Here is a 56,937-nt window from a genome sequence, read left to right as displayed (position 1 = left end):
GACGGAGTCAGCTACCTGGAGACGGTGGACGCCGTCATCGAGGCCACCAAGGCCGGCGGTGAGCTCGGGCTGGTTAAGGTGAGCAACCTGCCTGAGTTGGCGGGCATCAACGAAGCCGCCCGTCAGTTGAACGCGAACTCCATCGTCGCGGTTGAGAAGGTGCTGGCCGCTATCGAGAAAGCAGAAGGCGAGGCTCGGTTGGCTCTGGTCGGCAGCGATGTGGGCGCGGATCTCGACCGCATCGTCGCTTTCCTCGAATCGTCGGCCGCGTGGGTGGCCGCAGGTCTCGCCCAAGCGGAGGCTGAGGGTGACGTCACCACTGATCTGGACGCCAGTCTGGGCGCGGCTGTGGACACGTGGTTCGAGATCCTGGACGACTTCGTCCCGGATGGCTCGCCGGCGCCGACACCCGTGGGTTCGTATCAGGACGAGGAGGTGAAGTGATCATGGCTCAAGAGAAGGGCCTGCGCCACGACGCGAAGCGACTGACTACGAAGGCGCGTGTCAAGCGGGACAACGCCGCCGGCATCCAAGCAGACGCCCAGTTCTCAACCGCCTTGAACAGGCTCACTACCCAGTTCTTGGATCTCCGGTCACAGTTGGCGAACCGCAAGGCCCTGACGACAGTAGGGATTCCGATCGGGCCGGCGCCAGACCTGACCAAGTCGGCCGAGCGACTTCGCGATCAAGTTGCTGAGTACGGGCGCCCGACCCCGCAATTCATGAACAGTCGGTCCGCCGACCTCGCGGGGCTCGTCAAGGCGCTGCAAGTCCTCACCGACGAAGCTTGGAAGGCATGGGCGAGCGCTCAAGTCGGTGCTTTGACTGCGGACCCGGAGCTTGTCAAGGGTCCGCGTGGTCAAGTGGTGAAAGAGAAGATCGCCGGCCTCTCACAGGTAGCAGGTAGGCCGTTCAATGCCACCGACTTCACTTTGTTCAAACTTGGTGTAGCCCAGGCTCACGACCTGATCCGTGAACTCAGTGACCCGACCCGTCCAGAAGAAGTCCTCGCCCGAATCAACGAGGGGCGCGGCAGCCTCACCTTCGCCGACCTCACTGATGAGGAGATCGATGCCTTGCGCAACTCGACGGAGCACGGACGAAGGGTGAGGCTGAGTGCCCGGTGAGTGACGACCGTTGGGCCGGGCTTCCGGAACTGCTCTCCCGCCTCGAAGACCTCGAACTGCACCTGCTCTCTTGGGGGGTCGTTGACGGCCACCTCAGCCGTGACGAGGTAGATCGTGCGATCGACGAGCAACTGAACGACGACGCCAGTCGTGAGCCGGACCTCGTCGTGCCGACGGTGGATGAGTACCGGGAACATCTGGTCGAGAGGGGCCTGCTGCACGAGATCCCAGGGACGGACCACTACCGGACCAGGCTTGCGGAGACGCTGCGACTGCTGCGCACGCTGCGGCAGTTGTGGCCTCCTGCGGACGAGTCGCGACCGGGGTGGTGGCGGTCCTACAACACGCTCGTCTCCGACTACCGGCTGCGCGTGTCCCCCCGGCGGTACCCAAGGCGCTCCATTCCCGTCGCGACGGTCATCCAGGAACTTAGTACGCTCGGCGCCTGGTCAGAGGCCAAGGCCAGCGTGGTGCGCCGGATGATCGGTGAAGACCAGTTGGCCCGCTTTCAGGTCGATGCCACTCGGAGCATCCTCAGTTCGTTGGCCGACCCGCAACCGTCCGCGACGATCGTGACCGCCGGGACCGGTTCCGGCAAAACCCGAGCGTTCTACCTGCCAGCACTCATCGACATCGCCGCCCGGGTGGATGAGAAGCGGGTGGGGCCGCACACGCTGGCGCTCTACCCGCGGAACGAACTCCTCCGCGACCAGGCGCGTGAGGCGGTAAGGGTCATCGAATCGATCGGCCCACTGGCCGGAGGGGCGTCACGGCCTGGGCGGGTCGCGATGCTGTATGGCAACACGCCGACCGAAAAGGAACTCGAGGGCAGGAAGGACACCAAGCGATGGCGACGGACGAGTTCGGGTTGGGAAACGCCATACTTCCCCTGCCTTGACGACCAGTGCATGGCCGCACTCGTCTGGACCGATGACGACCGTGCGCAGAGGATCGAGCGGTTGACCTGTCCGAAGTGCGGCGCCGTGACCCAGGCGGCCGTGCTTGCGTTGACACGCGAATCCATCAAGGACGATCCGCCGGACATCTTGTTCAGTTCGACCGAGATGCTCAGCAAGCACTCCACAAACGCCACCTTGGGTCCGGTGCTCGGTTGGAAGGGCGCGAACGGCATCCGACTTGTGCTGCTCGACGAGGTGCACACATACACAGGGGTCGCAGGGGCCCAGGTCGCGCTGATGCTGCGACGCTGGCGGCACGCCAATCGACGGACGGGCACGCCCAGTCCGGTCTTCGTCGGTCTATCCGCCACCCTGCGCGACGCCGGTGATTTCATGTCCACGCTCACCGGTGTGGACCGCGCACAGGTGGAGGCGGTTGCGCCAGCCAGCACGGACATGGTCCCGACAAGTCGTGAGTATGGACTAGTGCTTCGCGGCGACCCCGTGTCGGGAGCCTCACTCCTATCAACCACCATCCAAACGGCGATGCTGGTCTCCCGGATCTTGGACAACCGGGCCGGGATCTTCGGGTCGGTCACCTTCGCGTTCACCGACGACCTCGACGTGATCAATCGCCTGCACGACAGCCTCCACGACGCAGAAGGACACGATCCCTACGGGATGGCCCGCGGCCGTGTCCTCGCAGATTTGCGTTCGCCGGCCAATGAGCAAGCCGGCGCGCGCTATCCGGAAGGACAGTCCTGGGACCTCCCGCGGAAAATCGACCGGATGGACAGGCAGATGCGGGTCGCCCGGACCAGTTCTCAGGACGCCGGCGTGGATGCGACTGCGGACATTATTGTCGCCACGTCATCGCTCGAGGTGGGGTTCAATTACCCCCGGGTCGGGGCCGTGATCCAGCACAAGGCACCCCGTGACATGGCTTCGTTCCTGCAGCGTCGCGGTCGTGCTGGCCGGAAACTGGCGATGCGTCCGATTACCGCGGTCGTGTTGTCTGACTACGGCCGGGACCGAATCACTTATCAGTCCTATGAAAGGCTGCTCGATCCAGAGATCACCGTGCGCTCGCTCCCCATTGGCAACCGGTTCGTCCTCAAGATTCAGGCGACCCATGCCCTGCTCGATTGGATCTCTCGGCGTACGGGCATAAACGCGCGCTGGGTGCTCAGTTCGCCCGGAGATCCGTGGCAGCCGCGGCCGCGAACGGAAGAGGTCGCCACCTTGCTCGCTCAACTGCTCCGCGACGCCAACCTGCAACGTGAGTTGAGTATCCACCTGCGCTGGGCACTGCAGGTAACTGAGGATGAGGCTACCGCCGCCCTCTGGGATGAACCACGCTCGATCATGTTGTCGGTCGTGCCGACGGCCCTACGACGACTCGAGTCTCAGTGGAAGCCGATGGCAGATTCCGACCCGGGGGCTGAAAGTAGCGACCCGTTGCCGGAGTTCATGACGGGAGCGCTGTTTGGCGCACTGAACACCCCGGATGTGACTTTCTTCCTGCCATTCAAGGACAGCGACCTTCAAACAATGCCGATTTTTCAGGCGCTGAGGGAGGCGGTTCCCGGGCGGGTGAGTCGCCGTTATGGGCACGCCCGGGCGGATCACGCCACTTGGCTTCCAGTGCCGGAGAATGGCGACAACCTGGCATTGACCGACATCGTCGCTAGGGGACATAACCTCGGTACCTGGAGAGTCAAGGACGAGCAGTACACGGTGGTCCGGCCCTTCGCGCTGAAGTTGAGCAAACCACCAAGGGCTGTGGCTACGTCCTCACAGTCGTATCCAGTCTGGCGCTCCGCGTTCGAATACCAGTCGGCAGACCTGCTGGAAGGCGACGTCCCACATCCGTCCGTGTGGTCTAAGTTCATCGATCGCATCGGTTTCACCCTGCACGTCTCCGGCGCAGCCATGCGCGTGCGCCGACTCGCGATCGGTGCCGACGGGGAATTGCTGATCAACGAGGACAAGCGGTTCCAGCGTCGTCCCGTTTCGGTGAGGTATGCCCACGCCGGCGAGCCTGCAGCGCTCGGATATGAACTCGATGTGGATGGCCTCGTCGTCAGTGGCAACCTCGACCAGGTTGGGGCTGATCTCGGGGCGTTCGCCTCAAGTCCGGCTTGGCGCACAGCCGCGTTCCGTCAGGCAGTGCTGGAGGACGCAAGGCTGAATGGAGTTGCCAACTCTTTCCAGCGCTCCTGGCTGGTGGAGGTGTATAGGCACGCACACGTGAACTTGGGCCTGGGCGACGGTGATGTAAGAGACATTCCTCTGGCGCTGGCCGGTGGTCGTTGGGCCGATGACATGACCGCATTCCTGGCTGCTTCCTACAGAGATGACGAGGGTGATATTGAGGGCGGGCGACTGTTGCAGACGTTGCGTGACCTCGCCGGCGACGCGACAATTCGCGCAGTCATCGAAGAACATGGCCGGCTCTTGGTGCACCCTGATCCTGCCGCCCTTACGGCGGATCTCCTCGACCGGGTGTTCGTAGACACGCTTGGCTGCGCGTTGCTCACAGCCGTTCAAGAGTGCGTGCCTGACGCGCAGGAGAACGACCTCGTGGTGGATGCTGAACTTGACGGCGCAACCCGCCGCTTCCAGATCTTCATCACTGAGACGTCGATCGGTGGCCTTGGCCTTGTCGAGGCTCTGCATCGCGACTATGCGCAGGACCCGCGGGTCTTCTGGGAGGCAGTCGGCCGGGCCTGCTCTCCCACCGAGTCCGAAGAGGTAGACCTCGCGCTGCAAGCACTCCTGGCGGACTTAGTGAGCCCAAAGTCTGTATTTGGGCCGGCGGTTCACGCCTTTCGCAATGCCACGGATGTGGGAGGTATGGACGCCGCCCTGGACTCCTTGGTCGACCAATGGACAGAAGTGGATGGTCCGCCGTCACACCTGCTCGTTTCCAACTTCGCCGCTCGCATGCTTCGTCCCGGATCGAGTCTCGTCATCGATCAGGTGGTGGCGAAGTTGGCGGCCGGTTGGGTAGAGACCGAATCTCGTCTTGGCGTGGAGATCGATGCCCGTACACTCGTACATCATGCTGCGGCCGGCCGACTGGGCTTCAGCCTCGGGCCTCTGACGCCTGACATGGCATTCTCAATGCTCTGGTTGCGAGGCGCCCCTGCGCGGGCTCAGCGATTAGAGCACTGGCATGCCTTCCGCAGCAACGTCCTGGTGGACCGCCTCATCATGTCAGCCGCGTTGGACGAGAGCCTTTCGGTCGTCAACGTGACCAAGCCTCAATGGCTAAACGACTACATTGCCGGGGTTGAGCGAGACGGTCGTGCGGTGCTTGAGGCTCCGTACCGTGATCGACAGGCCCTCGCGCAGGCGCTTCGCGACGTTGCGGTCACCGCAATTGACCGCAACGCTCTCCGGGTATACGGCAGGGTCACGGCGTTGAACCAGAGTCGAGGCCACCTGACGGCAACGATCTCGTTGGCCGAGGAGTTGCAATGAGCGGATCGCGCAAAGTGCGCACACGTCCGCGCAATGGACTCGCGATCGGTGATCTGCTGACCTCCGCGCTCCTGTCTGAACTTTGCCACCCGAGCGACGAGTTATGGATCGTCAGCGGTTGGATTACGGACATCCCAGTTCTAAGCAACAAACACGGTCAGTATGACGCCGTCCTCGGTTCCGTGGCGCGATCGAGCCTCCTACTCACCGACGTGTTGGCCGAACTCGCTGTCCGAGGCACCCAACTCCACGTCGCCTTGCGTTCTGTCGAGCACAACTCCCGTTTCCGCGACCGGCTACGGGACCGCGTGCGCCGGGACCGATTGAGTTTCTATAAGAGTGTCGACCTTCACGAGAAGATCCTGGTTGGCGAGGACTGGGTAATGAAGGGCTCAATGAACTTCACGTGGAACGGAGTGCAACAGAACGAAGAGAGCATCGACTTCTCATATGACAAAGCCATAGCCTCCTTCGAGCGCCTCGAGTTGCGCACCCGGTGGATCGGCGCCCAATGATCACGGCGGACGAGTTTCTGACCCGATTCTTTGGTGAGGGCAACGGTATTTGGCCGAACCTTGACCAGCGCAGTCCTGCAGCCCTCGCCCTGGCGCCGTTCCTACAGGCACTGGCATATCCGGGGGAGTGCCCAGTCATTCTGCCTAGACGCCGACCCGTGGGCTTGCAGAGCGAGATCTACGTAATCGGACGGGACACGGCTCACGCCGGACGAATCCGTGCCCTACTTGAGGCGTGCGTCGCACACCACTGGGTCACCTTTGACGGACGCGTCGCAGTCCTCGATCCGAACGATCCGGTGGACCAGGCCGTCCTTGACTTCCGTGGCCCTGGTACCACCTACGTGCTGAAGCCAGTCAACCGCGCGCAGGCCCTTGGCACGCAACGGGCACTACGCCGACTGGTTGACACCTTGGCTGGCCGGCCGTTGCGGACCCCGACCGCCGTGCGGCCCGTTGGGCGGATGCTCCGCGAGTTCGACCTCGCTTTGTCCGCGGGCGCGGTGGAAGCGTCAGCATCGCTGCTCAGCGAGATCGAGAGTCGTGGCGGGATCTCACACGAGAACATCGCCTTCCTCCGGGTTAGACGACTATCTCGATTGGGACGCGACGACGAACTCCTTGCCGACGGATCGCTGCGGTCGCTGGTTTATACCGAGCCGCCATTTTTGGTCCGGGAGGCAGTACTCGGTGCCTGGGCGCGAAGGATGATCCTGCCGGCGCTTGCGAACGACGGCATCCCGGCCGCACTCGCGGCGATTGCCGACAGTCCGGCCGACATCGCGATGCTTGTCGACGTAGGCATGCTGCGCACCCAGTATGACGACGTGGCGGCCGTCTGTGCGCTGGTCGCGAGCGCACGAGGTGACCAGGTTCTCCTTGCGGACTTCGCCGAAACCCATGTCCTTCCCGAACTGTTGGCGTCGTTGCCTTTGGCGGAGTCCCCGTCCGAGTCCGGGCCTGAGTCTGGCCTTCGGGCCGAGTCCGTGCCGGTGAACGAGCGCGACGTGGAGCAGGAGTACGAGCCATTCTTGGCTCCGTCATCTTGGCTGGAGTGGGTCGGGTCATTGGGCGTCGAAACTGACGCTGCCGTGGATTCCAATATCGCCGTATCTTGGGCACCAGCTTGGACCGCCGACGTTGAACTGGCGGCCGCAATCGACTCGCTTCCGGCATTCGCCGAGGAGGACTTGCTCACCGGAGTTGCAGCCTTCTTGGAGACTGATGATCCCGATCATGCGGCGATGCACACCGCGGCGTCCTTGATCACTCGGTACTTGGTTTCCGAACGGTTCGAACCGGCCCAACTGGCGGCACTGTCCGCACTGCTGCAGATATTCGTCAGAGGGGCGCCTCCTCGAGACCTATACAACAACGTCCTGCAGGACATCCGCGTGTACGCCAATCAGTGGGTGTCGGTTACCAACGCAATCCGTGCTATCGACATTGCGGACGCAGTTGCATGTGGTCCGGCAACGAGTAACGAACGGGAGAACTTCGTTGCAGCGCTACTCGGGCCCCTTAGCCGGCAACGGTCTCGACTTCCAGCGTCCATGCGTGCATTGGCTGCCTTGGTGGCCGACGATCTTCGCCTCGAACTGGACTGGGAGGTGCCCTACGAGGGCGATGCGGTTGGCGTTATTGAGACGACTTCAGCACTCGAGGCGCGGATTCTTCTATACAGCCTAGATTCCGGAACCCTTGACCGCACGAAGGCTGCTGTCGCTGTGCAGTGGCCTAATGCACATGTAGAGATTTGTGCCGAAAAGGTCGGTAGTCCCACGCTGAGGCAGCATGCGCACAACGCCGACGTCATTGTGTTCGCCACAAGGCGCGCGACTCATGCCGCAACGACGTTCATCTCGAGTAACGCGCGGGAAGATTCTCTCATCGCCTACGCCGACGGGTCAGGCTCCGCCTCGATGTTACGTGCCGTTGAGTCGGCCTTGGGGGAATGGCACGACTAGTCGGCTATGCCAGTGCGCGCAGCAGATGGTTCGTCAGTAGCCGAATATCGCTGGGAGTGTTCTGCAAGCCGTTCCAGCGACGCTGTTCGCCGCTCCCGAAATCCCAAATACCATCGGTCCATGCGCACACATCTCGAAGACGCGCCAACTTCTTAGCCAGATCTAGAGCTGGGAGTTCCGGTGCGGGAACGCCGTCGGTGAGGTGATCCATCACATAGCCCAAGGACTGAATGCCAACACCGTGACTAAGACGGGATCGTCGCGGAGGCAAACCCCAAGCGTCGGGAAAGACAGCCTTCACTGCGGACCAAAAGAACTTCAGATGTAGGAGCATTTGCTCCTCGTCGCCCGATCCATCTCGCGGGTCGCGATATTGGTACAGTGCCCCCTCGTATAGAGAATTCTCGATCATCTTCAGGACGCTGTTGTCCTTGATGTAACCGTCCGGGGTGGTGGGCGTGGCAATCAATCCTTCGAAGGGACTGTCATTGTCCATCAACGTGCCACGGTCATTGTTCAGACGGATCATCAGTGTCGCAGGGAGTTGCTTACGCGCATATTGGGCGGGGAGTTGGCCCACCGTGTCCGGCAGCAGTTCGTGGATGAGGCCCTTCGGCAAGGGTTTGGTGTTGTTCACCAGAATGAACTGACTCCGCTGCTCCTCTTGGCCGGCCGCGATGAAACCGACAGCAGCCACCGGGAACTCAGCCAAGTCTGCATCGCGAATAGCCGCGCTTCGCTGTTGCCCATCCACCAACCAGGCTGGCTTATCGTTCTCACTCAACGACTCATCGATGGGAATGAAAAGTTCTCCCACGGTGCTGTAGTCGACATTACTGCGACCGCGGCCCTCTTTGAACGAAACCCTCTCGTCGAACGCCAAGACAACGGCGTTTGGCAGCATCGCGCCGTCAGATTCCAGGTAACGCCGAATAGCTTTGATGTGGCTCAGGACTTCCGGGCGCTGGTATCCGCGAAGACCGTCGTCTTCTCTTTGTACTCGTGACACCGTGGCGAAGTCATGAATGCGCTTGCCGTCTATGCCGAAGCAATAGATGTGGTGGGCACCTTGACGGATGCGAACTGCCGGTACGCGGAGAGTGTATTGATCGGCCACGGGCTAGATCCCTTTCGGATGGTGAGTCTTGAGGCCGTCCATCTTGGTGGCCAGCACTGACAGGTTGTGAAACCCCCGTCGCTTGTTGCGCTCGGTTCCGCGGAAGATCGCAATCTCGATGCCGTGCTCACCACAGAGACCGCACTTGCAGGACTTCCAGGGTCGGGCTTCGAGGATCCGACGGTAGGCGTCCACATAGCTCTTCTTGCTACGGCATACCTGCTCATAGGCAGCGAGGGCCCCCAACACCTCCTCAACGCCGACGGCGTTCTGGTCGTATGCCCTCAGAAGGGTCAGGCACTCCCGTTCCGCGGCTACGGCCTCCCGTTGAGAGACCACACCGCCCAGGATGTTGCGCTTGAGGGCCGGGTTGCCCTCCACTTGTGGAACGCGGATGGCCACATAGTCTGCGTCGTGCGTGTGGTAGTTCCGGCGGTCGTCCATGAAAGACTGACGGAACGCTGAGGTGCTGTCGAAGCTCGTTACACCGTAATCGGCGAACTCATCCATGGACTCCACCCGCGTGATGCCGAAGAGGTGTAGTTCAGTCTCCGGCTTGAGCAGAGGGGCGATGGCTTCGAGACACGCCAGGATCTCGCGTGTCTTCAGTGGAACCATGCCCCCCAGAGCAACGCGCTGGTATCCGAGATCCTGTAGAGAGCGGACGCTGTCCGCGTAACTCGCGGGACTCCATCCCTGGGCGACCCCCACCGGCACCAATGATGATCCGCGCTGCTCGAGTTCTTGCATGAAATCGGCGGCAAGGCGGAGAGTCAGATGCCGCCGTTCTGCCCACTCTGTGTGGACAGTCGCCTCCGTGGCCTCCGCTTCGTAGCCGAAAATGACGTGGTCGACGCTGGCGCCAGCGTCGAACCCGCACCCCTCGTAGAAGTCGAGCGTCTCCCCAACCGAGACGGGAGGAACTCGTTCTTCTACGTAGTTGAACGCACCGTTGTCACCAAGAGTCTGAATGTGTGGAGGCAAGCGGAAGAACTGCCGAACGCCGAGGCGGTAAAGGCGAGCGCGTTGGGACTCGCTGTACTTGCCCGAGCCTCGCACAGACCCATCAACGATCGCCTTGCTGACGAGAATCCCGTGATAGGGCACCCGCTCAAGAACTTCGTGCGCGTAGAGATCGTCGCGTTGACGGACGCGAAGCGGTGAGTACTCGTCGCGGGCGAAGTCGTAGGTAGGGCTGACGAGATCCTGGCTGTCCGGAAAGTAGAACTTCATCGTGCGGCAGACCTCGAAGCGATGTACTCGCGGACCAATAGATTTGAAAGGGCACTGATGTGCCGGGGCGTGTTCTGAATCTCGTTCCATGGCAGACCTAGTTGCTGCCAGGTGCCCTGGGTCCAATGGCAGTCCGGCGCAATACGAGCCAGTTCGGCCATCGTTTCCGTGTGGGCCGAGGGGGACTCCACGTCGACGTGTGCCATAACGCGCTCCATCAGTCGTCCCATGGCCCGGATGCCCGCCCCGCCCATGAGACGTGACTTCTGGGGTGGCAGTCCCCAAGCCTCGGGAAACGTGTCGTGGACCGCGGTCCAGTAGGTAAGCAGCAGTTTTCGGATCCCCTCGGTGTCGGTGGTGCCTGCCGCAATGTTGCGATAAGGGAAGAGAACGCCTGACGGCGACTCGAGGGACTCCTTGAGTGCCTCCACCAGGCTTGTGTCCGTGACGACAGCCTTCGAGCGGTCGTCAGGATCGGTAGACGCTCGTTTGACCAGTCCGAAGAACGGTGAGGTGGGATCTAGATTGAGCATGTCAACAAGGGCTGAGGGCAGGCGCCGAGCACTCAGTCGAGCCGACGGCGCCGCGATGATCTCTGGTAGGAGTTCGGTCACGAGGTTCACGGGCAATGGCGAGACCGTGTTCACACGCAGGAACTGTTCCCTTTGCACGTCGAGGCTTGGTGCAACGAAGCCTGCAACAGGGACCGGCAGTCGGCGGTTCTTGGTCTGTGCCAGGGCCAGACTGCGCTGCTGACCGTCAACGATCCAAGCCGGTCGCGGCTCGTCAGGCCCGCCCGCCAGGGGGATCTCCAGCGTTCCGGAGGTCGCTAGGCCGTCACTGACTGACGGTCCACGACTTGACCGGAAGCGGACCGTGTCGGGGAGGGCAAGGATCAGTCCATTTGGAAAGAGTGCGTTGCCCGAGTTCAGGTACTCGAGAATCTGCTTGACGTGCTGGCGCTTTTCGGGGCGCTGATAGCCGATCAGTTTGCCCGCCTCATCGCGCGAGATGCGCGCGACATCGGCTACCAAGTCGATCTCCTCAGCAGCCAAAGCAAACAGGTAAAGCGGCATGTCGTCGTTCTGCAGAACGCGCAGTGCCTTCCGTTCGAGGAAGGGCCGGGTCATGGGGTCACCGCCGAGTTGAAGAGGGCACGGAATCGCTTCTGCTCGCAGGCCTGTCCAGCATCGCGAAGGTTTCGCAGAGCCACGGTCTGTGAGATGTCAGGGTTTCGTCGCCTCAAGTCGCGAACGTATGCAGTGACCTGCGCATCGCTCATGCGTGAGCGATCATATCTTTCCAGGCGGCGAACGTTCGCGGACCATTCAGCCCAGGTACGCTTACGATTGACGGACGTGAGTTCGGGCCCGTCCAGTCCTTCGAGCCAAGCCCGGGCCATTCGAGCGTTGAGGCTGGAGGCTGTTCCTCCGAGCGCCGCGCGGAGGCCAAGGTCAGCCGGCATCCGCTTCAAGCCGGCAATGTCGCGGTGACCGCCCACAAGTAGGTAATCGCCTGAGTGCTCGCCCAAGGCCACAAGGTCAGGCTCCATCGCTCGCGCGTAGCTCTCTGAGAGAACGATCAAGGTCGACGACTCCGCCACGTCTGCAAGCCTGAGGCCTGCCCTAACGCCAAAGGCGCTCCACCACATCTGTGCCTCGGCGCCCGATCGCCCCACCGAGTCAGGCGCATTCATCGCGAATGTCGCGCCATAGGCGGGCGCCTCGAAGTCGCTGGGCCGCAGGCCAAGACCGGCCGAGGCGACAAACAGCGACGGGTCGAAGCCGGCTTGACGCGCGGCGCCGACGAGAGTCCGGCACTGAGCCCAAGTCTCGCCGGCGTACAGAGTCTCCAACGGACGCTTGTCCACAGCGGCGTCGATCCGCTGGCGCCAGATGTCGTGACGCTCTGCCAGACTGACGCAAGGCAGGTCGCGCAGCAGGTGCTGAGGCTGCGGTCGAAGCGATTTCCGATCCGTGCAGGGCACCACGATCGTTAGTTTCCGCACCCTCTTCACCTCCCAGGTCTCCAGTAACTGTCGGAGTGTCGCAGCTACTGTAGCGTGTAGTTACTGCCCTAGTCTGGAACGCGTCGGAGGTTGTGGACATCTTCGACAGAGCACTCGGAGGAACCCATGTCACGTCCCGCGATCGTGCTGCTAAGTGGCGGTCTCGACTCCACCACCGTCCTGGCGATGGCCAAGGAGCAGGGGTTCGAGCCGTACGCGCTCAGCTTCCGGTACGGGCAGCGGCACAGCATCGAGCTCGAGGCTGCCGCGCGCGTCGCGAGGGCGCAGGGCGTCGCTCGTCACGTGGTGGCTGACATCGACTTGCGGGTCTTCGGAGGCTCCGCGCTCACATCAGCTACTGAGGTGCCCAAGCATGCTTCGGTCGACGAGGTGGCTGAGGACATCCCCGTGACCTATGTGCCTGCTCGCAACACGATTTTCTTGTCGTTTGCGCTTGCATACGCAGAGACCGTCGGCGCAAGCGACATCTTCCTTGGTGTCAGCGCGCTGGACTACTCGGGTTACCCCGACTGTCGTCCCGAGTACATCGCCGCCTTCGAGGAGATGGCTAATCTCGCGACCCGCGCCGGTGTTGAGGGTGCGCGGACGACCATCCACACCCCGTTGATCAACCTCACTAAGGGTGAGACGGTCCGGCGCGGCCTCGAACTCGGCGTGGACTACTCCCTGACGAGTTCCTGCTATGACCCCGACGAGATGGGTCGACCCTGCGGTCACTGCGACAGTTGCCTGCTGCGGCTCAGGGGCTTCTCTGAAGCAGGCACAGACGACCCACTGATGTATCGGGACGCCTGACATGGCCTACAAGATCAAGGAGATCTTCTACACGCTTCAGGGTGAGGGTGCCCACGCTGGGCGCCCGGCGGTCTTCTGCAGGTTCGCCCTATGCAACTTGTGGACCGGACTGGAGAAGGATCGTCGCCGCGCGATCTGTCAATTTTGCGACACCGATTTCGTCGGAACAGATGGACCCGGCGGCGGACGCTTTGCCACGGCCGGCGAGCTTGCATCTGCGGTGGAGGGTCTCTGGCCGACTGATTCACGAGAGAACCGCATGGTGGTCTGCACCGGGGGGGAGCCGCTGCTGCAGTTGGACGAGAATGCAATCGACGCCCTCCACGAGCGTGGCTTCTATGTTGCGGTGGAGACAAACGGCACGAGGCAGGTACCTCGCGGAGTCGATTGGCTCTGTGTCAGCCCCAAGATCGGTTCGGATCTCGTCGTCGATGGGGGTGACGAGCTCAAGTTGGTTTACCCACAGGGTGGAGTTGACCCGGAGCAGTTCGAGCACCTCGATTTCAGTGCCTTTCGGCTGCAACCAATGGACGATCCGCGTCGGCTGACGAACACAGCAGCGGCCGTCGAGTACTGCCTGAAGAACCCCAAGTGGCAACTGAGCCTTCAAACCCACAAGTATCTAGGGATCCCGTGAGCACGACTACTGAGATCTTCCGCGAGTTCACCTTCGAGGCCGCCCACAGGCTGCCGAACGTCCCCGAGGGTCATAAGTGCGCCAGGCTTCACGGACACTCCTATCGAGTCGCTCTGCACGTGGTGGGGCCCGTTGGGCAGGAAACCGGTTGGGTGCAGGACTTCGGAGATCTGAAAGCGGCGTTCAAGCCACTGGAGGACCAACTCGATCATCACTACCTCAACGAGGTCGATGGCCTCGAGAACCCCACCAGCGAGGTTCTCGCCAAGTGGATTTGGGACAAGGTCACCGACGACCTTCCGGGATTGGCTGAGGTCTGGGTCCGCGAAACCTGCACCTCCGGCACCATCTACCGAGGAGAGTCCAAATGAGCACTGCCGTAGACGCCCCGCCGCGTCAGCCAGAGGTTGGGTGGGGGTCGAGAATGCCTCTGTTCTTGGCTGGCGCTTGTTACGTGGCAGCAGTCGTGCTCGCAAATGTCGTCACTGAGCGTCTTGGTCTTGTGTCCGTGGGATTCGGCCTGCTCGTCACGGCAGGAACCTATGCAGCTGGCTTCGCACTCTTGGCTCGCGACTTCGTGCACCGCTACGGCGGTCGCCGTTCGGCTCTAGCCGCTATCGCTGTGGGCGGCGTCCTCTCATGGCTGTTCTCCTCGCCAGCCATAGCGTTGGCGTCGACTGTTGCTTTCGTGAGCGCCGAGTTGGTCGACCTTGCGGTCTACGAACCGATCCGGCGGACGAAGGGGTTTATCCGCGGCGCTTTGGCGTCCAACATCGTGTCCGCACCTATCGACACGCTGGTATTCCTGTCACTCGCTGGGTTCCCTCTAACGGTGGAGACCGTCACTGGTCAGTTCGTGGGAAAGGTGCTTTGGGCCACGGTTGCTCCCTTGACCATCTACTGGCTCATTAGACGATTCCGAGGTGAAAGAAGGTCCGAGGTCAATTCCGCGAAGGCCTGATGGCCACGCGGTCCCTCTATAGATCTTGCGCCGTTCTGCTCGATCGTTCCTCTTCCGTGGCGATTTGCTTCTATCAGATAGCACCTTGGTGGGTTCGAGCGACCCTGCGGCCCGGCTGTCAAAGCGGGAGTTGGGATGTAGTGCGACATGGCTCCGTTGCCCGTGTCGTCATCGTCGGGCCGCGAACCTCTTAGTCACGCGCGCCTCGGTCGTGCGAGCCGGAGTCACCGGACCCGTCCCAGGGAGGCGGCAGATATGCAGAATCTGTACCAAATAGGCGTCGTCCACCCTAGGCTGACGCCATGCCGGAACCATCATCCGAACTCGTCGACCTGCTCACAGACAGTGCCGAGGCGAGCCACGAAGACAAGCTCTACGAACTAGTAAACACGATCTCGAACATCGTTAGTAGTTACGACGACCCATACGATGCCTTCGCGGAGTTAGTCCAGAACGGACTTGACGCGGTGGCCGCCCGTGCCGAACTGGAAGGCGCCTCGTTCCAGCCACGCCTCAGAGTCGAAGTTGACATCGATGCCCGCAAGTTGGTTGTGCGGGACAACGGAACTGGAATCCAGTGGGAGCATCGCAGGGCCGCCGTGCGTCCAAACTATTCGCTTAAGCGTCGTCTGGGGCAACGTTCGTCTCGCGGTGAAAAGGGTGCTGCCCTCGCCTTTCTTCAGTTCGGCCACGCCGAGTTCGCCCTGGAGACTCGAAGCCAAGACGAGCACGGTTGGTCGTATCGCGTTAGTGAGGGACGCAATTGGTTTGAGGAGACAGTACGCCTTCTCGAGGACGATCGCCCCTTCGAGCAAAAGAGAGCAGACTTTCCGACGTCGGATTTCGACCTCTCGGAGGTTTCTGAAACACAGTTCGAGACCGAGGTGGGAACCTCGGCGACTGTGGTATTTCCGGACGACCGTTTGCGCGACCTGCTCGGCGAGGATCAAGCCGTGGCCTTCCAGCGTCTTGAGTACATCCTTCGCACCAGGACTGGGATCGGGTTCATGATCCCTGACGGAGATAGGGATGAACTCACCGGTTGGCAAGCCACGCTGAGGATAGAAATCAAGAACGGGACTCAAGAGCGGACCCTTACCCCTGGCTTTCTGTATCCACACGAACTCGCGAAGCGGAACGGTCCTCGTAAGTCCTCGCTGCTCACGTCTGGATCTGTGAACAACGAATTGCTCTACGAGTGGTTCGACAAAAAGTGGATCAAAAAATACTTGCCGAGAATTGCCGGAAGCGCTCGCCACATGGCAGTGATCGACCGCTTTGAGGTGTGCGGGTACGTAGCCTATGCGCACAGAAACAACTGGTATGAAGAGGTGACTCAGTGTCACTTGAGTCTTCCCGAGGACTCGGAGGATAGTGCACTCGCGGAGGCGCTTATCCAAGTCAACGGTGGGTTCTTGGTGGCGGTGCGAGACTTTCCGACCGGCCGCAGAAAGAGTTTCCTGCATCGATCCGGAGCCGAGCACAAGAGTCGCACCTTCGTTTGTCTGAACCTTTCTGGTGACTATAAGCCCGACTATGGCCGCAAGAATCTCTCGGCCGAGGCGCACGCTCTCGTCTTGGATATATGCAAGGATCTCATTTCCTTCGCGGCAGGGAAGTCTGCCCAATTGTATCGGAGCAAATCTCAATCAACGCATTCAGCAAAGGACAAGGCGGGCGCCGAGGAGGCGTTGAAAGAGAATGCGAGATTGTTGAAGGGCCGGGGTCTCCTGGTTGTCTCGGGGGAGTCGACTCTGCGGCGTGCCCCGGCAACCGAGACCGAAGTGGTAGCAGAGTTTCTCAAACTTGTGGCTATGGATGCGCTACCTGGCTTCCAGGTATACGGGCTCCTTGCGCGGGGAATGCTGGACGGCTACTTCGACTATGCCCTGCCGGTAGGCAAGGGGGCGTACGACCCGACCGTGAACCCTCTGGGTGTCGGATTCCCTGAAGGGATGGCCGTGAGTTTCGAAGGGCAATGGATGGAATTCAAGATCACTTCCGACGCACTGACGGATGACTTCAAACGAAAACCTGGCGAGGCTGGGAAGAAGTACTTCGGTTTGGTCGATCTTTTGGTGTGTGAGTCCGTTGACTCGGCGACTGACGACTTCGATATCTTGGCACTCGACGAAGAGAATTACGACCAACGCAAGTTCTTTGGCGTGACCCATCTGCTTCGCAGTGCGGGAAACGACGAGCATCAAGTTCAGGTCATTTGCCTCCGGACCGTACGCGAGATCCTGACGGGTCAGGGCTTGGAGGACGTGGAACTTCGCAACGTGGAACCGGTCGAAGAAGGCTAGTAGCGACACTCTCCGCGCCCTCCGAGGCCGATTGTCTCGGAGGGCGTGGAAAGCGAGTAGGTGCTCACCGACTCAGCAGGATGGCGACTCCGAGGAGCGTCACAATCTTTGGTGATCGACGATGTGGCTGGTCCGGGGCCTCCTTCTGCCGTGCTGAGTCTGCCAGCCGAGATCTGGGCCGGTGGAGTGCGGAACCATGGTCGGTCGGATTACCGGTGCGCGCCGTCACCGCCGACCTATGCTCGATGAATGACCGTGCTGGGGACGAAGATTCACGTCCCTGTCCCACGGCGTGACATAGGGCCCGACAGGTGGCCGCTGCTATCGCACCGGCCGCAAGTAGAACGAGCTAACGGGACGGAACCGGTGAGCCGGAGTCGGTATGCCGCGCTGCATACCCACGCGGCATACCGACGGCCTCTCGGCGCTCGATGTCCTCAAAGCGCGTCGGTTGGGCGCAGCCGTAAGTGACCGCTACTTCAGCGGGTATGAAACGCGCCCGATTTCCGACATGCCAAGGTCGTTCGAAGCGACGAGTTCCACGGGTGTCTTCAGGTCGTCCAGTTCATAGGCGATCGCGCTCTCAACGGTGCCGCCCTTCTTGATCGACTCCATCTGCGTGTCCAAGAATTTGTCATCCGGGAGAGAGCCGACATTGAGTTGGTTCTCCGCATTCGGGTTGTTGTCCTGGTACGCCGAGATGTTTGTGATGAACGCCATCGGGTCGGTCTTCTGACCGCTCACGTTGGTGATCTTGTACCAAAAGGCGAGTACAGGCTTGCTGCCATACTCGTTCCCCTTCTTGCCCACCGGGATGATCTTGTGGGTGGTGATCTCGATGCGCAGGTCCGGAGTGGTGAGAACCCCATCCTTGAAGGACGCACGCTTGTCCTGAGAGGAGCTAGTTGCGCTCGCTGACGGTGCGGAACTGGACGTACCCGTCTTGGCGCTCGCGGAACCGGTGCCTGCCGCCTTAGCACCGCATCCGGTCAGCGCCAGAGCGAGCGAGACGGCCCCTGCAGACACCACAAACGACTTCTTCATGCGACTCCTCCTACTTTCCGCCCGCCCTCCAGCAGGCCACTCCCCGCCACACTGCGGGGCTATCCGTTAATCCGCGAGACGTTAGTCAACGACGGCCCGATGTTTGGACGCTGACGGATTGCCACGCAACAAACGACCACAGAAGTCCCGAAAACGTGACCAAAAGGACTACATGGGTCGGCCCAGAACCAGGGCAGGAACTACTGGATCAACGCCACCACGCGTTGCCGGTGTGCACTGAAGGACCGGAGCAAGAGGGGAGGGGGAGCGAGTTGCACTTGCTCACTCTGATGCGCGGCGGGACCGCGATCGGTCAGGAGCGGAGGGACGAGACGTGGCCTCCGAGCGCACTGGCTCCGCGCCATCCTGAGCGGCCAAGCCGCAGCCCGCGGTGTGGTGTCAGCGGCGACGGCGGAGGATCGAGCGGATGGCCAGCACGAGCACCAGCGCGAACACCTGACCGCCGATCGCGATCTTGGTGACGTCGACGGCCGGCTGCCAGGAGACCTTGCCCTCCTTCACCACGAAGACGCCGAGGCCCTTGGCGTCGAGGCCGGCCCCGCCCCCAGTTCCTTCCTCGCCCTCCCGACCACCGCTCCCCGCACCGGCGCCCCCACGCACGCGTGCGACCGGCACGAGCATGACCCCGTCCTGGGAGATGGGCTCCCCGAACACCCGCTTGGGCGTCAGGTCATCCGTGATCCTTGACAGCAGCTGTTCCACATCCATGTGGCGACGCTAGGCACGGCCAAGGACCGTCGGACGGGGCCTTGGTCCCGGTTCCACACCCTCGGAGCGAGCGGGGTGGGCAGGCCGCCCGCGCTAAGGCGCCGACGCGTGCGCCCTACCTCGCTCAGTCGCCGGGGCGGGCGCCGCCGAGCTGGCGGATGAGCGCGTTGGCGTCGCCGACCGGACCGAGGTGCGCGAGCTTGTCGGGATTGACGACTGCTCGCACACCGGCGACCCGGCCGTCGACCACCTCGAGCGCCCACACGGCATACAGCCGGCCGCCGACGAGGAACAGGGCACCCGGGTCTCCGTTGACCTCGGTCGGCCGGATCTCGATGTCCGGCAGGCGAACCAGTGCGCGCAGCCAGTTGGTGAGCGTGTGGGCGACCCGCGACCGGCCCTGCTGCGAACGCGCCAACGACGGTGCCTTGCCGCCACCATCGCCGACGAGCACCACGTCGTGCGCGAGCAGCGACTCGAGCCCGGCCAGGTCACCGGTCCGCGCGGCGGCGAAGAAGCGTTGGGCCAGCTCGTCCCGTTGCTCGGCCGTGGTCGTGAACCGCGGCCGGCGCTCCTCGACGTGCCGGCGGGCGCGGACGGCGAGCTGGCGCACGTTCGCCTCGGTCTTGCCGACGATGTCGGTGATCTCGCCGTACCCGTAGCCGAACACGTCGTGCAGCAGCAGCACTGCCCGCTGCTCGGGGGAGAGGCTCTCGAGCACGACCAGCAGCGCCAGCGACAGCGAGTCGGCGGTCACCGCCTGCTCGGCCGGGTCCTCTCGGCCGTCGGTGATCACCGGCTCGGGCAGCCACTCGCCGACGTACCGCTCGCGCCGCACCCGAGCCGACCGCAGCTCGTCCATCGCCAGCCGCGTCGTCACGGTCGCCGTGAACGCCCGCGGTGACGCGATCTGCTCACCGGACTCCAGCGACCGGTGCACCCGCAGCAGCGCCTCCTGCACGACGTCCTCGGCCTCGGTGACGCTGCCGAGCATCCGGTACGCGATGCCGAAGGCCACCGGCCGCAGCTCTCCGAGCAACGCCTCGTGGCCGGCCGTCTCGTGCCCGCCCGGGTCAGGTGCCGGTCCCGCTGGACCGGCACCCGCGGAACGCCTCTCGGTCACGCGGCGCCCGCCCGGGTCGACTCGCGCGTCACCAGGTCGCGGAAGCCGTCGCGCCACGTCGCGTGCGCCGGCGCCCAGCCGAGCTCGGACTTCGCCTTCGCGTTCGAGGCGCCACGCAGCTCGGTCATCATCACGACCCCAGTCTCGCCCGCGACCAGCCGCGCGAGCCACACCGGCACGCGCAGCGGCTTCTTCGCGCCGAGCACCTCCGCCAGGTACGGCAGCCAGGTCCCCACCGCCGCCGGCTCGTCGTCGACGACGTTGTAGACGCCCGGTGCCCCGCGCTCGACCGCCGCCACGGTCGCCTCGGCCGCGTCGGCGATGTGGATGAACGACCACACGCCGGCACCGTCGCCGACCATCGGCATCTTGCGCTGCTGCACGGCCAGCGTCTGCTCGCCACCCACGCCGAGCGAGGTGTGCGGGCCGTAGAACCCGCCGTACCGCAGCACGATTCCCTCGGTCCAGGTAGCCGTTGCGACCGCCGACTCGACGTGCTTGATGGCGCCAACCGTCTCGGACATCCCGGGCGGGGGAGTGGCGCCGAACGAGTCGTCCTCGGACTTCACCATCGAGCCCGTCCGGTCGTACCCGGCGAAGAAGCTCTGCGCCACGAACCGCTTCACCCCGACCGCCTGGCCGGCCGACAGCAGGTGGTCGGTGCCCTCGGTCCGCAGCCGGTTGGTCTGCGCGAACCCGCGGTCGAAGTGCCGGAAGTCCATCGGCCCGATCGCGGTCAGCTGGTGCACGATCACCTCCGGCTGCGCCGTCGCCACTGCGGCCGCCACCTGCTCCGCGGAGAGCGCGTCGGCCACCACGGGCACAGCGCCCATCTCGCGCAGCATCCCCTGCTTGCCCTCGCTGCGCGTCATGGCGTGCACCTCGTGCCCCGCCTGGACCAGCCGCGGCACCAGCTGCCGCCCCATGGCCCCGGTCGCTCCTGCCACGAACACCCTCATCGTCCACTCCTTCGTCGCTCTTCGGTCCTACACCCCTTCCAGACGAGACAGCCCCACCGCCTGTGACACCCCGCCGTTGGGGGATCTCGAGCGATCTCCACGCGAGCGGCGCCAAGGCCGGGCCCGGCCACCCCGGGAGGTGAGCTCTGCGGCATACGGCGCACACGGCATCCATCGAGTGACGGAGGCGCACCGCGACGGCGAGGGTGACCATGTCGACATGGCTGCGGCGCAGGAGCGCATCGACGCGCGGACGACGTGGGTGACCTGGGAGGGGCCGCCGTTCGTCGACCCGACGAGCGGTCGCAAGGGCGCGTTCGTCGACGAGTGCCTCGCGCTCAACGAGGCCGAGCTGATCGAGCTGTGCAGCTACTGGGAGTGGCGGACCGAGCAGGTCACCGACGAGATCGACGTGTGGTGGTGCTGGACCGTCGTGCGGTTCGGCCGGCGGTTGCTGGACATGCGCCGCGGCCACATCCGCTACCCGAGGCTTCCCTCCTGACGTATGCCGGGTGGGCGCCCGCGCGGGGCCGGGCCGGGAGGCAACGCGGCATACCGAGGACGTCGGGAGGATGCCGGCCGGACCACCAGGGGCATCGCGGACATACCGGTCGGGGTCGTCCCTGAACGGACCCTGAACAACCCCGGACATCACCGGAAACCCGTTGTGGCATCGCACGGCCGGTCCTTACCGTCGAGGGCGAAGGGGCGCCGTGCAGGGTGCGCAACCGTCCACGGTGGGAGGCACGAGACATGAGTGAGACACGGATCGGTGACGTCGGGCGACTGGCCTGGTTCCCGTCCTCGAAGGTGACGAAGTGGTTCGTCGTGGGGTTCTGGCTGCTGGTGCTGGCCGCGGCGTTCAGCCCGGCCGGCAAGCTGCAGGGCGTCCTCAACAACGAGGCGGTCGCCTGGCTGCCGAAGGACGCGCAGTCGACCCAGGTCGTGCAGCAGATCGCGGCGTTCCAGAGCAAGAACGAGTTCCCGGCGGTGATCGTCTACGAGCGCCCGGCGGGCATCACCCCGGCCGACCTGCAGGCGGTCAGCGCGCAGGTGCAGAAGTTCAACGCGCTCGAGCCCGTCAAGAAGGACAGCGTCGGGCCGATCCCCGCCAAGGACGGCAAGGCGCTGCAGGTCATCGTCCCGGTCGACGCCGGCGACGCCGGGTGGGACTCCCTCGGCGCGACGGTCGACGACCTGCGCGCGATCGCGAAGGAGCGACCGGGCGGCCTGTCCATGCAGGTCACCGGACCGGTCGGGTATGCCGCGGACTCGTCCGCCGCGTTCTCCGGCATCGACGGCAAGCTGCTCTACTCGGCCATGGCCGTCGTCATCGTCATCCTGCTGCTGACCTACCGCAGCCCCATCCTGTGGCTCATCCCGGTCGTGTCAGCGGGTACCGCGCTGTTCGTGGCGCAGGCCGTCATCTACTTCCTGGCCAAGGGCGACACGCTCACCGTCAACGCGCAGAGCTCCGGCATCCTCACGGTCATCGTGTTCGGCGCGGGCACCGACTACGCCCTGCTGCTCGTCGCGCGCTACCGCGAGGAGCTGCGACGGCACGAGGACCGGCACGAGGCGATGGCGTTCGCGCTGCACCGCGCCGGCCCGGCGATCCTCGCCTCGGGGGCGACCGTCATCGCCGGCATGCTCTGCCTGCTCGTCGCCACGATGAACTCGACCAAGGGCCTCGGGCCGGTCACGGCCATCGGGGTCGGCGTCGGGTTGTTGGTGATGCTGACCCTGCTGCCGGCGCTGCTCGTCGTCTGCGGCCGCTGGATCTTCTGGCCAGTGCGGCCGACGTATGGCTCGGCCGACCACACCCGTGACGGCGTCTGGGCCCGGGTCGGCCGTCGCATCGCCCGCGCCCCGCGCCGCACGTGGGTCGTCACCTCGCTGCTGCTGGCGGTGGCGTCGCTCGGCGTCCTGCAGCTCAACGCGGTCGGCCTCAAGAACGCGGACTCCTACTACGGCAAGCCCGAGTCGGTGGTGGGGGAGCAGACCCTCGCCCGGCACTTCCCGGCCGGTGCGGGGTCGCCGGTCATGGTGCTGGCCAACGCGGCTCAGGCGGGCGCGGTGAAGTCCACGCTCGAGGGCGTCCAGGGCGTCTCGACCGTGACCGACCCCGTGACCAAGGGCGGGCGGTCGCTGATTCAGGCGACGCTCACCGACGCCCCCGACTCCGACGCGGCGACGAAGACGGTCGACCGGGTGCGCGCGGCCATCGCCGCGGTGCCGGGCGCTGACGCCATCGCCGGTGGGGACACCGCCACCCGGGCCGACACGTTGCGGGCGGCGGCCGACGACAACGTGCGGATCATCCCGCTGATCCTCGGCGTGGTGCTGCTGATCCTGGTGCTGCTGCTGCGCGCGGTGACGGCTCCGCTGGTCCTGATCGGGACGGTGGTCCTGTCCTACGGCGCGGCGATGGGGTTGTCCTCGTTGATCTTCCGGCACGTGCTGGGCTTCGCCGGGGCGGACTCGTCGCTGCCGCTGTTCGTCTTCGTGTTCCTCGTCGCGCTCGGCATCGACTACAACATCTTCCTCATGACCCGCGTCCACGAGGAGTCCAAGGAGATCGGCACGCGGCGCGGTGCGCTCGTGGGCCTGGCCGCGACGGGTGGCGTGATCACGTCGGCCGGGCTGGTGCTGGCGGGGACGTTCGCGGTGCTCGGGACGCTGCCGGTGGTGACCTTCGCAGAGATCGGGATCGCGGTCGCCCTGGGAGTGCTGCTCGACACGCTGGTCGTCCGGTCGGTGCTGGTGACGGCGCTCAACCTCGACCTGCGCGGCCGGATGTGGTGGCCGAGCAACCTGTGGCGCCGTGACCGGGAGCTCGATGCGGCCCCGCTGCCGGACGAGGGCGAGGCGAGTGGCGGGGGCGTGGTGGCACCGGAGGGGGTGCCGCAGCCGGCCCGCTGAGCCGAGCGCGCGTCGACGGATGGTGAGGTATGCCGCGGGGCTGGGCCCCGCGGCATACCTGCGCCGCACGCTCGCCGGCCTGCGCGCCCGCGCGCGTGCTCTCGCCAGTGGCGCCTGTGGACGAAGGATGACCGCTTGGGTGCTTTTGCGTAGACTCGCGGCCATTCGGTGCGGGGTTCGGCGCCAGGAGGGGAGTCGTCCGGTGGAGGCACGACGCGGGTATGCCGCGGGGCTGGGTGTGCTCGCGCTCGCGGTGGGCGCGTGTACGGCGAGCGGCGAGGAGCCGGCCAAGACGTCCTCGTCGACGGTCTCGACATCGCCGTCGAGCTCGTCGACGACCAGCACGACGCCGTCGAGCACGACCTCTCCGTCCAAGGCCACCGTGGACCCTGCGGACCTGCCACCGGAGGCGAGGAAGCGAAGCCCCGAGGGTGCCGCCGCCTTCGTGAAGTACTACGTGGAACAGACCAACCGCGCGAGCCGGACCGCCGACCCGTCGATCTTGCCGCCCCTCGCGGACTCGGGCTGCAAGTCGTGCGCGGCGATCCAGGACGCAGTCGAGCGGCTGCAGACCCAAGGGCGTCACTACTCGTCCGACCCAGTCGGGAGCGTCAGAACAGATCCATTGCCGGGGGGCGCAAACGGGCAACAGTTGGTGCGCCTGCGGATGGAGCAGCAGGGCGCGAAGATCGTTGACAGCTCTGGGAAAGTCGTCGACGCAGACAAGACCATGACCGTGGCGCGCACGGCCAGCGTAGTTTGGCGGGGGAGCACATGGATCGTCTACGGCATCGCCTAGCTGGTGCTCTCATCCTCGTCATGGTCACCGGGTGGGCGGCCTCCAGCGGCGCCCAGGCTGATGACGGCGACGGAATCTGGGGCGGCTCCGCCACGACGCAGGACTCGCTGCGGGTGAACTACCACGACCGCAAGGAGATGCAGCAGGTCAAGGCGGAAGCGGCCGCGGCGAAGGTCGAGGCGGCCCAGGCGAAGGTGCACTTCGAGTACGCCTCGGTCGCGAACTGCCCCGGGAACCGACCCGACTCGCCCACCCGCAGCGACTTCTGCGACGCCGCCGCGCTGGCCTGCCAGGGCAACACCCCCGAGCAGGGGCTCGGCCCCAGCGTGCGGATGTTCCGGCGTGAGGTGGGCGGTGACGGCGTGCCGCGCGGCGGGTGGGAGGACCGGGGTTTCACCTGCCTCCCCGAGGAGGCGCCGAACCCCGTGCGTCCTGCGCTGACGATGCAGATGGTGCTGGCGGCCTTCCACGACACGGCGTTCGCCCGGCCGGAGCTGACCGTCCAGCCGAAGGGCAACGTGACGTTGGTGACCCTTCCGACCTACTTCCAGGTGGCGTGGCCGGCGTCGGGGTTCCAGCCGGGCGAGGTCGACCGACCCAATCCGACGCGGATGGCTGGTTTCCAGGTGGAAATCCGTCCGACCCTGCGCTCGGTGACGTACGTGTACGGGGACGGCACGACGAGCGCGCCGACGACCTCACTGGGCGGCCCGTACCCCTCCGGCGACATCACCCGCGCCTACGACAGGGCCGGGCGCCTGCAGGTGCGCGCCGACGTCACCTACGGCGGTCAGTTCCGCGTCGGCGCAGGGGCCTGGGTGGACATCCCGGCTGAGGTCGTCGTGCGTGGCACCCCGGCACCGCTCGAGGTGAGAACGGCCAAGGCTCGGCTGGTCTCGCAGTAGGAGGGCCTGCCGGCCCAGGGTGGTCCGGGGCGGGCGTCGGCCCCGAGGCATACGGCCGCTCGAGCAGGCCGGCCAGAGCGGGGAACACGCTGTCCGAGGCCCGACCGACGTGGGGTGACCTGGGGCGTGCCGCCCCGCGTGCCGCCCCGCGTGCCGCCCCGCGTGCCGCCCCGCGTGCCGCCCCGCGTGCCGCCCCGCGTGCCGCTCTGATCCGTCGTGCTGCCAACGGTTTCCCGTCACGCCCCATTGTCAGTGGTCGGTCGTAGGGTCCTTCCATGGCGATCGCACCGCAGGACTGGGCCGGCGCGGGAGGACTTCCCGCGAGGCGGCCGGTGCTCCATGCGGTGGCGCGAGCCCTCGACGAGCTCGGGCGCTCCGAGCCCGAGCGCACCTGGGCCCTGGCCGACGGCGAGGTCGGTGAGGCGCTGCGGCTGGTCGGCCGGCTGTCGGCGAGCGCCGATGCGCTGTTGGTGACGTTGATGGCCGAGGCCAAGCAGCGCAGCCTCGGCGCCGGAGACGGCTGGGGCCCCCTGGACTGGGCGCGGGCCCACGCTCCACAGCTGCCGGCCCGGGTGCTGGCCGACGCGGACACAGTCGCGGGCGCCGTGGGTGAGCTGCGCCTGGCCGACGTGGTGGAGGCGACCGCCGTCGTGGTGACCGAGGCGCCCGAGGACGGGGGCGCGGGGGCAGGGCCGGCAGCGGACTGGCTGCCGGTCGGCAAGGCGGCGCAGATCGTGCGGTTCCACCGCTCGGTGCGCGGGCTGGCCGAGGCGGAGCAGCTCGAGGGCGCCACGGCGACGCTGCTCCACGCCGCGCGGGGGCCGCGGGCGATGAGCGAGCAGGACCCGGCGATCGCGGTCCGCCGCACCGGCAACCTGCTGCGACCCGACCGGCTGGTGGAGCGGGATGCCGACGTGGCGCGCGCGCATCGCTCCCTCGTCAAGAGCCCCGGTCCTGTCGGGCTCTCGCGGTACACCATGCTGCTCGACGCCGAGGGCGCCGCCGTCCTCGACTCGGCCGTGGACGCCCTCGCCAAGCCGAGTCGTGATCCCGAGACGGGAGAACGCGATCCGCGCACCCCCGCCTGCCGCCGGGCTGACGCGCTGCTCGACCTGGTACGCCGCGCGGTCGAGGCGCCGGGGGAGCTGCCCCGGGCGTCGAAGGCCACGCTCGTCGTCACGGTGCCCCTGCAGGTGCTCGAGGGAAGGCTCCGCGGCGCAGGCGTGACGACCACCCTCGACCGCCAGGACCTCACCCCCGACACCGTCCGTCGCCTGGCGTGCGACGCCCGGGTCGTGCCGGCCGTGCTCGGCTCTGAGGGCGAGATCCTCGAGCAGGGCCGTTCCGAGCGGCTGTTCACCGCGGGCCAGGTCCGCAACCTGTGGCTGCGCGACAAGGGCTGTACTTTCCCAGGCTGCACCAAGCCGCCGGCCTGGACCGACGCTCACCACCTGGTGCACTGGTTCGACCACGGACCGACGGACGTGGCCAACGCCGCCCTGCTGTGCCGGGCGCACCACACCGTGGTCCACCGGGAGAGGTACGCCGGTTCGGTCGTGCCCGGCGAGCAGGGTGCGCCGAGCGTGCAGTGGTATCTCGTGCCCGGGGCGTACGACGACCAGGTCGAGGCGATGCGTCGGGCGGGCACCCTGCCGCGACCACCCGCAGACTCCGATGACGCCGTGGAGCCGGACGATCCGGGCGGATGCCACACCGGCAGCGGGCTCCACGAGGTCGCAGCGGCCGTCGAGCCCGAGCCGGACGAGCCCATCTCCTGGTACGGCGGAGAATCCAGCGACGACGACCATCCGTGGCACGAGGTGGACTGGGGCGACGGCGGTTCGGACCACGATGACGGATGGAGGCGTCACCGGGAATCCGGCGACGCCCGGCCCGACGACGCCCGGCCCGACGACGCCCGGCAGGACGACGAGCGGCAGGACGACGAGCAGAAGGACGACGACCGGCAGGGCGACATCGGCTCGACGTGGGACCTGCTCGACGGCGAACGGGACGAGCGACCGCCCGGCCGACCATGACCCTGCTCCCCACCCCGCCGGCACCCGGCGGGGCCATCGGCGCGTCCTGAGCCGCCTGGGAAGGCCACCACCAGGGGGCGCGACTCCACGCAGCGTCGGGTGGGCCCGTGAGCGCCGCCGCGACAAGTCCGGATCCTGGGAGCCGCCCCTCGGGACCGCTGCTGTTCCTGCTCCTGAGGCGGCGTCTCAGAGCACCAGGGAGGCGAATGTCTCCTCGAACGCCGACGTCACCCTGAGGGTGGCCAGGATCCGCTCCTGCAGGCCGCCGGCGTCCGGGCCGAGAGACTCCATGGTGGGACGCCGCTCCGTTCCCCGCAGCGCGCCGGTGAGCCGTCGCTGCTCACGGTGGGAGAGCTGCCCGTCGTAAAGGACTGTTTCGAGCACGTCATACATCTCGGCCCCACCCAGGGCATCCGCCTACGCCAGGACGAGCAGCGCGGCATCGAGCCACAGCTCGTCGTCGGGTTCCGATCCCTCGAGCGCGTCCGAGACAGCCATGTAGAGGACCATGTGAGCCTGCCAGGCCGCGGGCACGGCCTCCTCGGCCTCGTCGTACGGCAGGTCCAGGGCGCGGGCAACCAGCCGCTCGGCCCGCGGCGTGTCATCCCGGGCGAGGGCGTCCGCGGCCTTCGAGAGCAGATTGCCCGCGGCCTCCTGACCCGCCCGGGAGAAGGGCGCGAGCGCCCGGTGCTTGAACAGGTCCGCCGAACCCAGCCCGCGATCGGACTCCTGGGCCAGCCATTGGGCGACTCGGCCCTTCACGACATCGTCTTCGTCCACAGCAGCACGCTAGCGCCCAGGCTGCAGGCTCCAGAGGTCCGGAGCTCGCAGCTAGGGCCCCTCGCTCAAGGTTCAGGACGCCGTTGCAGCGTCTTGACGAGCCGCCAGCGACACGGCCTTCCGGGCAGCAGAAGCCACCTGGCGGGGGCGGGGGAGCCAGCGCACTGCCGCCGCGGTGGCCGGGTTCGAGCCGTAGACGAGCAGCGCGAGGAAGACGCCGTACACCGGCAGGTGGCCGACCAGCTCGGTCTGGCCGAACAGCAGCAGCGTCGCGTTGAACGGCACCATCGCCACGAGCACCGCGACCTGCGGCAGCGCGCCCGAGATCACGAGCAGCCCGAACAGCAGCTCGATGCTGCCGGCCACCAGGATGAAGGTGTCGGTGGGCACGTGGATGCCGACGAGCGAGAACACGTTGAGCGCCGGGACGTCCGCGAGGGTCTCGCGGGCCATGGTCGGGTTGGTGAACTTCTCGGTGAACGCCAGGGCGATCAGCGCGGTGCCGACGCCCAGGCGCAGGGCCAGCAGCGCGGCGCGGAGCCGGGTGGGGGAGAGCGACGTCGCACCGTTGCGGTCGGCACCCGCCGGGGCGATGACGAGGAAGGCGGCCACGGCCGCGACGTTGGCGCACTCGAGCAGGGCCATCGGACCGGTGAAGAGCGCCATGATCGGCCCGAGCGACAGGGTGAGGGCTGCGGCCGCCCGCTGCTGGAACCCGGTCACCAGCCACACCCCGAGCCCCGCCTCGAACAGCAGCAGCGCGGTGCCGGCCCCGCCCGACAGGTGCTCACGGTTCACGGGCGGCGTCACGAACGACCCCGAGGCCGCCAGCGCCAGCAGCGTGACGCCGAGGTGGATGCCCAGCAGCCGGGGCACCCACGGCGCCAGCCGGCCGAGGCCGCGCAGCTGTGGCAGCTCGGGCCGGTCCAGCCGCAGGGCGAACCGGCGCCACACCACGGTGACGGCGACCACGGCGAGGGTCAGCCCGAGCGGCAGCGGCCGCAGGAAGAAGCCCCAGTCGGCGGGGGCGGAGTCGACGAACCAGCGCTCGTGGGCGGGCAGGGCGTGGGTGGGCAGGGCATGGGCGGGCAGGGCATGGGTGGGCAGGGCGTGGGCGGGCAGGGCGTGGGCGGGCAGGGCCAGGGCAGCGGACATGCGAAGGCGCTCCAGGAGTCGGTGCACGACTGGGCGCCGAGAGAGGCCGTCCAGGCCGCCCCTCGTCGGCCGGCGGTCCGCACGGTATGCCGCGAGCCCACCGTCCGATCAGGGCCGAAGGTCCCGACCTGTCCGGGTTCCCTGTCCAGCCACTGCGTGCCCCAGCCACTGCGTGCCCCAGCCACTGCGTGCCCCAGCCACTGCGTGCCCCAACCACTTGTGCGCCCAAGCCAGCGCGTCCCGCAGCCCCCGGAGCGCGCGTCGCGGGCACCCGGCATACGGTTGAACCATGAACTTCCGATATCTCGGCAACAGTGGTCTCAAGATCTCCGAGATCACCTACGGCAACTGGCTCACCCACGGCTCGCAGGTCGAGAACGACGTCGCCACGCAGTGCGTGCAGGCGGCGCTCGACGCGGGCATCAGCACGTTCGACACCGCCGACGTCTACGCCAACACCAAGGCGGAGACGGTGCTCGGCGAGGCACTCAAGGGCGAGCGGCGCGAGAGCCTCGAGATCTTCACCAAGGTGTACTGGCCGACCGGGCCCGGCGGGAAGAACGACACCGGCCTGTCGCGCAAGCACATCATGGAGTCGATCAACGGCTCGCTGCAGCGGCTGCAGACCGACTACGTCGACCTCTACCAGGCGCACCGGTACGACACCGAGACCCCGCTCGAGGAGACGATGACGGCCTTCGCCGACGTCGTCCGCCAGGGCAAGGCGCTCTACATCGGCGTCAGCGAGTGGACCGCCGAGCAGATCCGCGAGGGCCACAAGCTGGCCCAGGAGCTCAACATCCAGCTCATCTCGAGCCAGCCGCAGTACTCCATGCTGTGGCGGGTCATCGAGGGCGAGGTCGTCCCGACCTGCGAGGAGCTCGGCATCAGCCAGATCGTGTGGAGCCCGATCGCCCAGGGCGTGCTCACCGGCAAGTACCAGCCGGGCCAGCCCGCGCCGGAGGGCTCGCGCGCCGCGGACGAGAAGGGCGGCGCCGACATGATCAAGCGGTTCATGAACGACGACGTCCTCACCCGCGTCCAGAAGCTCAAGCCGATCGCGGACGAGGCGGGCCTGTCCATGGCCCAGCTCGCCGTCGCGTGGGTCCTGCAGAACCCGAACGTCGCCGCCGCGCTCGTCGGCGCCTCGCGCCCCGAGCAGGTGCACGAGAACGTCAAGGCCGCGGGCGTCACGCTCGAGGCCGCGCAGCTGAAGGCGATCGACGAAGCCCTCGGCGACATCGTCGAGCGCGACCCCGGCAAGACCAAGGAGACCGCGCCGCAGACGCGCGTCGCCTGACGCTTCACCACAGGGCGGCGCCTCTCCGGGGGCGCCGCACCGAGCACGAGCTCGTATGCCGCGGGGCGGCCGGTTCACGTCGAACCGGCCGCCCCGCGCGGCACACCCCCGACGAGCTCAGCCCCAGCGCTGGAAGGGGGAGTCGGCGCCGGACGGTCCAGAGGTGCGTGACTGTGTCGCAGCGGCGGCGGTCGAGCACCTGTCGGCGAGGGCACGAAGGTCGTCCGGGAGGATCGCGAGCAGGTTGCACCGGATGCGCACCACGTCGCGGACCCGGCCGCCGGGCGTCGTGATGTGGCCGTGCAGCAGCAGGTCGTCCGGCCGGTCCGGGTACCACCGGTTGCTCGTCGGCTTGTCCTCGACCGACCGCAGGTCGGACCAGGCGAGGCGCCAGCGCGGGCGGCGGCGTCGCCAGATACCGGAGGCGTCGAGACAGATCTCGTAGCTGCGGGCGTACAGCCACAGGACCAGCACGACGCCACTCGCGGCGAGCACGAGGTCCGACTGGACCCGGAGCCCGTCCTCGGCCATGCCCCACGCCGCGAGGGCCATGAGGGCCACCAGCAGCGGTGGCACCAGGCGCACCGCTGCCCGCGGGCGCAGCACCACGCCGCCGGCTCGCGGACGGGCGCCGGAGGGGACCGGGATGGCGCCTGCCGCCCGGGCCTCGCGTGCGTCCGCCGCGACCGCCCGCTGCCAGGTCCGTCCCACCCACCGGAGGGCGCCGAACGAGACGAGGACGACCACGACACCGGCGACGAGAACGCCTGCTCCACGGGTGTTGCCCTCGCGCCACCGGGCGAGACCGCCGACGGCGAGCGACAGGCCGACCATCATGGCGATCGACGCCGTGCCCACGAGTGCCCTGCGCCGTCCCTCCCGCGCGTGCGGCTCTCGTGACGACATGTCGGGAGGGTAGTGGGCGAGACGCCGGGTTCGTCCCGTTTCCACGATGTCCGGCCGGGACTCCCGGCACCGGGAGTCGATCCGACCGAGCCATTGCCAAGGACCCCCTGGGCGCGGTCGACTGTGGGGGTGGGTGCTGCCCACCCGGGGCGGTGCCGCTGCACACGGAGGTTCCCCATGAGCACTGAGGTCGAGGCCCTGCCCGACGACGCCGCGGCCGGCGAGCCGGAGGTTGGCGTGCACGCCAGCGCCACGGTCCCCGCCGGTCCCTCGCAGGTCTGGCAGCACCTCATCAGTCCGGCCGGCACCGAGGCCCTCCTCGGCGACGGCGCCCGCCTCGGCAGCAAGGGGGAGCCGTGGCACGCGGCGGACGGCACCCACGGCGTCGTGCGCAGCTACCACCCGCTCGAGCAGATCCGGGTCTCCTGGCACCCGGACGAGGACGGACCGCTCAGCATGCTCGACGTCCAGCTGCACCCTGACGGGAACGGGACCCGGCTCGACCTCTACCACGAGGGTCGCGGCATCGCGGGCGACCCGCGCGGCGACCAGCAGCACTGGGTGGACGCCCTCGGACGACTCGCCGGCGGCATGACCGGCTGACGGCCCAGAGGCCCGGGAGAATGGCCTGGCTCAGTGGCTGCGGGCCACCAGGGACGGCCGGGGGAGCCGCACCGACATCGACGTGACGCCGAGGCGCAGTGAGGCCGCCTTCGCGAGGTGCCGGCACACCAGCACCGTGACGATCGCGGGGACGGCGCCCGAGGCGAGCAGCGCGGCCCGCGCTCCGTGTGCCTCGGCGAGCCACCCCACCACGGGACCGCCCACGGCGCCGCTGCCGATGAACACGAGCATGTAGACGCCCACCACCCGTCCGCGCAGGTGGTCGGTCGCCGCGAGCTGCACCAGCGACTGGGCGGAGGTGAGGAACCCGAGGTTGGCCGCGCCGACGGCCACGAGCAGCACCGCGAACACGACCTGACCCGGGACCAGCGACGCCACGAGCAGCGCAGTCGCGAGAGCCGCGCCCGCCTTGCCGACCGTGCGCAGCCGCAGGGGCCGGGTGCGACGCGCGGTGGTGAGGGCGCCCCCGAGGGCGCCGAGGGCGACGACGCCGTTGAGCAGCCCCAGACCCGAGGCCCCGGAGTGGAACTCGTTCTTGGCGAACGCCGCGAGCGTCACGGGCAGGCTGATGGTGAAGAACCCGAACGCGCCCACCATGACCACCGGCCACAGGACGGTCGGCGTCGACACGGCATACCGGAGCCCGTCGCGGACCCCGGGCCGGCCGGCGCCCTCGACGGCCGCGGCGAGGTGGCGGGCCCGGGCGTCGGCACGCGTCGGGGTGTCGCGCATGAGCAGCAGCGCGATCACGGGGGCGACGAAGGTCGCGGCGTTGACCGCGAACGCCCACCCGGCGCCGACGGTGCCCATGAGGACACCACCGATCACGGGACCGGCCATCGCGCCGATCTGGAAGGTGGACGAGACCAGGCTGATCGCGTTGGGCAGCTGCGTCCCGGGGACCACCTCGGAGACGAACGACTGCCGGGTGGGGTTGTCGACGGCGGCGATGACCCCCAGCACCGCGGCGAGGACGAAGACGTGCCACACCTGCACGCGCCCGCTGAGCGCGAGGACGGCGAGCACCGCGGCGGTCGTGGCCATCGAGGCCTGCGTGATGAGCAGGATCAACCGCTTGGGCAGCCGGTCCGCCAGCAGGCCGGCGTGCAGGCCGAACACGAGGGTGGGGACGAACTGGCAGGCGGTGGTGATCCCGACCGCTGTGGGGCTGTCGGTGAGGGTCAGCACCAGCCAGTCCTGGGCGATGCGCTGGATCCACCCGCCGGTGCCCGAGACGAGGAGCCCGGACAGCAGGAGCCGGAAGTTCCGGTTGGCGAGGGAGGGGAAGGTCCGCGAGAAGTGCTGCGGCAGAAGAGGTCTGGCGATTCGGACAGAGGCGGCGTCGGTGGAGCTCAAGGGGTCGTCCTGGCGAGTGGCGGCGGGTGGTGGAGTCGTACGGTGGACAGCAACAGGGTCCAGTGTCCTCCCCGTCGGCACGAGAGACGCTATCGTTTCGGGGAATCAGTCCTATAAGTGTCATTGCGTTCCGTGATGATGCGCCCGAGCCGTCGACGCGGCCCCTGCCTCAGGAGCCACGTCGCGGCGCCACTCGAGAGGCCCGGGAGGGTGTGGTCGTGTACGACCCGGAGCTGTTGCGCACGTTCCTCGCCGTCGTGCAGTCGCTGAGCTTCACTCGCGCCGCGGAGTCACTCGGCATCCGCCAGCCGACGGTGAGCCAGCACGTCCGCAGGCTCGAGGAGGCTGTCGGGAGACCGCTGCTCGTCCGGGACACGCGCAGCGTGGCACTGACCTCCGACGGCGAGGCGATGGCGGGATTTGCCCGCGACATCCTGGCGGCCCAGGACCGGGCCGTCGGCTGGTTCACCGGATCAGGCCTGCAGGGCCGGCTGCGGTTCGGCGTCACCGACGACCTCGCCCTCACGCCGCTCCCGCGCATCCTGCGCGACTTCCGGCAGCTCTACCCCCGGATCGACCTCGAGCTCACCGTCCTGCAGAACGAGAGCCTGATCCGCCGGATCGAGTCGGGCCACCTCGACGTCGCCTTCGTCAAGAGCAGCCCCGGCCAGCAACCGGCGGTGCGTGGGCAGCTCGTCCGCCGCGACCAGCTCGTGTGGTGCGGCATCGACGGCACCCGGATCGACCCCGAGCAGCCCGTCCCGCTCGTCGTCTACCAGGCGCCCAGCCTGAGCCGGGCCCTCAGCGTCCAGGCGCTCGAGAAGGTCGACCGCCGCAGCCGCATCACCTGCACCGTGCGGGGCGTCAACGGCGTGCTGGCGGCGGTCCGGGCGGGCCTCGGGATCGCGGTGCTCGCCCGCACCCTCATGCCCTCTGACCTCGTCGAGCTGCCCTCCTCCTTCGGGTTGCCGAAGCTGCCGCAGCTCGACCTCGTGCTGCTGACCCGCAAGCAGGCGCCTGCCGAGGCCGCCAAGGCGCTCACCTCCGCCATCCTGGCCAGCGGCGCGCCGCTGACCCCGGTCGCGGGTCGCTGACCCGACGGCACAGCCGGTCGGCGACCGCCGTCGCCGGTCGGTGACCCAGTCGCGGGCCGGTGACCCAGTCGCGGCTCGGTGACCCAGTCGCGGCCCGGTGACCCAGTCGCGGGCCGGTGGCCCGACGGCGCGCCAGGTCGGTGCGCCGGCCGCTCTCGCTCAGGGCACGCTCGCTCAGCGCACGCCGACGATGCGGGTGGTGGCGCCCCACGGTGCCCGCACGACCTTGCGAGTCGCGAACGCGCCCCGCCCGTTGCCGGCAAAGACGTAGTCGACGTTGCCCGGGGTGCGCGCGACGAGGTCCGCCCGGCCGTCGCCGGTGAGGTCACCGGTGGAGAAGACCGTGTTGTACGCCTGCCAGCCGGTCGAGATGACCTGCCCCGGCTGGTAACCGGTCGCGGTCGACGTCCTGATCCCGGTGCCGCGGTAGAGGTAGAGCTTCCCGGCCGGGGTGCGGCCGAGCAGGTCCACCCGGCCGTCGCCGGTGACGTCGCCGGGGGTGATCATCTGGGCGTACATCTGCCACCCGGTGCCGATCCGTCGCCAGGCGCCGGTGAACCCGCCCCTGCCGTTGCCGGCGAGCAGCCACAGCTCGCCGTTCGCCTTGCGCGCCAACAGGTCCGGCTTGCCGTCGCCCGTCCAGTCGCCGGGGGTCACGAGGTCGGTGTAGGCCGCCCAGCCCCGCGCGATGAGCGTCCGGCCGGGGACGAGGTCGCCCTTGCCGTTGCCGCGATAGAGGTACACGTCGCCGGTGGGCGTGATCCCCAGGACGTCGGAGAGGCGGTCGCCGGTGAGGTCACCGGGCGAGACGACCTGGCGGTAGATGTTCCACCCGCCGCCGATCCGCTTCGGGGTGCCGAAGCCGACTCCGTGGGCGGGGTAGGAGTACAGGTCGCCGCTCGCCGTGCGGCCGAGCACGTCGCCCCTGCCGTCCGCGTCGAGACCCGGGACGGCCCTGCCCGGGGACGGCGTGGGCGTGGTTGGGGTCGGGGTGGTGGGAGTTGGTGTGGTGGGTGTCGGGGTGGCCGGTGTCGGGGTGGTCGGCGGCTTGGGCACAGCGACCTTCGTGTAGCTGAGACCGGACAGGGCCCGCCAGTCGTTGCCCGCGACCTTGCCCGTGACGGCGAGCTGGGCCGCCTTCTGGAACTTCTGCACGCCGCCGGCCGTGGCCGGACCGAAGTCGCCGTCCGCCGCACCGACGGAGTAGCCACGGCGGTTGAGCTCGAGCTGCAGGTCGCGCACGGCATACCCGGTCGAGCCGGTGGCGAGCGTGAGCGAGCCGTAGGTCGCCCACAGCGTCTCGGTCGGCACCGGGACCGGCCCACTGGTGGTGGAGTAGCGCGCGTACAGCGCCGCCTTGCTGCGGATCGTCGCCATCTGCGGGTAGAGGTACCTGCCCGGGCAGAGGGTGTACGACGTGTTCTGGTGCGCGTTGACCGTCGGCAGGGTGGCCACGACGCCGGCGGCGTACTTGGTGCCGGTGCCGCCGGCGGAAGTGAGGCGGGTCGTGCCCAGCGGGTCGACGCCGTACTGCGACAGCTTCCAGCCCGCGACCTTCGCGATGGAGTCGACCATGACCGCGGGAGCCGCGGCGGTCTCGTAGTTGCCGAGCGCCGCGATGCCCATGGTGTCGGTGTTGAAGCCCATGGCGTGGGCGCCGCGGACGGCCTTGGTGATCGAGCCTGCCCGGCCCTCGTAGACCCGGCCGAACTTGTCGACGAGGAAGTTGTAGGCGATGTCGGACCAGCCGAGACCACGGGTGTCGTAGGCGTAGATGCCGCGGATCTGGGCCGCGGCGGTGGCCGCCGTGTAGTCGTTGGAGCTGGCGGTGTGGTGGATGACGATCGCCTTGACCGTCGAGTTGTACGTCGTGGACCCGCGCAGCGACTCGTCGGCGCCCCACTGCTGGCGGGTGATGATCGTCGGCGTGATCGCGGCCGCCGACGCCGACGCGGCGGGCGTGCTCGGCGTGAGGTGCTGGTCGGCGGCGGACGAGCCCGGGTCGATGGTGGTGACCCGCAGGTCGGGCAGGGGCTGGCCGTCGGTCGTGTCGACCCGCACCTGGATGGCCGTCGCGCCGTCGGTGACGAGCGGGTTGGACCCGACGCGGGCGCCGACGGACTCGGCGGTGCCCACCTGGGGCCCGTCGTCGCTGACACCGAGGTCCTCCCAGCCCGTCCAGCCGGACGTCTCGAGCAGCCGGGCCTGGACGGTGATGTCGGCCTTGCGCAGGGGGGTCGAGCGCGACCAGGAGACGCCGGCGACGGTGAACCGCGGCCGGGTCTCGGGGGCGGTGAGGGTGCTCAGCACGTGGCCGGGACGGACGGCGCGGCGGTCCCAGAGCCGGCCAGCGGACAGCGGGTCGACCCCGCGGGCGCCGGTGGTCTCGACCCGGGGGGCGACCGGGTGGGGGGTGACCGGGGCGGCGAAGGAGACGGTCGGCAGGGCCACGAAGACGGGGGTGATCGCGACGGCGGCGAGGGCAGCGGGGAGAAGGCGCACGAGAGACATCCGGGGGGATCGTCGGGGGAAACGGGGTGACAGGTGTGACGACAGTGAAGGGTGGCACCGGGGGTTGCCCTCTGTCGCATTTCTCCCGGGCAAATGGCCGTTCGGACGAGGCCTCCTCGGCGTGTCGACGCAACCCCGCGGCGTGTCGTGGGGCTAGCCGTCTGCGCGCAGACGCGCGTTGTCCCTGCGGAGGGCGGCGTTTCGGTGTCGCAGCGTGCGGTTGGCGTCGGTGAGGGAGCGGTTGTCGTCCTGGAGGTCGAGCACCATCCGGACGGCCGAGAGGGTCACCCCGTCGTCGACGAGGTCGGAGACGCGCCGGATCCGCTCGACGTCGTCGGCGCTGTAGCGGCGCGTGCCACCCTCGGTGCGCGCGGGGGTGACCAGGCCGTGCTGCTCGTAGAGGCGCAGCGTGGGGACGGCGAGCTCGGCCAGCTCGGCGGCGACCGAGATGGAGTAGACGGGGCGGCCGCCGCGACCCTCCTCCTGTGTCACCGGCGGGGCCCGCCGGCGGGGTGCATCCCGCGGCCGGTCGATCGCGCCACCCGGCGGGTCCGAACCCTTGACAGATCGTATGCGGTGTGGTTAGAAAATCTATAGCGCACGACTCAGATCCTAGCAGTCGGAGCGCTGACGACATTCATCACTGGAGGTGGTTGAGATGCTGATGCGGACTGACCAGTTCCGCGAGCTGGACCAGCTGGCCCAGCAGGTGTTGGGGACGATGGCCCGTCCCACCGTGATGCCCATGGACGCGTGGCGCGAGGGCGACCGGTTCGTGGTCGAGTTCGACCTGCCGGGTGTCGACCCGTCGTCCATCGACCTCGACGTCGAGCGCAACGTCCTCACCGTGCGGGCCGAGCGCCCGCGGGTCGGCGACGAGCACGAGTCGATCGCCGCCGAACGCCCCCGGGGCGTGTTCAGCCGGCAGCTCTTCCTCGGCGACACGCTCGACCTCGACCGGATCGACGCGTCGTACGCCGACGGCGTGCTGCGGCTGACGGTGCCCATCGCGGAAGCGGCCAAGCCGCGCAAGATCGAGATCAACGCGGGTCACCGCACCCCGCACGCCATCTCCGCCTGACGGGCGGCCGAGCGCTGGGAAGGAGGTGGTCGAGCCGATGACCGTGGTCGGGACGGCGACGACCGCACAGGCGTGGGGCGCGCTGGAGCTGGACCCCGGCGTGGGGACCGATGCCGCGTGGGCCCGGGTGGACCTGCTGCTCGAGGACGAGCAGTGGCTCCACGAGGAGTTCGAGGCCCTGACGGCCGACCTGGAGCAGCCGATGCCCCCACAGCCCTGTGCACCCGACCGCGCGGACCGTCGCAGGCCGCGGCGGAACCGGCGCCGCTGGGCGGTGCAGGGACCGCCGGCTGCCGGAGCCCACGGGCACGTCCCGGGGCGCGAGCGGTCGCCGCCCGGCTGACAGGCGGATGCGAGAGGTCCCACCGGGCTCGCGCCCGGTGGGACCTCCGTGCTGTCAGGCCTGGGTCAGCGGCTGTCAGGCTTGGGTCAGCGGCTGTCAGGCCTGGGTCAGCCGCTGTCAGGCCGGGGTCAGCGCGTCGTCACGACCAGCGTGTGCGAGCCGGCCCCCGTCGGCACGGTGACCTCCAGCCCGCGGTTCGTGGTCCGGGTCGTCGGGTGCTTGACCACCTGGCCGTCGAGGAGCACCGTGCCCACCCGACTGCCGCGCGGCAGGGTGTGGCCGATCCAGACCTGGTCCGCACCGACCGCCCGCTCGACGTCGATCGTGGTCGTGTACCGCGAGCCGCTCACGGACGCCGCCACGTCGGCATACCCGCCGCCGAGGCGGATCCGGTCGCCGGAGACGGATGGCTGGCCCTGCGGCACCTGCGGCACGACGACGAGCCGGCCGTTGCCGAGGTCGGGCTGGACGCCGAGCCACTGGTGCACGACCGCCCACGCGGTGCCGTAGTTGCCCCACGCCTGCATGAACATCGAGCGGCAGGTCCAGCAGCGGTCGATGTTCGCGCCCTGGTCCGGCGACGGGAAGATCTCCGGCATGGCGCCGGGCTGCTCGTCCGGCGTGCCTCCGGTCGCGGGCTCGGCGAACATCGGGTCGGCCAGCGCGTGCGTGTACCGCTGCTGCTGACCGGCTCCGAGGCGCCCGTAGTTGCCCTCGCCGATCGACTGGATCGACGTGGTCAGGCCGAAGATGACCTTCTCACCCTGTCCGTTGGCGCCACCGCCGCAGCCGGTGTGGAACAGGCCGGTGGAGAGCGGCGGGGTGCCGCTGTAGCAGTCGTTCTCCCGGCCGGCGAGGGCCGCGGTGCCGTGGGCGTAGGGAGCGAGGCCGGCCTGGGGGCGGCCGTTGACGGTGAGCTCGGCCTCCATCGGCGTCTGCCCGATCCAGTGCTTCTGGAACGACTGGACGTTGCCCGGGTCGACGAGCGAGTCGGCGTACTGCGACGCCGCGGCGTACCACCAGGTCGAGTCGAACCGGTCGTGGATCTTCCGGGCGAGGTTCTTGGCCCACGCGTAGGTGCGCCCGTCGTGCTTGGCCCTGGCCATGTCGGCGAGGTCGTACAGCCCGCGGATGTAGTAGACGGTGTTGTCGAGCTTCTCCTGGCCCATGCCGCCGCGCTCGACGTTGCCGAGGCCCTCGGGCCAGCCGTCGTGGTCGGCGTCGAGGGTGTTCGTCACGTACCTGAGGTTGCGGACGGCGAAGTCGTACATCTCGTCACGGAAGGCGTTGTCGCCGGTCCAGCGCCACAGCAGGGCGACGGTGCTCGGGAACTTCACCGTCTCGTCGGTGTTGAAGTCGTACGACGTGGTGCCGTCGGCGTTCTGCGTGCGCGAGTCGTGGCCGAACCAGATCGACCCGTCGGAGACCACCTCGTGGGTGACGACCCCGGAGCGGTTGTTGAGGATGTCGGAGATCTGCTGGAGGGCGCGGAGGTGGTCCTTGATCGCCTCGAACTGCCCGACCGAGACGGCCGCGAACGCGGTGTACTCCGCGTCGGTGCCGAAGATCCAGGGGTAGTCCGGGAAGCCCGCACCGATCCAGGTCGCCTTGTCCACGGTGCCCGAGGGCGGTGGGAACTGCTTGCCCTGGTTGGTCCAGCGGACCTGCAGGTCGGTGGCGGTCTGGGTCAGGTCGGCCATGTTCTGCTTGCCCCACTCGACGGCCTGCTGCACCAGCGGGTCACCGGGCAGCGACAGCTGCGTCATCTGGGAGAGGGCCTTGCGCTCGGCCTTCTTGGCGGCCAGTGCCGCCTCGGGGTCGGCGAGCGCCTTGGCGAGCTCGCCGCGGGCGGACGCCAGGCCCTGGTCGGAGCCGGCCACCGCGAGCCAGATGGTCTTCGAGCCACCTGCGGGCAGGTCCAGGGAGTAGGTCAGCTCGCCGCCGGTCCCCTTGCCGAAGGGTCCGTCGTCGCACGCGGACGGCTTGGGCTCGGCCGGGGCGCCGGGCTCGGTGCCGGTGCAGCGGTGGCCGGGCTGTGGGCCGTAGTACTGGCCGCCGATGCTCCCGGACGTCGGGGTGGCGGCGGTGCCGACGAGCGCGGCGTAGTGGTGGGTCGGCGCACCGGGCAGGGCGCCGTCGTCGGTGAAGACGAGGTTCTTCCCGTCGTAGGAACCCTGGTCGGGCAGGTTGTCGCTGGCGTTGGGCGTGACCCCGGAGAAGCCCCAGGGGTACTGGCCCATGAGCTCGGAGTGCGCGTCGACCGACAGCTTGGCGGTGCGGGCGGCGCCAGGGTTGGTGACGGTGAGCCCGAAGAGCGCGCCGCGCACGCCGTCGGGGACGAAGTCGGTGCGCGCGACCTTGAGGCCCGCGGTGTCGGGGAGGTCGTACCGGGTGTAGCCCCAACCGCTGGTGAACGTCGTGGCCGGTCCGACCCACTGGTCGTCGAGGCCGAACCAGACACCGTCGACCATCTTCATCGGCGGCGTCCAGACACCCCCCATCTCGCCGGTGATGTGCCAGCCGTTGGCGTAGAAGCGGCCGTCCTCGAAGCCGATGGAGTAGGCGCGGGTGCCGGCCGAGACCTCGCGCCGGTCGGCGAGGCGGGTGCTCACGGACAGCTCGTCACCCGAGCCGGCTGCTGCCGCGGTGGAGCCGGCCGCAGTGGCGGTCGTGGTGGTGGCTCCTCGGGAGAGGGCCAGGGGACCGGTGCCGGCCGCGACACCGGCTGCGGTGCCGGGCATGGCACCGGGTGCGGTGCCTGGGGTGGCACCGGGGGCGGCGCTCGCGGGCAGCTGCGCCGCCAGCACCGTGGTTCCTACCGCCAGCGCGCTGGCGGCTGCGAGGAGAGATCGAGACATCGGGCGTCCTCCGACCCAGAAGGGGAGCGGCGCCGGTCGGCGTCGCCTGGGTGGTCGGGACAAGACGCCCAAGACGGATTCGGACGGCTTTGTCCGGACTGTCGGAACGTACACCCGGTGTGGAGGGCGGGCAACGGCGTGCGGCAGGCCCTCGGGCGGCAGCCCGCGTGGGCTCCCCGCGCTACAGGGAGCCCGCGGTGCGGATGGCGTCGAGCCGGTGCACGAGGTCGTCGGCGCGGGTCTCGACGACGGAGCGGTGCTCGGCTGCCGTGAGCCGGCGCCGGGCTGCGACGAGGTCGGTGCGGTTCGTGCCGCCGGCCCGGGACGCGAGGTCCAGGCGTCCCGACTGGAGGTCGGCCATGCAGCCGAGGCAGAGGATGCCCTCGTCCGAGGACAGGTACCCGACGCGCTCGCCGGCGAAGGCGACCTCGCCGCAGCCGCAGGGGGCGGGCTGGGCCAGGCGGACCAGGGTCGGCAGGGTGCGCGTCGTGCTGTCCATGGGGTGCGACGCTAGGGGCACCGGCGGGCGCCGCACCCCCGGTGGGCGCCACCCCACCCGTTCGGATGATGCGGTTTCGTGCGGTTGGCGGATCGAGGAGCCCGGATGCTGCGTTCTGCCGCGGCCGCGGCCGGGGGCGGGGGGCGGGCCGAGTCTCGTGCCGGGGCGGGGGACGGGCACGAGCCGGCGCCGCCTGTCGGAACCGGCTGTGCGACTGCTGGAGTCGTCGGACCACGGGGTCGTCCGGCTCCGGCGCCGGCTGCCCTGAGGCGCCGCGACCGTCAGCCGGAGGCCTTCCGCTGGGCCTGCCAGGCCAGCCGGATCGCCGACCTGATCGCCGCGGCGTCCCCGTCGAGGTCGGCCTGCACCTTGTGGTGGGCCTCCCACCGGGGCGGCACGCCGAAGGTCTCCGGGTGGAGCTCGAGCAGCCGTTCGCGGTCCGTGCCCCCGACCCGCACGAGGACCGTCCCCGGCTCGTCCTGGCGGACGACCAGGCGGTCGTCCACGTACCACGCCGCGCGGCCGGGGTGTCCCTTGCGCCGGCACCCGGGCAGGGTCCTCGCATACTCGTCGATCTCCTCGAGGGTCACCGTCCCATGGTGGCCCCGCGCCGAGGACGCCGCCACGCTCGAGGGTCCACAAGGTCAGGACCAAGGTCCCTGTTGCGCCGGGACCGGTTGCGGGAGAAAGGGATTGCACCTTCGGGAACGAAGGTGGACCGGAAGGACAGCCCAGTCCGTGACCGTGGTGCAAGCCACGGTGATCGCCCCCGACGAGGGTGGCGGGCCGCTCCGTCCTCCCGGTAGCCGAGAGCCCGTCACTCCCGGACGACGAGGCCCTGGGCGGTTTGCGAATCAGCCCGGGGCCTCGCCACGCCCCGGGGCCACCCGCCTTGCGGGGGGAGCGCCGACCGCTGTGTGGCCCCTCGCCGGGGTGCGTGTCGCCCGGGGGCTCCTCACCGAGTGCGCCGCCGCGTGCCCGCCGGCTTCGGCGAAGGGGGGTCAGGCCGGGGCGGGGCTGGCTAGGCTCCGGTCATGTACGAGTACAGGGTCGTCCAGGTCAGGGAGGGGCTGATCGGCGGCAAGATGTCGGCCGACAAGCTCGAGAAGGTGCTCAACGAGTGGGCCCGCAAGGGCTGGCAGTGCAAGGCCATCACGGCCGTCGAGGTCAAGGGGCGGATCGGCCCGGGCGGGACCGAGGGAGTGCTCGTGACGTTCGAGCGCCAGACCTCGGGCTGAGGCCACCTCCCTCTCGCACACCCACCGTCGGGGCGCCTACGCCTGCTGGTGGAGCACGACTCGACCCGAACGGCTGAGGGCACCACCGGGTGCAGGGGCCCGATACTGGACCCGTGCTGGACACCGACTTCTCGCGCACGGTGCGCGCAGCACAGGCGGGGGATGAGGCGGCCTTCGTCCGGTTGTGGCGGGACGCGAACCCCCTGCTCGTGCGCTACCTGCGGGTGGTCGGCTACGACGACCCGTACGACGGTGCGTGCGAGGCCTGGATCACCGTGGTGCGCGGGCTGCCGCAGTTCACCGGCGACGACATGGACTGGCTCGTGTGGCTGCTGTCCTGCGCCAGGCTGCGTGCCCACGAGGGCTCCCTGCGCCGGGCGTGGGGTTCGGTCGAGGTGACGCCGGGCGTGGGCCTGCCGGTGGGAGCGCCCCAGCGTCACACGGTCGAGGACGACCTCGCCGCTGCCGCCGTCGAGGACCCGCGCACCCGCGGCATCGCCGACTCGCTCGCCGCCCTGCGCAGCCTCCCGCTGGGGCAGGGTGAGGTGCTCGTGCTGCGCTTCGGGGCCGGGCTGTCGGCCCGCGACACCGCGCGCGTCGCCGGCGTGGACGAGGTCACGGTGCGCCGGCTCACCCAGCGTGGGCTCGAACGCCTCGGGGTCGACCAGGACCTGCTGCGCTGGTCGCTCACCGCGCCCCGGTCGGTCGCGGAGCTGGCCGACGAGCGGGTGGTGGTGGGCGCGTTCTCCGGCCACGGAGGCTCGGGTGGCTCCGCCGGCCACCGCACGGGTGGGCGTCGCCCGGGTGGACGGTCGGCCGACCGCCGACCGGGCACCGCTCGTTCGGGCCCGGCCCGTCCGGGCGCCAGGGTGATCGCCACGGTGCGCGTCCCCGGCGCGGCGGCACCGGAGCGAAGGGGCGGCCCGGCCTCGGCTGCTCGCCGGGGTGCCACGAGCGCCGCTCGACGCTCTCGCGGCGCCGCGCTCGCCGTGGGCGTCGTCGCCGCGTCGGTGATGTCGCTCGGGGGCCTCGGCGCCGCGGCATACGTGGGCGTCCTCCCGGCTCCGGTCCAGCAGGCGATGCACGACGCCATCGGTGCACCGGCCCCGCAGGGCGGGCCGGGCCGGCCGGGCTCCTCCGCCTCGGGCGCGTCGGGCACGTCCAGCGCGTCCACGACACGAACGACCCCCGGCGGACGCGCCGGGGGCGCAGGGCCAGCAGGCAGCCCCTCCGCTGCGGCGGTCACCGGGTTGTGCCGGGCCTGGGCCGCCGACCAGGCGGCCGGCACCGCGCGGGACCGCTCGACCGCGTTCCGAGACCTCGCCCAGCGCGCCGGTGGGGCCGCCCAGGTGCCGGCGTACTGTTCCGCAGCAGCAGCGGCGCCGACCTCGCAGGCCGTCCCGGGCCCCGGGCAGGGGTCGGGCTCGCACCCGGGTGGCACGCCGGCCCGGACCCCGGCGCGGACGCCGAACCCGCACTCGACCTCGCCCGGGAAGGGCACGGTGCGGACCCCGGACCCGCACCCCACCACGCCGCGGTCCACCACGCCGCGGTCCACCACACCTCGCCCCGGCACGTCCCGCCCCGCGGTCCCGGGAGGCACCAAGCCCGCCGCGGGCACGACGAACGGGTCCACGCCCCGCCCGAACGGTACCGGCAAGGGGGCGACGAGGACCGCGGCGACCACCGGGACGACGGGGACCACCGGGACCGCTGGTACCGGGAGCGCCGGCACAGCGGCTGTCGGCACCGGCGGGAGCGGCGCCGGACCGGCTGGCCGGACCGCGTCGAAGCCGTGACCGGTCGCGGCCACCTGCGCCGGCTGCCGTAGGCTTCGCGCCGTGCTGTTCCCGTTGACCGTCGCCGTGGGCGTGGTGGCGCTCATCCTGCTGGCCCTCTCGGGCTGGTACGCCGCGCGGGGCCGGCTGCTCGACGACCGGCTGCTCCTCACCGGGGCGGTGCTGGAGCTCGGCCTGCTCGTGCAGCTCGTCGTGGCGCTGGTCCACGTCGGACAGGTGACCGGTGGTGGGGCGGAGCGGGCGACGTTCGCGGCGTATGCCGTCACCCTGCCGTTCGTGCCACCGCTGGCGTTGTTCACGGCGCTCAAGGAGAAGACGCGCTGGGCGATGGTCGTCGTGGCCGTCGGCGCGTTCGGCGTCGCCGTGATGACGGCCCGCCTGCAGCAGATCTGGAACCTCGGTGCCTGACAGCGTGCCGGGCGCCACCCCCGGTCCGACGCCGGACCCCTCGCCGGACCCTTCGCGCGCGGACACGGCCGGCCCGCGGTCGACCCGCTCGGGCCCGGGGATCATCCTGGTCTCCGTCTACGGCCTGCTGGCCCTGGCCGCGACCGGCCGGTCGGTGCTGCAGATCCTCGAGTACTTCTCCCGGGCGCCGCTGGCGTACGTGCTCTCGGCGGTGGCGGCCGTCATCTACCTGGTGGCGACGGTCGCCCTGGCCCGAGGCGACCGGACCTCCCGCCGCGTGGCACTGGCTGCCATCAGCGTGGAGCTGGTCGGGGTGCTCGTCGTCGGCCTGGCGTCGTACCTCGCCCCGAGCGCCTTCCCCGACAAGACGGTGTGGTCGCACTTCGGTTCCGGGTACGGCTTCGTCCCGCTCGTGCTGCCGGTCCTCGGCCTGCTGTGGCTGCGGCGGACCGCCCGTCCGGCGCCGGCGACGGAGTCCGGCTCGGGCGACTAGTCGTAGGCGACTGGCGCTGGTTGCCTGTCGCTGGTTGCCTGTCGCTGGTCGCTGGTCGCTGGTCGCTGGTCGCTGGTCGCTGGTCGCTGGTCGCTGGTCGCCGCTCGCAGGTCGCGTTCGCCTGGCGACGGTCGGCCACCGGGGTGGCCGACCGTCGAGGCGAGAGCATCCACCCAGCTCAGTACCGCCAGACCGGTTCCAGCTCAGGTCGGGTCAGGTCGGTACTGCCAGGTGTGATGCCGGCTAGGAGGCGTCCTCGACGGGCTCGAGGACGAAGACGGGGATGAGCCGGTCGGTCTTGGTCTGGTACTCCGCGTAGGGCGGGTAGGCCGCGACGCACCGCTCCCACCACTGGGCGCGCTCCTCACCCTCGATCTCGCGGGCGCGGACGGTCCAGGTGCGGTCGTCGTCCTGGAGGTCCAGCACCGGGTTCTTGCGCACGTTGGCGTACCACGCGGGGTGCTCCGGGGCGCCGCCCTTGCTGGCCACGGCGGCATACACGCCCTCGTGCTCGACCCGCATGAGCGGCACCTTGCGCACCTTGCCGGACACACCCAGCATCGTCAGCATCACGACCGGCCGGTCCATGACCTGTACCGAGCGCGTGGTGCCCGTGCGCTCGATGGTCTCGACCTGGTCGCGGACCCACGAGGTGGGGCTGGGGGCGTACTCACCTTGAATCGTCGTCATGGTGACCACAACACCACGGGCGCGCGGTTTGTTGCATGCCGGGGGAGCGCCAGCCGGCGGGGTTGTGGACAACGGCGGCGCGGCGCCTCCCGCGTCCTAGCCTCGGGGGATGACGAGGATCCGCGTCACGCCCGAGGCGCTCGGTGCCCTGGCCGGCGCCCTGTCGGGAGTGGCCGACGAGCTCGCCTGGTGCTCCGGCCTGGCCGGCACCGACGCCTGGGCCCTCGGTCCCGGCGACACCCCCCGGGCCCTTCGGCGGCTCCTGGGCGACTTCGAGCACCAGCGGCTGCTGCTCGGCCGTTCCTGCGAGGCGCTGTCGGCGGCGGTGCGGACGGCTGGTGCTGCCTACGCCGAGGTCGACGACGGCGTCGCAGCCGGCGTCGCAGCCGGCCTCGCAGCCGGCGGCGCGGCGCCGGTCGGACCCCCGGCGGCAGCAGCAGGCGGGGCAGGCAGTGACAGCGCAGGGGAGGACAGCACAGGGGACGACGGCGCAGGGGGCGGCTCGGGAGGGGCCTGGTGAGGGGTCCGCAACCGATCGGCGGCGACCCCGCCACGGTCCGGCAGCTCGCCCGCACGCTCGCGGGCCAGGGCGACTGGCTCGCGTCCCTCGCCGGCATCCTGCGGGGCCTCGCCGACCCCGCCGTCGCCAGGTGGGACAGCCCGGCGGGCGAGGCCTTCGGACGGCGCGGCGCGGACGTCGCCGGGGTGGTGGACCGGGTGTCGCGCCGGTATGCCGTGGCCGCCAGGGCGCTGCTCGGGCTCGCCGAGGCGCTCGCCCGGACCCAGGCTGCGGTCGGCCAGGCGCAGCGGGCGCACGACGAGGCGTGGCCGGAGTTCCTCGCAGCCGGGGACGCCGTGGCCCTCGCGGAGGCGAGCGACGACCCGTCCGTCCGGTCGACCGCCCCGCGGCTGAGGGCGCGGATGGTCGAGGCGGGGGAGCGGGTGGAGCTCGTCCAGCGGCAGGCCGACGAGGCGCACGAGCAGTACCGGCTGGCCGACCGGGAGTGCGCGAAGGTACTCTGCGGGCTGCTCTCGGACGGGCTCACCGACGGCGGCTGGTACGACGCCGTGACCGCCACCCGGGACGTCGCCCGGTCCGTGGGCGGCGTCGCGGGGCTGGCGGCGAGTGTCCCGTTCCCGCCGCTCCAGACGGTCGCCGCGCCGGTGGCCGCGGTCGCCGACGGGGTGGGGCTGGCGACGGACGCCACGGTCCTCGCGGTCTGGGGCGACGGCTCGTGGTCCTCGGTCGCGCTCGGTGCCACTGCGGCAGCGGTCGGACCGGTCGCCGGCGTGCTCAAGAACGGTGCGCGGGCCACCAACGCCGCCGCCCAGGCCGCTGCCGCGACGCGGGTGGAGCGGCGGGGCCTGCGGCTCGGCGTCCGGCACCGGCTGGCCGCCGGGATCGGGGCTCCCGGCGCGCGCTCGTACGGCAAGGCGCCCACCCCCGCGACCAGGACCGTGCCGTGGACGCTGCCGTCGCGCCACCCCCGGGCGTGGGGCCGGTGGGCGGTCGACCAGGCCGAGGTGCGGACCCGGGCGGCGGTGCAGAACCGCTGGCTGGACGACTGGCGGGTGATCACGGGTACACCGGGGACGTCCACCTCCATGCTCGTCTCCGCGTGGGGGGTCGAGGCGGGGGGTTCGGTCCTGGGCACGGTGGACTCGGCCCGGGGGAGGCGCGCTGCGCAGGAGCAGGACCGAGCCGCCGCCCAGGCCGGTCACCGAGCGCAGCTGCGGGAGCAGCCCACGCCCGACCGGTGATCCGCAGGTGGGGCTCCCACCGGTGTTTGCGCAGGTCGCGCCCGGACGGGGTCGGTGGCGCGCGGGTGCTGCCGGTCGCTGACGCGCAGGTGGCGGCCTATCGTTGACTGACCGGGATGTCCGGAAATACGCTCCATTGAGCAAAAGCCAACTTCCGCGATGTGGAAACCAAGGGCGGTGCGTTCGATGGACATCGAGGTCCTGGCCGGTCGGCTGCGCGCCCTCGTGGGTGCGCAGGCCGTCATCACCGACCGGCAGCAGCTGCGCACCTACGAGTGCGACGGACTGGCGCACTACAAGGTGGTGCCCGCCCTGGTCGTCCTGGCCGCCAGCACGGCCGACGTGGCCGCCACGGTCACCGAGTGCTCGAGGGCCGGCGTGCCGTTCGTCGCCCGGGGCTCGGGCACCGGGCTGTCGGGCGGGGCCCTCCCGCACGCCGAGGGCGTGCTCATCGTCATGAGCCGCATGCGGGACGTGCTGGAGGTCGACCGCGACAACCAGCGCGCGGTCGTCGAGCCCGGCGTCATCAACCTCCAGCTCAGCGACCTGACCCGGCCCCTCGGCTACTATTACGCCCCGGACCCCTCGAGCCAGCAGGTGTGCTCCATCGGGGGCAACGTCGCGGAGAACTCCGGTGGGGCGCACTGCCTCAAGTACGGCTTCACGACCAACCACGTCACGGGCCTCGAGCTCGTGACGGCCGGGGGCGAGGTCGTCGAGATCGGCGGCAAGGCGCCCGACCCGACCGGGTACGACCTGCTCGGGGCCCTCGTCGGGTCGGAGGGGACGCTCGGCATCGCCACCCGCGTGACGGTCCGGCTGACCCGCAGCCCGGAGGAGGTCTCGACCCTGCTCGCCGCCTTCGCCTCGACCGACGCCGCCGGCGAGGCCGTCTCGGCCATCATCGGGGCCGGCGTCATCCCAGCGGCGATCGAGATGATGGACGCCCTCGCGATCGAGGCGGCCGAGGCGGCGGTCCACTGCGACTACCCGGCCGGCGCGGGCGCGGTCCTGATCGTCGAGATCGACGGTCCGTCCAGCGACGTGCGGCACGTCTTCGCCGAGGTCGAGCGGCACTGCCAGGAGGCGGGCGCCTTCGAGATCCGCATCGCTGCCGACGACACCGAGCGGGCGCTGTTCTGGAAGGGACGCAAGTCGGCGTTCGCGGCCGTGGGGCGGATCAGCCCCGACTACATCGTCCAGGACGGCGTCATCCCGCGGACCGCCCTCCCGGAGGTGCTGCGCAGCATCTCCGAGCTCTCCGAGCGCTCTGGTGTGCGGGTGGCCAACGTCTTCCACGCCGGCGACGGCAACCTGCACCCGCTCGTGCTCTTCGACGACAGCCGTGAGGGCGAGGCCGAGCGGGCCGAGGAGGTCTCGGGGGCGATCCTCGACCTGTGCATCGAGCACGGTGGCTCCATCACGGGCGAGCACGGCGTCGGCACCGACAAGGCCAAGTTCATGCCGCGCATGTTCACCGACGACGACCTCGACACGATGCAGCTGGTCCGCTGCGCGTTCGACCCCGACTCGATCTCCAACCCGGGCAAGGTCTTCCCGACCCCGCGCCTGTGCGGCGAGCGTCCCGGACGCCACCAGGGCGCGCACCCGCTCGCGGAGGCCGGCATGGCGGAGGTCTTCTGATGCCCGGGACGCTTGCCGACGACCTGCAGCGCGCCTGCGACGGCCGGGTGGAGCCCGCCGGCGACGACGATGCCGTGCTCGGGGTCCGGCCCCGTTGGGTGGCGTCCCCGGGCAGCACGGCCGAGGCGGCCGACCTGCTGCGGGTCGCCGCCCGCGACGGGCTCGCGGTCACCGCGCGGGGCACGGGCACCAAGCTGCGCTGGGGTGGCCGCCCCGAGCGGCTCGACCTCGTGGTCGACACCCGCCGGCTGGACGGCCTCGTCGAGCACGCCGCGGGCGACCTCGTCTACATCGCCGGGGCGGGGCGCAGACTCGAGCAGGTGCAGGCGGACGTCGCCGACGACGGGCAGCGCCTCGGCATCGACCCGGCCGCAGGCGGCACGATCGGGGGTGCCGTCGCCACGGCGACGAGCGGACCGCTGCGCCTGCACCACGGAGCCGTCCGGGACCTCGTGATCGGCATGACCCTGGTGCGGGCCGACGGCGTGGTCGCCCACGGCGGCGGCAAGGTGGTCAAGAACGTCGCCGGGTACGACCTCGGCAAGCTCCTCACCGGCTCCTTCGGCACCCTCGGGCTCATCACGCAGGTGGCGTTCCGGCTGCACCCCGTCCCGCTGGGACGCCGGTGGGTGACGGCCGCGCTCACCGACGCCCGCGTCGCCGGGTCAGCGGTCCTGGCGGTCGCGCACAGCCAGCTGGTGCCCGCCGCGGTCGAGCTCGACGCCGGCGCCGAGGACGGCGCAGCCACCCTCTCGGTGCTCGTCGAGGGCCACCAGGAGGGCGCGGCCGAGCTGGCCCGGCGGATGGGCGAGCTGCTCTCGGAGGCAGGCTGCGCCGAGGTGGACGTCGCCCAGGAGCCGCCCGCCTGGTGGGGTGCGGACGTCACGCCCGAGGCCGGTGACCGGGCCACGCTCCTGCGGGTCACCCACGTCGTCGGCGGCGTGACCTCGCTGCTCCGGGCGCTCGCCGAGGCGGCGGCCGGCACCGGGTGCCGCGCCCACCTCCGTGGATCCCCGGCCGTGGGGGTCGAGCACGTCGCTGTCGAGGGTGGGGCTGCCGCCGTGGCCGCGCTCGTCCAGCGGCTGCGGACGGCTGCGCAGGGGTGCGGCGGCCAGGTCGTGGTGCTCGACGCCCCGGACGACGTGCGTGAGCAGGTGGACCTGTGGGGGCCGGTGCAGGCGCTGGGGCTGATGCGCGCCGTCAAGGAACGGTTCGACCCCGGGAGGCAGCTGTCGCCCGGGCGGTTCGTGGGAGGCCTCTGATGACCAGCTCTGACCCGACCACCGGTGACGCACCCCTCGGTGTCCCCGGCGCTGCCGGAACCACGGGCGCCACGGGCGTCTCCGGTCCCGCCGGCGCCGCGGGCGTCTCGCACCCGGCCGACACCCCGGTGGGCCGGGCCGGCGCCGCCACGGCGGCCCGCAGCAAGGCCGGCCCCGGCTTCGACGCCCACCACCCCCCGTCCCAGGAGCTGCTGTCCGACTGCGTGCACTGCGGTTTCTGCCTGCCCACCTGCCCCACCTACGTCCTGTGGGGCGAGGAGATGGACTCCCCGCGGGGCCGCATCCACCTGATGCAGCAGGTCCTCGACGGCGAGCCGCTGACCCCCGACGTCGTCGGCCACTTCGACGCCTGCCTGGGCTGCATGGCGTGCGTCACCGCGTGTCCGTCCGGTGTCCAGTACGACCGGCTCATCACCGGCACCCGGGCCCAGGTGGAGCGCAACACGACCCGCACCCGCTCCGACCGGGCCCTGCGCGAGGCGGTGTTCGCCCTCTTCCCCTACCCCCGCAGGTTGCGTGCGCTGCGCGGCCCGCTGCGGCTGCACCAGCGGTCCGGGTTGTCGCGTCTCCTGCGCAGGTCCGGTGTGCTGCAACGGATCTCGCCGCAGCTCGCCGCCATGGAGTCGCTCGCCCCGACGCTGGGTCGCCGGGAGGAGGTGCCGCCGCTCACCCCCGCCCGGGGAGCGAAGCGGGGGACCGTGGGCATGCTGCTCGGCTGCGTGCAGCGCGAGTTCTTCCCCGGGGTCAACGCCGCCACCGCGCGCGTGCTCGCTGCCGAGGGCTTCGACGTCGTGGCCCCGCCCGGGCAGGGGTGTTGCGGCGCCCTCTCCGCCCACAACGGCCGCGACGAGGAGGCCGCGGGGTTCGCGCGCCGCCTCGTCGAGGAGTTCGAGCGGGCCGGGGTCGAGCACGTGGTCGTGAACTCCGCCGGCTGCGGCTCGGCGATGAAGGAGTATGCCGACCTGCTCGCCGACGACCCCGCCTGGGCGGACCGTGCGCGCGCCTTCGCCGACCGGGTCCGCGATGTGAGCGAGATCCTCGCCGAGGTCGGCCCGGTGGCACCGCGCCACCCGCTTGAGGTGTCCGTGGCGTACCACGACGCCTGCCACCTGGGCCACGCGCAGGGGATCCGGGCCCAGCCGCGGGAGCTCCTGCGCGGCATACCCGGCCTCGAGCTGCGCGAGATCAACGAAGCGTCGCTGTGCTGCGGCAGCGCGGGCATCTACAACCTCCTGAAGCCCGAGGCCGCCCGTGAGCTGGGCGACCGCAAGGCGACCAACGTCGTCGCGACCGGCGCGGAGCTGCTCGTCACCGCCAACCCGGGTTGCCTCATGCAGGTCCGGACGTCGCTGGAGCGGGCCGGGGCCGCGATGGCGATGGCGCACACCGTCGAGGTGCTCGACGCCTCGATCCGAGGACTGTCACCCGACGACCTCGGCGTGACACGAGGGAGGTCGCCCCGTACCTAGAACCCCACGACCTCCCCGGGCCGACCTTCCCGGAGCCGACGCCCTTCCCCGGGACGACACCGTCCCCGACCATCCCCCTCCCATCCCGAGGTGAACGAATGTTCCGTCCGGTACTCGACGCTGTAGGTGGTTCCCTCCTCCTCACGGCCCTCGTGGCCATGCTCCCCCTGCTCACCATCTTCATCCTGCTCGGCGGGCTGCGGCTCGCCGCCTGGAAGGCCGGCATCGCCGCGCTGGTCGTCTCGATCGTGATCGCCGTCTGGGCGTACTCCATGCCAGTCGGCATGGCGGTGTCGTCCGGGCTCGAAGGAGCCGCGTTCGGCTTCTTCCCGATCATGTGGATCGTCATCAACGCGATCTGGGTCTACAACATGACGGTCGAGACGGGGCACTTCGACGTGCTGCGGCGCTCGTTCGCCAGCATCAGCGACGACCAGCGCATCCAGGCAGTCATCATCGCGTTCTCGTTCGGCGCGCTGCTCGAGGCGCTCGCCGGCTTCGGCACCCCGGTCGCGATCACGAGCGTCATGCTCATCGCGCTCGGCTTCCGCCCGCTCAAGGCCGCCGTCGTGGCCCTGGTCGCCAACACCGCGCCGGTCGCGTTCGGCGCGCTGGCCGTGCCGATCACCACCTTGGCGACGGTCAGCCAGCAGCCCGAGCACACGCTGTCGCAGATCGTCGGACGGCAGACGCCGCTGCTCGGCGTCTTCGTGCCGATGGCCCTGGTCTTCATCATCGACCGCGGCCGCGGGGTCCGGGCGACGCTGCCCGCGACGCTCACCTGCGGGATCACCTTCGCCATCGCACAGTTCGTCACCTCGAACTACATCTCGACCCCGCTCACGGACATCGTCGCCTCGCTCGTGAGCGCCCTGGCCGTCGTCCTGCTGCTGCGGGTCTGGCAGCCGAAGGAGCACTACGTGGAGTCGGCCGTCGAAGAGGACGTCGTGGCAGCCGGTGCCCGCAGCTCGCGGGCGTCAGCCACCGGGGCGATGGCGGCAGAGGGCAGTGACCTGCCCGGCGACCAGCACCACGGTCGTCGCCGTCCGGTGCACACCGAGAGTGACGCGGGCGCCGAGGACCTCGCCACCATGAGGACGCGCGACGAGGCGGCCCACGACCGCGGGTCGGACGTGTTCAAGGCCTACGCGCCGTACCTCATCATCATCATCGTCTTCGTGCTGGCGCAGCTCCCGGGGATCAAGGACCTGCTCGACGCCCCGACCAAGGTGTTCAAGTGGCCGGGCCTCGACGGGCTGCAGTCCGCGTCGGGCAAGGCCTCGAAGATCCCGCAGTTCAAGCTGAACTGGCTCGCCGCGGCGGGCACGCTGATGCTCATCGCCGGGCTGATCACCATCCCCGTGATCGGCATCTCGCCGGCCAAGGCGCTGCGCGCGTTCGGCACGACGTTCAGGCAGCTGGCAGCGGCCATCGTCACCGTGATGGCGGTGCTGGGCCTGGCCTACGTCATGAACGCGTCCGGGCAGACCTCGAGCCTGGGCACCTGGATGGCGGGGGCGGGCGGCGCGTTCGCCCTGCTGTCGCCGATCCTCGGGTGGCTGGGTGTCGCGGTGACCGGGTCGGACACCTCGTCCAACTCGCTGTTCGGCGCCCTGCAGGTCACCGCGGCCAAGGACGCCGGGCTGCACCCGGCCCTCATGGCTGCGGCGAACTCCTCCGGCGGCGTGCTCGGCAAGATGATCTCCCCGCAGAACCTCGCGATCGCCGCGGCCGCCGTCGGCATGTCGGGACGTGAGGGCGACATCTTCCGCCGGGTCATCGGCTGGAGTGTCGCCTTCGTGGCGTTCATGTGCGTACTGGTCTTCCTGCAGTCGACCGCCGTGCTGAGCTGGATGATCCCCTAGCGGTTCCCGCGCCGGGATGCCGGTGCACCGGCTGCGACGGCCCCGCCCACCACCGAGGTGGGCGGCGCCGTCCGGCATGAGAGACGGGTGTCCCACCGCCCGGGACACCCGGCGTACGCTTCGACGCAGGTCATGAGCGCCAGCGCCAAGCCCCGGCTCGCTGGCCGGCAACCCTCCTCCGCGGTGGGGTGCCCCGGGTGAGGACCAGGCGCGCGGCACCTGCCGTGCGCAAGCGCGGGAGACCCACCACGTGTCCCGCACCGCCCCCGGCGGTGGCGACCAGCCCTCCACCGTCGGCGACGGACCACGCCGACGCCGCACCCGCGGCACCCGAGAGTGAAGGTCACCATGAGCAACACGAACTGGTCGTTCGAGACCCGCCAGATCCACGTCGGTCAGGAGCCGGACAGCGCCACCGGTGCGCGCGCCCTGCCGATCTACCAGACGACTTCGTACGTCTTCAAGGACGCCGAGCACGCGGCAAACCTGTTCGCGCTCAAAGAGTTCGGCAACATCTACACCCGCATCATGAACCCCACGCAGGACGCGGTCGAGCAGCGGATCGCCTCGCTCGAGGGCGGGGTGGGGGCGCTGCTCGTGGCCTCCGGGCAGGCAGCGGAGACCCTGGCGATCCTCAACGTCGCCGAGGCGGGCGACCACGTCGTGGCCAGCCCCTCGCTCTACGGCGGCACCTTCAACCTGCTCAAGCACACGCTGCCCAAGTTCGGGCTGGAGGTCACCTTCGTCGAGGACGCCAACGACCTGGAGTCGTGGCGGGCGGCGGTGCGGCCCAACACCAAGCTCTTCTTCGGTGAGACGATCTCCAACCCCAAGTCCGAGGTGCTCGACATCGAGGGCGTCGCCGCCGTCGCGCACGAGGCGGGTGTGCCGCTCATCGTGGACAACACGATCGCCACGCCGTACCTCATCCGGCCGCTGGAGTGGGGCGCGGACATCGTCGTGCACTCGGCGACCAAGTACCTCGGCGGCCACGGCACCAGCATCGCCGGCGTCATCGTCGACGGCGGCTCGTTCGACTTCGCCAAGGACCCCGAGCGGTTCCCCGGCTTCAACACCCCGGACGAGAGCTACCACGGCCTGGTGTTCGCCCGGGACCTCGGCGTCGGCAGCCCGCTCGGCGCCAACCTCGCGTACATCCTCAAGGCCCGGGTGCAGCTGCTGCGCGACCTCGGCGCAGCGGTCTCGCCGTTCAACGCGTTCCTCATCGCCCAGGGCCTGGAGACCCTGAGCCTGCGGATCGAGCGCCACCTGCAGAACACCCACGAGGTCGCGAAGTACCTCGGGGGCCACGAGCAGGTCGAGCGGGTGGTGTGGGCGTCCCTGCCCGACCACGAGTCCTACGAGAAGGCGAAGAAGTACACCCCCCGTGGCGCCGGCGCCGTGCTGGCGTTCGAGATCCGGGGCGGGGTCGAGGCGGGGCGGCGCTTCGTGGAGTCGCTGCAGCTGCACAGCCACGTGGCCAACCTCGGCGACGTGCGTTCGCTGGCCATCCACCCGGCGTCGACGACCCACTCGCAGGGGCCGGACGAGGACCGCCTCGCCGCCGGCGTGACGCCCGGCCTGGTGCGCCTGGCCGTCGGGATCGAGCACATCGACGACATCATCGCCGACCTCGACCAGGGCTTCATCGCCGCCAAGGGCGCCTGAGGGGAGCTGCCCGGGGCCCCGGGGCCGGGCCGCCTCGGCGACCCGGCCCCGTGGCGCACCACCAGCCGGCCCGTGGCGCGCCACCAGCCGGCCGGTGGTCCGGTTCGCCTACGGCGTGACGCGCACGACGCCGTGGGCGCCGCGCTCGGCGTCGACCATGACGTGCGACACGAACGGGTAGTGCCCCGCCTCGGGGAAGGTGAGCTCCACGAAGCCGCCCTGGGCAGGCTGGAGCGCCAGGGCCTGGGCAGCGCCGACGGTGCCGGGCGAGCCCGGCCGGGTCAGGTAGCTGCCCTCGAGGAACACCGTGTCGAACTGGGAGCCCACGACGTGGAACGAGCTGGGCCGGTTCGGGCCCGCGTCCAGCACCCACAGCCGCACGCGCTCACCGACCCGGGCCGGCAGCTGGTCGTGGTCGTACTGGTTCGCGAAGCCGTTGAACACCACCGCATCCGGTCGTTCGGCTGCCACCTTCGCCGGGTCGGCGGTGCCGCCCTGCGCGCCGAGGTAGAGCTCGGAC

General features: G+C 69.4%; 51 protein-coding genes and 1 riboswitch (2 of these 52 running past the window's edge). Of the genes, 31 read left to right on the top strand and 20 right to left on the bottom strand.

The features are described from left to right. The 5 genes in view from dpdH to ACYVDO_RS14390 are tightly spaced (at most 2 nt apart) and all read left to right on the top strand, a layout consistent with a single transcriptional unit that may run on beyond the window. A protein-coding gene (gene dpdH, locus ACYVDO_RS14410) for a protein DpdH (protein ID WP_460937071.1) crosses the window boundary here: on the top strand, positions 1–444 show its 3' end. The gene continues 2,580 nt to the left of window position 1, outside the view; 444 of the gene's 3,024 nt are visible here — the last part of the coding sequence; its start codon lies beyond the left edge, outside the window; its stop codon occupies positions 442–444. A 2-nt stretch (positions 445–446) separates the two neighbouring features. Further along, complete coding sequence (locus tag ACYVDO_RS14405) at positions 447–1,127, top strand: hypothetical protein (protein ID WP_460937069.1); 681 nt, start codon at positions 447–449, stop codon at positions 1,125–1,127. Then, complete coding sequence (gene dpdJ, locus ACYVDO_RS14400) at positions 1,124–5,512, top strand: protein DpdJ (protein WP_460937067.1); 4,389 nt, start codon at positions 1,124–1,126, stop codon at positions 5,510–5,512. The genes ACYVDO_RS14405 and dpdJ overlap by 4 nt, the downstream gene beginning before the upstream one ends. Beyond that, positions 5,509–6,027: a phospholipase D-like domain-containing protein DpdK gene (dpdK, locus tag ACYVDO_RS14395; RefSeq protein WP_460937065.1), complete on the top strand. Its 519-nt coding sequence runs from the start codon at positions 5,509–5,511 to the stop codon at positions 6,025–6,027. The genes dpdJ and dpdK overlap by 4 nt, the downstream gene beginning before the upstream one ends. Then, positions 6,024–7,994 (top strand): hypothetical protein, encoded by a 1,971-nt coding sequence (locus ACYVDO_RS14390; RefSeq protein WP_460937063.1) that lies wholly within the window; start codon positions 6,024–6,026, stop codon positions 7,992–7,994. Before dpdK ends, ACYVDO_RS14390 begins: the two co-directional genes overlap by 4 nt. A 4-nt stretch (positions 7,995–7,998) precedes the next feature. Here ACYVDO_RS14390 and dbpB (ACYVDO_RS14385) read toward each other — a convergent pair whose 3' ends face one another. From dbpB (ACYVDO_RS14385) to ACYVDO_RS14370, 4 genes are read right to left on the bottom strand one after another with little or no spacing between them, the layout of a single operon-like run. After that, complete coding sequence (dbpB, locus tag ACYVDO_RS14385) at positions 7,999–9,111, bottom strand: DGQHR domain-containing protein DpdB (protein WP_460937061.1); 1,113 nt, start codon at positions 9,109–9,111, stop codon at positions 7,999–8,001. A gap of 3 nt (positions 9,112–9,114) precedes the next feature. Further along, entirely contained in the window at positions 9,115–10,344 is a 1,230-nt protein-coding gene (dpdA, locus tag ACYVDO_RS14380) for a tRNA-guanine transglycosylase DpdA (RefSeq protein WP_460937059.1), read from the bottom strand. Then, positions 10,341–11,474 carry a DGQHR domain-containing protein DpdB gene (gene dbpB, locus ACYVDO_RS14375; RefSeq protein ID WP_460937057.1) on the bottom strand — a complete coding sequence of 378 codons (1,134 nt, stop codon included), beginning with the start codon at positions 11,472–11,474 and terminating at the stop codon, positions 10,341–10,343. Before dbpB (ACYVDO_RS14375) ends, dpdA begins: the two co-directional genes overlap by 4 nt. Beyond that, on the bottom strand, positions 11,471–12,361 hold the full coding sequence (locus ACYVDO_RS14370) for a hypothetical protein (RefSeq protein WP_460937055.1): 891 nt from the start codon (positions 12,359–12,361) through the stop codon (positions 11,471–11,473). Before ACYVDO_RS14370 ends, dbpB (ACYVDO_RS14375) begins: the two co-directional genes overlap by 4 nt. 117 nt (positions 12,362–12,478) lie before the next feature. Here ACYVDO_RS14370 and queC point away from each other — a divergent pair, with 117 nt between their 5' ends. From queC to ACYVDO_RS14345, 5 genes are all read left to right on the top strand, one after another. Further along, entirely contained in the window at positions 12,479–13,168 is a 690-nt protein-coding gene (gene queC / locus ACYVDO_RS14365; RefSeq protein ID WP_460937052.1) for a 7-cyano-7-deazaguanine synthase QueC, read from the top strand. A 1-nt stretch (position 13,169) separates the two neighbouring features. After that, positions 13,170–13,805, top strand: a complete 636-nt coding sequence (gene queE, locus ACYVDO_RS14360) for a 7-carboxy-7-deazaguanine synthase (protein ID WP_460937050.1) — start codon at positions 13,170–13,172, stop codon at positions 13,803–13,805. Beyond that, a complete protein-coding gene (gene queD, locus ACYVDO_RS14355; RefSeq protein ID WP_460937048.1) occupies positions 13,802–14,176 on the top strand; it encodes a 6-carboxytetrahydropterin synthase QueD in 375 nt (124 codons plus the stop codon). Before queE ends, queD begins: the two co-directional genes overlap by 4 nt. Further along, on the top strand, positions 14,173–14,766 hold the full coding sequence (locus ACYVDO_RS14350; protein WP_460937044.1) for a VUT family protein: 594 nt from the start codon (positions 14,173–14,175) through the stop codon (positions 14,764–14,766). The genes queD and ACYVDO_RS14350 overlap by 4 nt, the downstream gene beginning before the upstream one ends. Positions 14,767–15,068: 302 nt before the next feature. Beyond that, positions 15,069–17,072 (top strand): ATP-binding protein, encoded by a 2,004-nt coding sequence (locus ACYVDO_RS14345; RefSeq protein WP_460937042.1) that lies wholly within the window; start codon positions 15,069–15,071, stop codon positions 17,070–17,072. A 474-nt stretch (positions 17,073–17,546) separates the two neighbouring features. On the opposite strand, the gene ACYVDO_RS14340 is transcribed toward ACYVDO_RS14345, so the two are convergent. The 4 genes from ACYVDO_RS14340 to ACYVDO_RS14325 all read right to left on the bottom strand — a co-directional run bounded on the left by ACYVDO_RS14340 (position 17,547) and on the right by ACYVDO_RS14325 (position 20,927). Then, the gene (locus ACYVDO_RS14340; protein WP_460937040.1) at positions 17,547–18,116 is read right to left on the bottom strand and encodes a DUF5067 domain-containing protein; all 570 of its coding nucleotides are present in this window, start codon (positions 18,114–18,116) and stop codon (positions 17,547–17,549) included. A gap of 399 nt (positions 18,117–18,515) precedes the next feature. Then, positions 18,516–18,845: a spore germination protein GerW family protein gene (locus ACYVDO_RS14335; RefSeq protein ID WP_460937039.1), complete on the bottom strand. Its 330-nt coding sequence runs from the start codon at positions 18,843–18,845 to the stop codon at positions 18,516–18,518. A 124-nt stretch (positions 18,846–18,969) separates the two neighbouring features. Beyond that, positions 18,970–19,884 carry an RNA polymerase sigma-70 factor gene (locus ACYVDO_RS14330; protein WP_460937231.1) on the bottom strand — a complete coding sequence of 305 codons (915 nt, stop codon included), beginning with the start codon at positions 19,882–19,884 and terminating at the stop codon, positions 18,970–18,972. An 80-nt stretch (positions 19,885–19,964) separates the two neighbouring features. Beyond that, positions 19,965–20,927, bottom strand: a complete 963-nt coding sequence (locus ACYVDO_RS14325; protein WP_460937037.1) for an NAD-dependent epimerase/dehydratase family protein — start codon at positions 20,925–20,927, stop codon at positions 19,965–19,967. Positions 20,928–21,147: 220 nt separating this feature from the next. On the opposite strand from ACYVDO_RS14325, the gene ACYVDO_RS14320 reads away from it, so the two are divergent. From ACYVDO_RS14320 to ACYVDO_RS14300, 5 genes are all read left to right on the top strand, one after another. Next, a complete protein-coding gene (locus ACYVDO_RS14320; protein WP_460937035.1) occupies positions 21,148–21,429 on the top strand; it encodes a hypothetical protein in 282 nt (93 codons plus the stop codon). Between the two features lie 251 nt (positions 21,430–21,680). Then, complete coding sequence (locus ACYVDO_RS14315; RefSeq protein WP_460937033.1) at positions 21,681–23,849, top strand: MMPL family transporter; 2,169 nt, start codon at positions 21,681–21,683, stop codon at positions 23,847–23,849. Positions 23,850–24,051: 202 nt separating this feature from the next. After that, positions 24,052–24,648 carry a DUF6318 family protein gene (locus ACYVDO_RS14310; protein WP_460937031.1) on the top strand — a complete coding sequence of 199 codons (597 nt, stop codon included), beginning with the start codon at positions 24,052–24,054 and terminating at the stop codon, positions 24,646–24,648. A 20-nt stretch (positions 24,649–24,668) separates the two neighbouring features. Continuing rightward, positions 24,669–25,553, top strand: a complete 885-nt coding sequence (locus ACYVDO_RS14305) for a hypothetical protein (RefSeq protein ID WP_460937029.1) — start codon at positions 24,669–24,671, stop codon at positions 25,551–25,553. 275 nt (positions 25,554–25,828) lie between these two features. Further along, positions 25,829–27,592, top strand: a complete 1,764-nt coding sequence (locus ACYVDO_RS14300) for an HNH endonuclease signature motif containing protein (RefSeq protein ID WP_460937027.1) — start codon at positions 25,829–25,831, stop codon at positions 27,590–27,592. 186 nt (positions 27,593–27,778) lie between these two features. On the opposite strand, the gene ACYVDO_RS14295 is transcribed toward ACYVDO_RS14300, so the two are convergent. From ACYVDO_RS14295 to ACYVDO_RS14285, 3 genes are all read right to left on the bottom strand, one after another. Further along, positions 27,779–27,976, bottom strand: a complete 198-nt coding sequence (locus tag ACYVDO_RS14295) for a hypothetical protein (RefSeq protein ID WP_460937025.1) — start codon at positions 27,974–27,976, stop codon at positions 27,779–27,781. A 33-nt stretch (positions 27,977–28,009) separates the two neighbouring features. Continuing rightward, entirely contained in the window at positions 28,010–28,372 is a 363-nt protein-coding gene (locus ACYVDO_RS14290) for a hypothetical protein (protein WP_460937023.1), read from the bottom strand. Between the two features lie 72 nt (positions 28,373–28,444). Next, on the bottom strand, positions 28,445–29,527 hold the full coding sequence (locus ACYVDO_RS14285; RefSeq protein ID WP_460937021.1) for a hypothetical protein: 1,083 nt from the start codon (positions 29,525–29,527) through the stop codon (positions 28,445–28,447). 289 nt (positions 29,528–29,816) lie between these two features. Here ACYVDO_RS14285 and ACYVDO_RS14280 point away from each other — a divergent pair, with 289 nt between their 5' ends. Next, positions 29,817–30,827 carry an aldo/keto reductase family protein gene (locus ACYVDO_RS14280; protein ID WP_460937019.1) on the top strand — a complete coding sequence of 337 codons (1,011 nt, stop codon included), beginning with the start codon at positions 29,817–29,819 and terminating at the stop codon, positions 30,825–30,827. A gap of 117 nt (positions 30,828–30,944) precedes the next feature. Here the strand turns inward: ACYVDO_RS14280 and ACYVDO_RS14275 are convergent, their stop codons facing one another. Beyond that, positions 30,945–31,733 carry a hypothetical protein gene (locus ACYVDO_RS14275; RefSeq protein ID WP_460937017.1) on the bottom strand — a complete coding sequence of 263 codons (789 nt, stop codon included), beginning with the start codon at positions 31,731–31,733 and terminating at the stop codon, positions 30,945–30,947. A 177-nt stretch (positions 31,734–31,910) separates the two neighbouring features. Here ACYVDO_RS14275 and ACYVDO_RS14270 point away from each other — a divergent pair, with 177 nt between their 5' ends. After that, complete coding sequence (locus ACYVDO_RS14270; protein ID WP_460937015.1) at positions 31,911–32,336, top strand: SRPBCC family protein; 426 nt, start codon at positions 31,911–31,913, stop codon at positions 32,334–32,336. A gap of 30 nt (positions 32,337–32,366) precedes the next feature. On the opposite strand, the gene ACYVDO_RS14265 is transcribed toward ACYVDO_RS14270, so the two are convergent. Beyond that, positions 32,367–33,713 carry an MFS transporter gene (locus tag ACYVDO_RS14265; protein WP_460937013.1) on the bottom strand — a complete coding sequence of 449 codons (1,347 nt, stop codon included), beginning with the start codon at positions 33,711–33,713 and terminating at the stop codon, positions 32,367–32,369. Between the two features lie 218 nt (positions 33,714–33,931). On the opposite strand from ACYVDO_RS14265, the gene ACYVDO_RS14260 reads away from it, so the two are divergent. Then, entirely contained in the window at positions 33,932–34,807 is an 876-nt protein-coding gene (locus tag ACYVDO_RS14260; protein WP_460937011.1) for a LysR substrate-binding domain-containing protein, read from the top strand. 174 nt (positions 34,808–34,981) lie between these two features. Here the strand turns inward: ACYVDO_RS14260 and ACYVDO_RS14255 are convergent, their stop codons facing one another. Next, complete coding sequence (locus ACYVDO_RS14255; protein WP_460937009.1) at positions 34,982–37,318, bottom strand: FG-GAP-like repeat-containing protein; 2,337 nt, start codon at positions 37,316–37,318, stop codon at positions 34,982–34,984. 153 nt (positions 37,319–37,471) lie between these two features. Beyond that, positions 37,472–37,810, bottom strand: a complete 339-nt coding sequence (locus ACYVDO_RS14250; RefSeq protein WP_460937007.1) for a MerR family transcriptional regulator — start codon at positions 37,808–37,810, stop codon at positions 37,472–37,474. A gap of 166 nt (positions 37,811–37,976) precedes the next feature. On the opposite strand from ACYVDO_RS14250, the gene ACYVDO_RS14245 reads away from it, so the two are divergent. Further along, on the top strand, positions 37,977–38,399 hold the full coding sequence (locus ACYVDO_RS14245; protein WP_460937005.1) for an Hsp20/alpha crystallin family protein: 423 nt from the start codon (positions 37,977–37,979) through the stop codon (positions 38,397–38,399). Positions 38,400–38,436: 37 nt separating this feature from the next. Next, positions 38,437–38,742: a hypothetical protein gene (locus ACYVDO_RS14240; protein WP_460937003.1), complete on the top strand. Its 306-nt coding sequence runs from the start codon at positions 38,437–38,439 to the stop codon at positions 38,740–38,742. A 128-nt stretch (positions 38,743–38,870) separates the two neighbouring features. Here the strand turns inward: ACYVDO_RS14240 and ACYVDO_RS14235 are convergent, their stop codons facing one another. The 3 genes from ACYVDO_RS14235 to ACYVDO_RS14225 form a co-directional block, all read right to left on the bottom strand. Further along, positions 38,871–41,600, bottom strand: a complete 2,730-nt coding sequence (locus ACYVDO_RS14235; protein WP_460937001.1) for a glucosidase family protein — start codon at positions 41,598–41,600, stop codon at positions 38,871–38,873. A 181-nt stretch (positions 41,601–41,781) separates the two neighbouring features. Further along, a complete protein-coding gene (locus tag ACYVDO_RS14230; RefSeq protein ID WP_460936999.1) occupies positions 41,782–42,099 on the bottom strand; it encodes a hypothetical protein in 318 nt (105 codons plus the stop codon). Between the two features lie 281 nt (positions 42,100–42,380). Next, entirely contained in the window at positions 42,381–42,689 is a 309-nt protein-coding gene (locus ACYVDO_RS14225; RefSeq protein ID WP_460936997.1) for a hypothetical protein, read from the bottom strand. Between the two features lie 444 nt (positions 42,690–43,133). Here ACYVDO_RS14225 and ACYVDO_RS14220 point away from each other — a divergent pair, with 444 nt between their 5' ends. The 4 genes from ACYVDO_RS14220 to ACYVDO_RS14205 all read left to right on the top strand — a co-directional run bounded on the left by ACYVDO_RS14220 (position 43,134) and on the right by ACYVDO_RS14205 (position 46,037). Continuing rightward, complete coding sequence (locus ACYVDO_RS14220; RefSeq protein ID WP_460936995.1) at positions 43,134–43,337, top strand: DUF4177 domain-containing protein; 204 nt, start codon at positions 43,134–43,136, stop codon at positions 43,335–43,337. A 113-nt stretch (positions 43,338–43,450) separates the two neighbouring features. Continuing rightward, positions 43,451–45,136, top strand: a complete 1,686-nt coding sequence (locus ACYVDO_RS14215; RefSeq protein ID WP_460936993.1) for an RNA polymerase sigma factor — start codon at positions 43,451–43,453, stop codon at positions 45,134–45,136. A gap of 42 nt (positions 45,137–45,178) precedes the next feature. After that, positions 45,179–45,544, top strand: coding sequence for a hypothetical protein (locus ACYVDO_RS14210; protein WP_460936991.1), 366 nt, complete (start codon positions 45,179–45,181; stop codon positions 45,542–45,544). After that, the gene (locus ACYVDO_RS14205) at positions 45,537–46,037 is read left to right on the top strand and encodes a hypothetical protein (RefSeq protein WP_460936989.1); all 501 of its coding nucleotides are present in this window, start codon (positions 45,537–45,539) and stop codon (positions 46,035–46,037) included. Before ACYVDO_RS14210 ends, ACYVDO_RS14205 begins: the two co-directional genes overlap by 8 nt. 243 nt (positions 46,038–46,280) lie before the next feature. On the opposite strand, the gene ACYVDO_RS14200 is transcribed toward ACYVDO_RS14205, so the two are convergent. Next, positions 46,281–46,727, bottom strand: coding sequence for a nitroreductase family deazaflavin-dependent oxidoreductase (locus ACYVDO_RS14200; protein WP_460936987.1), 447 nt, complete (start codon positions 46,725–46,727; stop codon positions 46,281–46,283). A 109-nt stretch (positions 46,728–46,836) separates the two neighbouring features. Between ACYVDO_RS14200 and ACYVDO_RS14195 the strand changes: the two genes are divergently transcribed. From ACYVDO_RS14195 to ACYVDO_RS14165, 7 genes are all read left to right on the top strand, one after another. Further along, positions 46,837–47,247, top strand: a complete 411-nt coding sequence (locus tag ACYVDO_RS14195) for a hypothetical protein (RefSeq protein WP_460936985.1) — start codon at positions 46,837–46,839, stop codon at positions 47,245–47,247. Beyond that, complete coding sequence (locus ACYVDO_RS14190; RefSeq protein ID WP_460936983.1) at positions 47,244–48,488, top strand: hypothetical protein; 1,245 nt, start codon at positions 47,244–47,246, stop codon at positions 48,486–48,488. Before ACYVDO_RS14195 ends, ACYVDO_RS14190 begins: the two co-directional genes overlap by 4 nt. Positions 48,489–48,674: 186 nt before the next feature. Then, positions 48,675–50,132: an FAD-binding oxidoreductase gene (locus ACYVDO_RS14185; protein WP_460936981.1), complete on the top strand. Its 1,458-nt coding sequence runs from the start codon at positions 48,675–48,677 to the stop codon at positions 50,130–50,132. After that, positions 50,132–51,394, top strand: a complete 1,263-nt coding sequence (locus ACYVDO_RS14180; RefSeq protein ID WP_460936979.1) for an FAD-binding oxidoreductase — start codon at positions 50,132–50,134, stop codon at positions 51,392–51,394. The genes ACYVDO_RS14185 and ACYVDO_RS14180 overlap by 1 nt, the downstream gene beginning before the upstream one ends. Beyond that, positions 51,394–52,884 carry a (Fe-S)-binding protein gene (locus tag ACYVDO_RS14175; RefSeq protein ID WP_460936977.1) on the top strand — a complete coding sequence of 497 codons (1,491 nt, stop codon included), beginning with the start codon at positions 51,394–51,396 and terminating at the stop codon, positions 52,882–52,884. Before ACYVDO_RS14180 ends, ACYVDO_RS14175 begins: the two co-directional genes overlap by 1 nt. Before the next feature lie 98 nt (positions 52,885–52,982). After that, positions 52,983–54,749 (top strand): L-lactate permease, encoded by a 1,767-nt coding sequence (locus tag ACYVDO_RS14170; RefSeq protein WP_460936975.1) that lies wholly within the window; start codon positions 52,983–52,985, stop codon positions 54,747–54,749. 128 nt (positions 54,750–54,877) lie between these two features. Next, a riboswitch (SAM riboswitch) is annotated at positions 54,878–54,990 on the top strand. A 107-nt stretch (positions 54,991–55,097) separates the two neighbouring features. After that, complete coding sequence (locus ACYVDO_RS14165; RefSeq protein ID WP_460936973.1) at positions 55,098–56,417, top strand: bifunctional o-acetylhomoserine/o-acetylserine sulfhydrylase; 1,320 nt, start codon at positions 55,098–55,100, stop codon at positions 56,415–56,417. A gap of 108 nt (positions 56,418–56,525) precedes the next feature. On the opposite strand, the gene ACYVDO_RS14160 is transcribed toward ACYVDO_RS14165, so the two are convergent. Further along, positions 56,526–56,937 carry the 3' portion of a multicopper oxidase domain-containing protein gene (locus ACYVDO_RS14160; RefSeq protein ID WP_460936971.1) on the bottom strand. It continues 2,300 nt past the right edge of the window, so the window shows 412 of its 2,712 coding nt (coding positions 2,301–2,712); the start codon falls outside the window, past its right edge; the stop codon is at positions 56,526–56,528.

It is taken from the genome of Phycicoccus ginsengisoli (assembly GCF_054779295.1).
The sequence above is the reverse complement of the archived record's forward strand: the minus strand, read 5'-3'. Positions and strand labels throughout refer to the sequence as shown.

Bases quoted from the DNA above. Each gene is read 5' to 3' on its own strand.
- ACYVDO_RS14405 (WP_460937069.1), top strand. From the start codon at position 447: ATGGCTCAAGAGAAGGGCCTGCGCCACGACGCGAAGCGACTGACTACG.
- dpdK (WP_460937065.1), top strand. From the start codon at position 5,509: ATGAGCGGATCGCGCAAAGTGCGCACACGTCCGCGCAATGGACTCGCG.
- ACYVDO_RS14390 (WP_460937063.1), top strand. From the start codon at position 6,024: ATGATCACGGCGGACGAGTTTCTGACCCGATTCTTTGGTGAGGGCAAC.
- dpdA (WP_460937059.1), bottom strand. From the start codon at position 10,344: ATGAAGTTCTACTTTCCGGACAGCCAGGATCTCGTCAGCCCTACCTAC.
- dbpB (WP_460937057.1), bottom strand. From the start codon at position 11,474: ATGACCCGGCCCTTCCTCGAACGGAAGGCACTGCGCGTTCTGCAGAAC.
- queC (WP_460937052.1), top strand. From the start codon at position 12,479: ATGTCACGTCCCGCGATCGTGCTGCTAAGTGGCGGTCTCGACTCCACC.
- queE (WP_460937050.1), top strand. From the start codon at position 13,170: ATGGCCTACAAGATCAAGGAGATCTTCTACACGCTTCAGGGTGAGGGT.
- ACYVDO_RS14350 (WP_460937044.1), top strand. From the start codon at position 14,173: ATGAGCACTGCCGTAGACGCCCCGCCGCGTCAGCCAGAGGTTGGGTGG.
- ACYVDO_RS14345 (WP_460937042.1), top strand. From the start codon at position 15,069: ATGCCGGAACCATCATCCGAACTCGTCGACCTGCTCACAGACAGTGCC.
- ACYVDO_RS14340 (WP_460937040.1), bottom strand. From the start codon at position 18,116: ATGAAGAAGTCGTTTGTGGTGTCTGCAGGGGCCGTCTCGCTCGCTCTG.
- ACYVDO_RS14335 (WP_460937039.1), bottom strand. From the start codon at position 18,845: ATGGATGTGGAACAGCTGCTGTCAAGGATCACGGATGACCTGACGCCC.
- ACYVDO_RS14325 (WP_460937037.1), bottom strand. From the start codon at position 20,927: ATGAGGGTGTTCGTGGCAGGAGCGACCGGGGCCATGGGGCGGCAGCTG.
- ACYVDO_RS14320 (WP_460937035.1), top strand. From the start codon at position 21,148: ATGGCTGCGGCGCAGGAGCGCATCGACGCGCGGACGACGTGGGTGACC.
- ACYVDO_RS14315 (WP_460937033.1), top strand. From the start codon at position 21,681: ATGAGTGAGACACGGATCGGTGACGTCGGGCGACTGGCCTGGTTCCCG.
- ACYVDO_RS14305 (WP_460937029.1), top strand. From the start codon at position 24,669: ATGGTCACCGGGTGGGCGGCCTCCAGCGGCGCCCAGGCTGATGACGGC.
- ACYVDO_RS14300 (WP_460937027.1), top strand. From the start codon at position 25,829: ATGGCGATCGCACCGCAGGACTGGGCCGGCGCGGGAGGACTTCCCGCG.
- ACYVDO_RS14285 (WP_460937021.1), bottom strand. From the start codon at position 29,527: ATGTCCGCTGCCCTGGCCCTGCCCGCCCACGCCCTGCCCGCCCACGCC.
- ACYVDO_RS14280 (WP_460937019.1), top strand. From the start codon at position 29,817: ATGAACTTCCGATATCTCGGCAACAGTGGTCTCAAGATCTCCGAGATC.
- ACYVDO_RS14275 (WP_460937017.1), bottom strand. From the start codon at position 31,733: ATGTCGTCACGAGAGCCGCACGCGCGGGAGGGACGGCGCAGGGCACTC.
- ACYVDO_RS14270 (WP_460937015.1), top strand. From the start codon at position 31,911: ATGAGCACTGAGGTCGAGGCCCTGCCCGACGACGCCGCGGCCGGCGAG.
- ACYVDO_RS14255 (WP_460937009.1), bottom strand. From the start codon at position 37,318: ATGTCTCTCGTGCGCCTTCTCCCCGCTGCCCTCGCCGCCGTCGCGATC.
- ACYVDO_RS14245 (WP_460937005.1), top strand. From the start codon at position 37,977: ATGCTGATGCGGACTGACCAGTTCCGCGAGCTGGACCAGCTGGCCCAG.
- ACYVDO_RS14240 (WP_460937003.1), top strand. From the start codon at position 38,437: ATGACCGTGGTCGGGACGGCGACGACCGCACAGGCGTGGGGCGCGCTG.
- ACYVDO_RS14235 (WP_460937001.1), bottom strand. From the start codon at position 41,600: ATGTCTCGATCTCTCCTCGCAGCCGCCAGCGCGCTGGCGGTAGGAACC.
- ACYVDO_RS14230 (WP_460936999.1), bottom strand. From the start codon at position 42,099: ATGGACAGCACGACGCGCACCCTGCCGACCCTGGTCCGCCTGGCCCAG.
- ACYVDO_RS14220 (WP_460936995.1), top strand. From the start codon at position 43,134: ATGTACGAGTACAGGGTCGTCCAGGTCAGGGAGGGGCTGATCGGCGGC.
- ACYVDO_RS14200 (WP_460936987.1), bottom strand. From the start codon at position 46,727: ATGACGACGATTCAAGGTGAGTACGCCCCCAGCCCCACCTCGTGGGTC.
- ACYVDO_RS14195 (WP_460936985.1), top strand. From the start codon at position 46,837: ATGACGAGGATCCGCGTCACGCCCGAGGCGCTCGGTGCCCTGGCCGGC.
- ACYVDO_RS14185 (WP_460936981.1), top strand. From the start codon at position 48,675: ATGGACATCGAGGTCCTGGCCGGTCGGCTGCGCGCCCTCGTGGGTGCG.
- ACYVDO_RS14180 (WP_460936979.1), top strand. From the start codon at position 50,132: ATGCCCGGGACGCTTGCCGACGACCTGCAGCGCGCCTGCGACGGCCGG.
- ACYVDO_RS14175 (WP_460936977.1), top strand. From the start codon at position 51,394: ATGACCAGCTCTGACCCGACCACCGGTGACGCACCCCTCGGTGTCCCC.
- ACYVDO_RS14170 (WP_460936975.1), top strand. From the start codon at position 52,983: ATGTTCCGTCCGGTACTCGACGCTGTAGGTGGTTCCCTCCTCCTCACG.
- ACYVDO_RS14165 (WP_460936973.1), top strand. From the start codon at position 55,098: ATGAGCAACACGAACTGGTCGTTCGAGACCCGCCAGATCCACGTCGGT.